This is a genomic window from Dactylosporangium sp. NPDC049525 (assembly GCF_040676755.1).
In the GTDB taxonomy this organism is placed as follows: Bacteria; Actinomycetota; Actinomycetes; order Mycobacteriales; family Micromonosporaceae; genus Dactylosporangium.
The window spans coordinates 56,228-113,898 of sequence record NZ_JBFAPO010000006.1 but is presented as its reverse complement, the minus strand read 5'-3'; the positions used below and the strand labels follow the sequence as shown (position 1 = coordinate 113,898).

45 protein-coding genes and 1 riboswitch (2 of these 46 running past the window's edge) are annotated in these 57,671 nt (G+C 71.2%); of the genes, 28 read left to right on the top strand and 17 right to left on the bottom strand.

Annotation, left to right across the window (positions count from 1 at the left end):
- The 3 genes from AB0K00_RS12390 to AB0K00_RS12380 all read left to right on the top strand — a co-directional run.
- Positions 1–34, top strand: the 3' portion of a protein-coding gene (locus AB0K00_RS12390) for a S24/S26 family peptidase (protein WP_363519672.1). Its footprint begins 281 nt before the window's first position; only the last 34 of its 315 coding nucleotides appear in the window; the start codon falls outside the window, past its left edge; it ends in the stop codon at positions 32–34.
- Positions 35–209: 175 nt separating this feature from the next.
- Entirely contained in the window at positions 210–1,328 is a 1,119-nt protein-coding gene (locus AB0K00_RS12385; protein ID WP_363519669.1) for an NADP-dependent malic enzyme, read from the top strand.
- Positions 1,325–2,278 carry a zinc-binding dehydrogenase gene (locus AB0K00_RS12380; RefSeq protein ID WP_363519666.1) on the top strand — a complete coding sequence of 318 codons (954 nt, stop codon included), beginning with the start codon at positions 1,325–1,327 and terminating at the stop codon, positions 2,276–2,278. Before AB0K00_RS12385 ends, AB0K00_RS12380 begins: the two co-directional genes overlap by 4 nt.
- Before the next feature lie 81 nt (positions 2,279–2,359).
- On the opposite strand, the gene AB0K00_RS12375 is transcribed toward AB0K00_RS12380, so the two are convergent.
- Entirely contained in the window at positions 2,360–3,262 is a 903-nt protein-coding gene (locus AB0K00_RS12375; protein WP_363519247.1) for a chlorophyllase, read from the bottom strand.
- A 73-nt stretch (positions 3,263–3,335) separates the two neighbouring features.
- On the opposite strand from AB0K00_RS12375, the gene AB0K00_RS12370 reads away from it, so the two are divergent.
- Positions 3,336–3,959 (top strand): Pr6Pr family membrane protein, encoded by a 624-nt coding sequence (locus AB0K00_RS12370; protein ID WP_363519244.1) that lies wholly within the window; start codon positions 3,336–3,338, stop codon positions 3,957–3,959.
- Here AB0K00_RS12370 and AB0K00_RS12365 read toward each other — a convergent pair.
- The 6 genes from AB0K00_RS12365 to AB0K00_RS12340 all read right to left on the bottom strand — a co-directional run bounded on the left by AB0K00_RS12365 (position 3,918) and on the right by AB0K00_RS12340 (position 12,881).
- A complete protein-coding gene (locus AB0K00_RS12365) occupies positions 3,918–5,495 on the bottom strand; it encodes an FAD-binding oxidoreductase (protein WP_363519242.1) in 1,578 nt (525 codons plus the stop codon). The genes AB0K00_RS12370 and AB0K00_RS12365 overlap by 42 nt on opposite strands.
- 154 nt (positions 5,496–5,649) lie before the next feature.
- Entirely contained in the window at positions 5,650–6,654 is a 1,005-nt protein-coding gene (locus tag AB0K00_RS12360) for a chlorophyllase (protein ID WP_363519240.1), read from the bottom strand.
- Positions 6,655–6,831: 177 nt separating this feature from the next.
- Positions 6,832–7,008: a DUF6104 family protein gene (locus AB0K00_RS12355; RefSeq protein WP_203847937.1), complete on the bottom strand. Its 177-nt coding sequence runs from the start codon at positions 7,006–7,008 to the stop codon at positions 6,832–6,834.
- A 75-nt stretch (positions 7,009–7,083) separates the two neighbouring features.
- Positions 7,084–10,857 carry a multifunctional oxoglutarate decarboxylase/oxoglutarate dehydrogenase thiamine pyrophosphate-binding subunit/dihydrolipoyllysine-residue succinyltransferase subunit gene (locus tag AB0K00_RS12350; protein WP_363519236.1) on the bottom strand — a complete coding sequence of 1,258 codons (3,774 nt, stop codon included), beginning with the start codon at positions 10,855–10,857 and terminating at the stop codon, positions 7,084–7,086.
- 189 nt (positions 10,858–11,046) lie between these two features.
- Positions 11,047–11,973 carry an ABC transporter permease subunit gene (locus AB0K00_RS12345; protein ID WP_363519233.1) on the bottom strand — a complete coding sequence of 309 codons (927 nt, stop codon included), beginning with the start codon at positions 11,971–11,973 and terminating at the stop codon, positions 11,047–11,049.
- Positions 11,970–12,881, bottom strand: coding sequence for an ABC transporter ATP-binding protein (locus tag AB0K00_RS12340; RefSeq protein WP_363519231.1), 912 nt, complete (start codon positions 12,879–12,881; stop codon positions 11,970–11,972). The genes AB0K00_RS12345 and AB0K00_RS12340 overlap by 4 nt, the downstream gene beginning before the upstream one ends.
- 143 nt (positions 12,882–13,024) lie before the next feature.
- On the opposite strand from AB0K00_RS12340, the gene AB0K00_RS12335 reads away from it, so the two are divergent.
- Entirely contained in the window at positions 13,025–17,116 is a 4,092-nt protein-coding gene (locus AB0K00_RS12335) for an Ig-like domain-containing protein (RefSeq protein WP_363519228.1), read from the top strand.
- Here AB0K00_RS12335 and AB0K00_RS12330 read toward each other — a convergent pair.
- The gene (locus tag AB0K00_RS12330; RefSeq protein ID WP_363519225.1) at positions 17,040–17,450 is read right to left on the bottom strand and encodes a DUF3052 domain-containing protein; all 411 of its coding nucleotides are present in this window, start codon (positions 17,448–17,450) and stop codon (positions 17,040–17,042) included. The genes AB0K00_RS12335 and AB0K00_RS12330 overlap by 77 nt on opposite strands.
- Positions 17,451–17,542: 92 nt before the next feature.
- Here AB0K00_RS12330 and AB0K00_RS12325 point away from each other — a divergent pair, with 92 nt between their 5' ends.
- The 7 genes from AB0K00_RS12325 (at position 17,543) to AB0K00_RS12295 (ending at position 24,604) form a co-directional block, all read left to right on the top strand.
- The gene (locus AB0K00_RS12325) at positions 17,543–18,304 is read left to right on the top strand and encodes a GNAT family N-acyltransferase (RefSeq protein ID WP_363519222.1); all 762 of its coding nucleotides are present in this window, start codon (positions 17,543–17,545) and stop codon (positions 18,302–18,304) included.
- 4 nt (positions 18,305–18,308) lie between these two features.
- Positions 18,309–19,103, top strand: a complete 795-nt coding sequence (locus tag AB0K00_RS12320; protein WP_363519219.1) for a lysophospholipid acyltransferase family protein — start codon at positions 18,309–18,311, stop codon at positions 19,101–19,103.
- A 60-nt stretch (positions 19,104–19,163) separates the two neighbouring features.
- Positions 19,164–19,997, top strand: a complete 834-nt coding sequence (locus AB0K00_RS12315; RefSeq protein WP_363519216.1) for a DUF4097 family beta strand repeat-containing protein — start codon at positions 19,164–19,166, stop codon at positions 19,995–19,997.
- The gene (locus AB0K00_RS12310) at positions 19,994–20,620 is read left to right on the top strand and encodes a PadR family transcriptional regulator (RefSeq protein ID WP_363519213.1); all 627 of its coding nucleotides are present in this window, start codon (positions 19,994–19,996) and stop codon (positions 20,618–20,620) included. The genes AB0K00_RS12315 and AB0K00_RS12310 overlap by 4 nt, the downstream gene beginning before the upstream one ends.
- 83 nt (positions 20,621–20,703) lie before the next feature.
- On the top strand, positions 20,704–21,444 hold the full coding sequence (locus AB0K00_RS12305; RefSeq protein ID WP_203847927.1) for a response regulator transcription factor: 741 nt from the start codon (positions 20,704–20,706) through the stop codon (positions 21,442–21,444).
- A gap of 8 nt (positions 21,445–21,452) precedes the next feature.
- Complete coding sequence (locus AB0K00_RS12300; RefSeq protein WP_363519211.1) at positions 21,453–22,922, top strand: HAMP domain-containing sensor histidine kinase; 1,470 nt, start codon at positions 21,453–21,455, stop codon at positions 22,920–22,922.
- Positions 22,919–24,604 carry a trypsin-like peptidase domain-containing protein gene (locus AB0K00_RS12295; RefSeq protein WP_363519208.1) on the top strand — a complete coding sequence of 562 codons (1,686 nt, stop codon included), beginning with the start codon at positions 22,919–22,921 and terminating at the stop codon, positions 24,602–24,604. The genes AB0K00_RS12300 and AB0K00_RS12295 overlap by 4 nt, the downstream gene beginning before the upstream one ends.
- Positions 24,605–24,676: 72 nt before the next feature.
- Here AB0K00_RS12295 and glpK read toward each other — a convergent pair whose 3' ends face one another.
- On the bottom strand, positions 24,677–26,158 hold the full coding sequence (glpK, locus tag AB0K00_RS12290; RefSeq protein ID WP_363519205.1) for a glycerol kinase GlpK: 1,482 nt from the start codon (positions 26,156–26,158) through the stop codon (positions 24,677–24,679).
- 98 nt (positions 26,159–26,256) lie between these two features.
- Here glpK and AB0K00_RS12285 point away from each other — a divergent pair, with 98 nt between their 5' ends.
- From AB0K00_RS12285 to AB0K00_RS12265, 5 genes are all read left to right on the top strand, one after another.
- Positions 26,257–29,631, top strand: a complete 3,375-nt coding sequence (locus AB0K00_RS12285) for a cyclic nucleotide-binding protein (protein WP_363519203.1) — start codon at positions 26,257–26,259, stop codon at positions 29,629–29,631.
- A 10-nt stretch (positions 29,632–29,641) separates the two neighbouring features.
- On the top strand, positions 29,642–29,857 hold the full coding sequence (locus AB0K00_RS12280; protein WP_033358663.1) for a hypothetical protein: 216 nt from the start codon (positions 29,642–29,644) through the stop codon (positions 29,855–29,857).
- Between the two features lie 25 nt (positions 29,858–29,882).
- A complete protein-coding gene (locus AB0K00_RS12275) occupies positions 29,883–31,160 on the top strand; it encodes a hypothetical protein (RefSeq protein ID WP_363519201.1) in 1,278 nt (425 codons plus the stop codon).
- Between the two features lie 66 nt (positions 31,161–31,226).
- Positions 31,227–32,504 (top strand): CehA/McbA family metallohydrolase, encoded by a 1,278-nt coding sequence (locus AB0K00_RS12270; protein ID WP_363519198.1) that lies wholly within the window; start codon positions 31,227–31,229, stop codon positions 32,502–32,504.
- Between the two features lie 86 nt (positions 32,505–32,590).
- Positions 32,591–32,965 (top strand): hypothetical protein, encoded by a 375-nt coding sequence (locus AB0K00_RS12265; RefSeq protein ID WP_363519197.1) that lies wholly within the window; start codon positions 32,591–32,593, stop codon positions 32,963–32,965.
- Here the strand turns inward: AB0K00_RS12265 and AB0K00_RS12260 are convergent, their stop codons facing one another.
- The 3 genes from AB0K00_RS12260 to AB0K00_RS12250 all read right to left on the bottom strand — a co-directional run bounded on the left by AB0K00_RS12260 (position 32,966) and on the right by AB0K00_RS12250 (position 37,858).
- On the bottom strand, positions 32,966–35,077 hold the full coding sequence (locus tag AB0K00_RS12260) for an EAL domain-containing protein (protein WP_363519195.1): 2,112 nt from the start codon (positions 35,075–35,077) through the stop codon (positions 32,966–32,968).
- A 14-nt stretch (positions 35,078–35,091) separates the two neighbouring features.
- Entirely contained in the window at positions 35,092–35,886 is a 795-nt protein-coding gene (locus tag AB0K00_RS12255; protein WP_363519192.1) for an SAM-dependent methyltransferase, read from the bottom strand.
- Between the two features lie 124 nt (positions 35,887–36,010).
- A complete protein-coding gene (locus tag AB0K00_RS12250; protein ID WP_363519190.1) occupies positions 36,011–37,858 on the bottom strand; it encodes a bifunctional metallophosphatase/5'-nucleotidase in 1,848 nt (615 codons plus the stop codon).
- A gap of 212 nt (positions 37,859–38,070) precedes the next feature.
- Here AB0K00_RS12250 and AB0K00_RS12245 point away from each other — a divergent pair, with 212 nt between their 5' ends.
- From AB0K00_RS12245 to AB0K00_RS12235, 3 genes are all read left to right on the top strand, one after another.
- A complete protein-coding gene (locus tag AB0K00_RS12245) occupies positions 38,071–39,015 on the top strand; it encodes a glycoside hydrolase family 16 protein (RefSeq protein WP_363519187.1) in 945 nt (314 codons plus the stop codon).
- 74 nt (positions 39,016–39,089) lie between these two features.
- Positions 39,090–40,061, top strand: coding sequence for an NAD-dependent epimerase/dehydratase family protein (locus tag AB0K00_RS12240; RefSeq protein ID WP_363519185.1), 972 nt, complete (start codon positions 39,090–39,092; stop codon positions 40,059–40,061).
- A gap of 415 nt (positions 40,062–40,476) precedes the next feature.
- Entirely contained in the window at positions 40,477–41,400 is a 924-nt protein-coding gene (locus AB0K00_RS12235) for a sigma-70 family RNA polymerase sigma factor (RefSeq protein ID WP_327011414.1), read from the top strand.
- Between the two features lie 106 nt (positions 41,401–41,506).
- On the opposite strand, the gene AB0K00_RS12230 is transcribed toward AB0K00_RS12235, so the two are convergent.
- From AB0K00_RS12230 to AB0K00_RS12220, 3 genes are read right to left on the bottom strand one after another with little or no spacing between them, the layout of a single operon-like run.
- Positions 41,507–41,938 (bottom strand): hypothetical protein, encoded by a 432-nt coding sequence (locus AB0K00_RS12230; protein ID WP_363519183.1) that lies wholly within the window; start codon positions 41,936–41,938, stop codon positions 41,507–41,509.
- Between the two features lie 9 nt (positions 41,939–41,947).
- Positions 41,948–42,694 carry a methyltransferase domain-containing protein gene (locus AB0K00_RS12225; RefSeq protein WP_363519182.1) on the bottom strand — a complete coding sequence of 249 codons (747 nt, stop codon included), beginning with the start codon at positions 42,692–42,694 and terminating at the stop codon, positions 41,948–41,950.
- A gap of 46 nt (positions 42,695–42,740) precedes the next feature.
- Positions 42,741–43,733, bottom strand: a complete 993-nt coding sequence (locus AB0K00_RS12220) for an NlpC/P60 family protein (protein ID WP_363519179.1) — start codon at positions 43,731–43,733, stop codon at positions 42,741–42,743.
- 7 nt (positions 43,734–43,740) lie between these two features.
- A riboswitch (cyclic di-AMP (ydaO/yuaA leader) is annotated at positions 43,741–43,887 on the bottom strand.
- Between the two features lie 291 nt (positions 43,888–44,178).
- Between AB0K00_RS12220 and AB0K00_RS12215 the strand changes: the two genes are divergently transcribed.
- The 7 genes from AB0K00_RS12215 to AB0K00_RS12185 all read left to right on the top strand — a co-directional run bounded on the left by AB0K00_RS12215 (position 44,179) and on the right by AB0K00_RS12185 (position 54,764).
- Positions 44,179–44,952: an ABC transporter ATP-binding protein gene (locus AB0K00_RS12215; protein ID WP_363519177.1), complete on the top strand. Its 774-nt coding sequence runs from the start codon at positions 44,179–44,181 to the stop codon at positions 44,950–44,952.
- Positions 44,953–44,980: 28 nt separating this feature from the next.
- Positions 44,981–45,745 (top strand): ABC transporter ATP-binding protein, encoded by a 765-nt coding sequence (locus tag AB0K00_RS12210; RefSeq protein WP_363519174.1) that lies wholly within the window; start codon positions 44,981–44,983, stop codon positions 45,743–45,745.
- A complete protein-coding gene (locus tag AB0K00_RS12205; protein ID WP_363519171.1) occupies positions 45,742–47,541 on the top strand; it encodes an AMP-binding protein in 1,800 nt (599 codons plus the stop codon). The genes AB0K00_RS12210 and AB0K00_RS12205 overlap by 4 nt, the downstream gene beginning before the upstream one ends.
- A complete protein-coding gene (locus AB0K00_RS12200; RefSeq protein ID WP_363519169.1) occupies positions 47,538–48,425 on the top strand; it encodes a branched-chain amino acid ABC transporter permease in 888 nt (295 codons plus the stop codon). Before AB0K00_RS12205 ends, AB0K00_RS12200 begins: the two co-directional genes overlap by 4 nt.
- Positions 48,422–49,522: a branched-chain amino acid ABC transporter permease gene (locus AB0K00_RS12195; protein WP_363519167.1), complete on the top strand. Its 1,101-nt coding sequence runs from the start codon at positions 48,422–48,424 to the stop codon at positions 49,520–49,522. Before AB0K00_RS12200 ends, AB0K00_RS12195 begins: the two co-directional genes overlap by 4 nt.
- A 22-nt stretch (positions 49,523–49,544) precedes the next feature.
- Positions 49,545–50,843: an ABC transporter substrate-binding protein gene (locus AB0K00_RS12190; protein ID WP_363519165.1), complete on the top strand. Its 1,299-nt coding sequence runs from the start codon at positions 49,545–49,547 to the stop codon at positions 50,841–50,843.
- A gap of 210 nt (positions 50,844–51,053) precedes the next feature.
- Complete coding sequence (locus AB0K00_RS12185; RefSeq protein ID WP_363519162.1) at positions 51,054–54,764, top strand: PQQ-dependent sugar dehydrogenase; 3,711 nt, start codon at positions 51,054–51,056, stop codon at positions 54,762–54,764.
- 1 nt (position 54,765) lies between these two features.
- On the opposite strand, the gene AB0K00_RS12180 is transcribed toward AB0K00_RS12185, so the two are convergent.
- Together AB0K00_RS12180 and AB0K00_RS12175 are read right to left on the bottom strand one after the other, a co-directional pair.
- Positions 54,766–55,602, bottom strand: coding sequence for a DUF5753 domain-containing protein (locus AB0K00_RS12180; protein ID WP_363519160.1), 837 nt, complete (start codon positions 55,600–55,602; stop codon positions 54,766–54,768).
- A gap of 157 nt (positions 55,603–55,759) precedes the next feature.
- Positions 55,760–56,005 carry a hypothetical protein gene (locus AB0K00_RS12175; protein ID WP_363519158.1) on the bottom strand — a complete coding sequence of 82 codons (246 nt, stop codon included), beginning with the start codon at positions 56,003–56,005 and terminating at the stop codon, positions 55,760–55,762.
- 777 nt (positions 56,006–56,782) lie between these two features.
- Here AB0K00_RS12175 and AB0K00_RS12170 point away from each other — a divergent pair.
- On the top strand, positions 56,783–57,671 hold the 5' portion of the coding sequence (locus tag AB0K00_RS12170) for an EAL domain-containing protein (protein WP_363519155.1). Its footprint extends 1,844 nt past the window's final position; 889 of the gene's 2,733 nt are visible here — the first part of the coding sequence; it begins with the start codon at positions 56,783–56,785; the stop codon falls past the right edge of the window.

Genomic DNA, 57,671 nt, shown 5'->3' with positions numbered 1-57,671 from the left:
ACAACCGGTGCGGTTGCGACGCACCCCGGCGTAAGGTGATGCGGATACCGGGTCACCCCCGCTGAATCGCATCTTGAGCGCTTTCACCACCTGTGCGCTTGCGCGGAAACACCAGCATTGTCAGACGTGGCAAAGGAGCCCCCGTGTCTGCACCCGTGACCAATCACGCCCTTGAAGGGCCAGTCTTCGACCTGCATCAGGGCGGCAAGATGTCCGTCCAGTCCAGTGTCCCGCTCGCCACCCGTGAAGACCTCGCCCTCGCCTACACCCCGGGCGTGGCCCAGGTCTGCGAGGCCATCGCCGCCGACGAGTCGCTGGTGCACCAGCTGACCTGGGTCGGCCGTGCGGTCGCCGTGGTCACCGACGGGTCGGCGGTCCTCGGCCTGGGCAACATCGGCCCGCGCGCCGCGATGCCGGTCATGGAGGGCAAGGCCGTCCTCTTCAAGCAGTTCGGCGGGGTCGACGCAGTGCCGATCTGCCTCGACACCCAGGACCCGGACGAGATCGTCGCGATCGTCACCGCCCTCGCCCCGTCGTTCGGCGGGATCAACCTGGAGGACATCTCCGCGCCGCGCTGCTTCGACATCGAACGCCGGCTCGAGGCGACCCTGCCGATCCCGGTCTTCCACGACGACCAGCACGGCACCGCGATCGTCGTGCTCGCCGCGCTGCGCAACGCCGCCCGCGTCCTCGGACGCCAGCTGGGCGACCTGCGCATCGTCATCAGCGGCGCCGGCGCCGCGGGCGTCGCCGTCACCAGGATGCTCATCAACGGCGGCGCCGACGCCGGCGAGATCGTGGTCCTCGACTCGCGCGGCTGCCTGCACGGCGGGCGCACCGACCTCAACCCGGAGAAGGCCGCGCTCGCCGCCCTCACCAACGCCGGCGGCATCACCGGCGACATCGCCAACGCCCTGCGCGGCGCCGACGTCCTCATCGGCGTCTCCGGCGGCACCATCGGTGAGTCCGCCCTGACCGGCATGTCACCCGGCGGGGCGATCTTCGCGCTGGCCAACCCGACGCCCGAGGTGCACCCGGAGATCGCCGCCCGGTATGCCGCGGTGGTCGCGACCGGCCGCAGCGACTTCCCCAACCAGATCAACAACGTGCTCGCCTTCCCCGGCATCTTCCGCGGTGCCCTCGACGCCGGCGCGACCCGGATCACCGACGGCATGAAGGTGGCCGCCGCGAAGGCCATCGCCGAGGTCCTCGCCGAGGGCGAGCTGTCCACCGGCGCGATCGTGCCCAGCGCCCTCGACCCCCGGGTCGCCCCGGCGGTCGCCGCCGCGGTCGGCGCCGCGGCCCGCCGCGACGGTGTGCTGAGATAACCCTCATGCGTGCCGCTTTCGCGTCCAGCTTCAACGATGCCGATCCGCTCGCCGGCCTCACGGTCGGCGACGCGCCGGAGCCGACGCCCCTGGACGGCTGGGCCGTGGTGGACGTGCGCGCGAGCGCACTCAACCATCACGACCTGTGGTCGTTGCGGGGCGTCGGCCTTCGCGCGGACCAGCTGCCGATGATCCTCGGCTGCGACGCCGCGGGCATCGGCCCCGACGGCGCCGAGGTCGTCGTGTATCCCGTCGTCCACACCGACAAGGGCGACTTCTCGATCCTGTCCGAGCACTACCAGGGCACCGTCGCCGAGCGGGTCACCGTCCCCGCGTACAACCTGGTGCCGAAGCCCGCCGAGCTCACCTTCGCCGAGGCGGCCTGCCTGCCCACGGCGTGGCTGACCGCCTACCGGATGCTGACCACCAGAGGCCGGCTGGAGGCCGACGGGGCGGTGCTGGTGCAGGGAGCCGGGGGTGGGGTGGCCACGGCCGCGGTGCTGCTCGCCAGGGCCCTCGGCGCGCGGGTGTACGCCACGAGCCGCGACGCTTCGAAGCGGGAACGCATCGCCGCCCTGGGCGCCACCGCGCTCGACTCCGGTGCCCGCCTGCCCGAACGGGTCGACGTGGTCATCGAAACCGTCGGTGAGGCCACGTTCGAACACTCGATGAAGTGCGCCAAGGCCGGTGGCCGCATCGTCGTCTCCGGCGCCACCAGCGGTCACCTGCCGAAGGTCAACCTGCGGCGCATGTTCGCGCTGCAACTGGAGATCCTGGGCAGCAGCATGGGCACCCCGGATGAGCTCGCCGACCTGATGACGCTGCTGGCCAAGACCGGCGTGCGGCCCGTCATCGACTCGGTGATCCCGTTCTCCGACGCCCGTTCCGCTTTCGAGAAGCTGCACTCCGGCGACGTCTTCGGCAAGATCGTCCTGGACCACACGGTCTGACAGGCCAGGCCCGCCGCCGGCGCGAGCTCCGGGATCAAAACCTGGACCACGCGCCGGCGACGGCCGTCGGCCGAGCACAGGTCAGAGGCGGTCGTCGAAGGCGGGGCCGCGGGGGAGCTGCTGGCGGGCGGAGGCGTCGCCGTACAGCTCCAGGCGCAGGAACGCGAGGGTCAGCGAGCGCACCTCGTTGAACGACGGGATGCCGGGGCGCAGGTACGGGTCGTTGTGGTTGCCGCCGGGAAGCGTCAGCATCGCCTTCGACCAGGGGACGACGTCGTAGGTGGCCTTGCCAGAGGCGTAGGAGACCAGCGGGTCGGCGTCGCCGTGCACGAACAGCAGCGACGCGGGCGTGCCCGTGAACGCGGTGCCGACGCCGAGGCCGCTGCCGGCCAGGATGATCCCGGCGTGCAGGCGCGTGTCGCGGCCGGCGGTGAACAGGCCGACTGTGGTGATGGCGCCCGCGGAGTGGCCGGCGGCGGCGAGCCGTTCGCCGTCGATGCGCTTGCCGAGCGGGCCGGCGAGGACCTGGCTCAGCACGAAGCTCGCGTCCGCCGGCTGGTTGAGCACGTCGTAGACGTCGATCCGGGGCGCGCTGCGGGTGGTGTTCGGATACGCCGGGGCGATCACCACGAACCCGGCCGCCGCCCACGTGGTGAGCAGCGGCGCGAACGACTCCGGGGTGCCGTTGAGGCCGTGGCTGAACACCACCGCCGGCAGCTTCGAGGGCGAGGACGGCAGCCAGATGACGGTGCGCAGGACCCGGCCCTCCCTGCGGTACGTGACCTCCTGCTGCGACACGTCGAGCGCGGCACGCGGCACCGGCAGCGGTGGCAGCGGCGCGACCTGGGCGAGCCTCGGTGCGCTGGTCTCGCCCGGGGGTGGCGATGGGGTGACCCAGCGGGCGGGCGCGGGCTGACCGGTGCAGCCGGACACGCCGGCAACCAGGGCGGCGGCCATCGAGACGGCGAGGGCGAGACGGCGCATGGCACCAACCGTACGAGGCACCCGCCGCGATCAAGGCTGGCCCGGCGGGCGATTTCCGGCTAGGTTGCGGCCCATGTCCGTCGTCTTCCGGGTGCTCACTGCCGTGAGTGCCCTGGCCGGGATCGTGCTGCTGCTCGACTACACCCACGGCGACGGGGGAGTGTTCGTCTACTTCACCGTGCAGAGCAGCGTGATCATCGCGGTCGTGTCGGCCGTCGCGGCGGTGCGGCCGGTGCCGGGGTGGGTGCGGGGCGCGGCGACGCTGTACAGCTGCATCACCGGCACGGTGTACCACACGTTGCTGGCGAACCCGTCCAGCCCGTTCCACGTGGTCGACTCCGGGGCGCACGCGCCGCACAACCTGCTGCTGCACACGGTGACGCCGGTGCTCGCGGCGGTCACCTGGCTGATCGTCGACCGGGAGCCGGTGCGGTGGTGGTACGCGGCGGTGTGGCTCGGCTACCCGCTGGCGTACCTCGCGTTCGCGCTGATCCGCGGCGCGATCGTGCACGAGTACCCGTATCCGTTCGTCGACGCGGGTGAGCTCGGATATCAGGGCGTGACGGTGTCCGCGCTCGGCTTCACGGTGGCGTTCTTCCTGCTCGGGCTGCTGCTGATCGGGCTGGGCGCGCTCGTGCGGACCGCGCTGAAGATGCTAAAACAGCGCGCCCGGGTTGAGGATGCCGCGGGGGTCTAGGGTGCGTTTCGCGGCCCGGAGCACCTCGGTGACCAGCGGGTCGCGCTGCTGCGCCAGCCACGGCAGGTGGTCGCGGCCGACGGCGTGATGGTGGGTGATGGTGCCGCCGTTGGCGGTGATCGCCTCGCTGACCGCGGCCTTGATCTCGTCCCAGATCACCACCTCGGCGCCGCGCCGCGCGGGGGTGATGATCGTGAAGTAGGGCGCCGGGCCGTCCGGGTAGGCGTGGGTGAGCCGGCAGGTGACCACGGCGACCCTGGCCGGGGCGGCGGCCTGCGCGGCGGCGAGCACGGCCGCGTGCAGCGCCTCGAACCTGCTCCACGTGCACGCCGTCTCGACCGTTTCGACGACGAGCCCGAGTCTGATGAGGGCGTCCCTGGTGTACGGCGCCCGCAGGAACGACGCCCGCCAAGCACCGTGATCGCCGTTCGAGGCGGCGGTAGCGGAAGCACCAGGGGCGGCGACGCCGCCGTGGTCGGCGCAGATGGTGACGGCGTCGGCCAGCAATGCCGTGGTGGCACCCTCGAAGCCCAGCAGCAGCCGCGCCTGGCCGTCGGTCGCGCCGGCGTTGAGCATCGCCTCCACCGGGTCGAGCAGCCGGCAGTTGCTCGGGCGCAGCCCCGCCTGCAGAATCGTGCGGACCGCGGCGACGGCTTGGCCGTACACCGGGAACGCCACCGACGCAGCGGCCCGGTCGGCGGCCGCGGGTCGCTCGGTGACCCGCAGCCACGCCTCCACGATCACGCCGAGCGTGCCCTCCGACCCCAGGAACAGCCTGTCGGTGGACGGTCCGGCGCCGCTGCCCGGCACCCGCAGCGACTCGACCGGTCCCTGCGGCGTGATCACCCGCAGCGCCTCGACGAAGTCGTCGATGCGGGTCGGGCCGGTCGCGTAGTGCCCGGCGGAGCGGGTCGCGAGCCAGCCGCCGACGGTGGAGAACTCGAAGCTCTGCGGGTAGTGCCGCAGCGTCAGCCCGTGCGGCGCCAGGGCCTTCTCCAGGGCGGGGCCGAACACGCCCGCCTGGACCCGCACGGCGTGGTTGACCTCGTCGACCTCGCCGATGCGGTTGAGCCGGCTCAGGTCGAGGGAGATCCACGGGGCGTCGCCGCGGTATTCGACGCCGCCCACGACCGAGCTGCCGCCGCCGTAGGGCACGACCGCCGCGCCGACGGCCTCCGCCCAGTCGAGCGTGGCGACGACGTCGTGCGCGGTGCGCGGGTAGCAGACCAGGTCCGGTGGGTTGTCCAGGCGGCCGTGCAGCGCCCGGACCACGTCGCGGAACGCCTTGCCGTAGGTGTGCGCGGCCCGGATCATCGAGTCGGCGGTGAACGCCTCCTCCATGATCGACGGGGGGATCAGGCGCGGCGGGCCGAGCACCGGGTCGTAGGGGACCGGCAGCACCGATCCGTCGATCGGCATCCACGGGCGTAACGACGTTTCGGCGAGCCGGCGGCATGCGTCGTCGTCGAGGGCGTCGTCGGCCCATCCCCAGCCCCACCACGAGCGTTCACCCTGAGCGCGCTGCAAGGCGGCCATTGACGGAGAGTGCCACAATCCGACACGTTCGGCCACTGCCTGCAGGTCAGGTCATCGGTATTCTGTCGGCCATGCCCGATGAGCGCATTGACCCAAGTCAGAACACTCAGGCATTCCAGGCATGGGTGGACAACAACAACAGCAATCAGGCGGCTCAGCCCGCCGCGACCGGCTCCAAGCTCGGCTTCATCGTGGCCGGCGCAGTCGTCGCCGTCGTGCTGGTGGTCGTCGTGGTGCTCGTAGTGCTGTAGATCCCGACCGATTCGAAGCGTGTCACACCGTCGAGCGTGGCGTCGCCGCTCAGCCGGAGCCGGGCCGTGTCGTCACCGTCGAGTGCCCAGGTGAGGAAGTCGAGCAGCGTCGCCATCGCCTGGTGATGGCCGCGTTCGGGGTCGTTCGTGCCGGCGCCGTGCTCGCCGCCGACGATGGTGAGGAACGCCTTCGGCCACGGGGCCGCGCCGTAGGACGTGCGACCCTGCTCGTAGGCGACCACCGGGTCCTTGTCACCGTGGATGAACAGCAGCGGCACCGGGCTGCCCTGGTAGGCCCCGGCCGGCCGGCCCGCGAAGATGACGCCTGCCTTGAGGCGCGGGTCGCGGTGCACGGTGAACAGCCCGTCGGTGGTGGTGCCGCCGCCGGAGTGCCCGACGGCCGCCATCCGGTCCTGGTCGATGCTGTCGGCGAGCGGGTTGCCCGGCTGCAGCATCTGCGTGATGACGAACGACGCGTCCACCGACTGGTTCGGCACGTCGAGCTTGTTGAACTTCGGCGTGTCCTTCTTGGTGAAGGGGTACGCCGCGGCGACGACGATGTACCCGGACTCCGCCAGGAATTTGGTCATGCCTTCCTGCATCTGCGGGTTGCTGTAGAAGCCGTGGCTCCACACGATCAGCGGCAGCTTCCCCGGCAGTGGCTGGGCGTCGCCCTGGACGCGCCCCTTGATCCGGCGGGCCGACCCGCGGGTCGGGTACCACACGGTGGTCGGCAGCGGGCGGTCCTTGCCCCGGGCGAACTGGAAGTGCCGCACGCCGACCGCATGGTCGATCGGGCCGACAACGCTGGCACCCGCCGCGGCCGTGAACGGCGCGCTGGGCGTCTCTGCCCCTGAGGCCGAAAAAGCGCCGCCCACGAGGAGCAGGGCGGCGGCCAGGAGCGACACGGTTGCAGAACGGTTGCGACTCGGGGGCACGTACAGAATGTAGGTGCAGCGTGCGCTATGCCGTTATCACCCGACTGGGGACAATCGATTGGCTTGCCGGACTACACCAGGTTGTCCTTGAACGACCCATTTGGCGGATGTCACTGGCAGGAAATGCTAGCAAAAGGGGCGAATGCCTCAGTCCTCGTCGTCGTCCAAACGGGCCAGGTAGACCGCCAGCCGCTCGACCGGGATCTCGAACTCGGGGTTCTGGTCGACGAAGTCGCGGAGGCGCTCGGCCAGCCACTCGAACGTGACCTCCTCCTCGCCGCGCCGCTGCGCGAGCTCCTCGATGCCGCGGTCCGTGAAGTACATGAGCGCATCCTTGCTGTTCGTGAGATGGAGGAGGGCACGGCGCCCGCAGCGTCGTGCCCTCCGTCGTGGAAACGGTCAGCGCTTCGGCAGCGCCGCCTCGATCAGGGCCTGCTGCTCGGCGTCGTGGAGCTTCGTCGAGCCGACCGCCGGGGCGGCCGCGGCGGGGCGGGAGATGCGGCGCAGGCCGACGCCCTGGAGGTGCTCCAGGAGGTTGAGGGCGATGAACGACCAGGCGCCCTGGTTCGCCGGCTCCTCCTGCACCCAGGCGAAGTCCTCCGCGTTGGGGAACTGGGCCAAAGCCTCGCGCAGCTCCTCGACCGGCATTGGGTAGAGCTGCTCGACCCGGATGATGGCGGTGTCGGTGATGTCGCGCTCGGTGCGGGCCTGCAGCAGGTCGTAGAAGACCTTGCCGGAGCACAGCAGGACGCGCTTGACGCCGGCGGTGTCCAGGGCGGTGCCCTTGATGCCGGGGTCACCCAGGACGGTGGCGAAGGTGCCGGTGGTGAAGTCCTCGACGGGCGACACGCACAGCCGGTGCCGCAGCAGCGACTTGGGCGTGAACACGACGAGGGGCTTCTTCTTCGGCGACAGCGCCTGGCGGCGCAGCAGGTGGAAGTGGTTCGCCGGGGTGGTCGGCACCGCGACCCGCATGTTGTCCTCGGCGCACAGCTGCAGGTAGCGCTCCAGCCGGCCCGACGTGTGGTCCGGGCCCTGGCCCTCGTGCGAGTGCGGCAGGAGCAGCGTCACCGCGGTGCGCTGGCCCCACTTGACCTCGCCGGAGGAGATGAACTCGTCGACGATGGACTGGGCGCCGTTGACGAAGTCGCCGAACTGCGCCTCCCACATGACCAGCGCGTCCGGGTTCTCGACCGAGTAGCCGTACTCGAAGCCCATCGCGGCGAACTCCGACAGCAGCGAGTCGTAGATGAACAGCTTCGCGTTGTCCTTGATCAGCGCGGACATCGGCATGTAGTCGCTGCCGGTCTCGGCGTCGACGATGCCGGCGTGGCGCTGCACGAAGGTGCCGCGGCGGGAGTCCTGGCCGGAGAGCCGGACGGTGACGCCCTGGTTGACCAGCGAGCCGAACGTGATGATCTCGGCGAAGCCCCAGTCGATGTCGCCCTCGGCGGCCATCTTCGCCCGGCGGTCCAGCAGCTGCTGGACGCGCTTGTGCGGGGTGAAGCCGTCGGGGAGCTTGACGTTCGCCTCGCCGATCGCGTGCATGACGCTCGGGTCGATCGCGGTCTCGACCACCGGCTCCGGCTCCGGCTCGCGGAGGCGGGTGAGCCGGGACGCCGGGTTGGACGACGCGTCGCGGGTCGCCTTGAACACCGTCTCGAGCTGCTCGTGGTAGTCCTTGAGCAGGGCCTCGGCCTCGGTGATCGGGATGTCGCCGCGACCGATGAGCTCCTCGGTGTAGATCTTGCGCACCGAACGCTTCTGGTCGATGATCGCGTACATCAGCGGGTTGGTCATCGACGGGTCGTCGCCCTCGTTGTGCCCGCGGCGCCGGTAGCAGACCAGGTCGATGACGACGTCCTTGTTGAACGCCTGACGGTATTCGAAGGCCAGCCGCGCGACGCGGACCACGGCCTCCGGGTCGTCGCCGTTCACGTGGAAGATCGGCGCCTGGATCATCCGGGCGATGTCGGTGGAGTACAGCGACGAGCGCGAGTACTCCGGCGCGGTGGTGAACCCGACCTGGTTGTTGACCACCACGTGCACGGTGCCGCCGGTGCGGTAGCCGCGCAGCTGCGACAGGTTCAGCGTCTCGGCGACCACGCCCTGGCCGGCGAACGCGGCGTCGCCGTGGATCAGCAGCGGCAGGACCGTGTAGCCCTCGAGCTTGAGGTCGATCGAGTCCTGCTTTGCCCGCACGATGCCCTCGAGGACCGGGTTGACCGCCTCCAGGTGCGACGGGTTCGCGACCACGGAGACCGTCGTGGCGTGCTCACCGTCGGGGTGGGTGAACTTGCCGGTCATGCCCAGGTGGTACTTGACGTCGCCGGAGCCGTGCGCCGACTTGAGGTCCAGGTGCCCCTCGAACTCCGAGAAGATCTTCTCGTAGGGCTTGCCGACGATGTTCGCGAGGACGTTGAGCCGGCCGCGGTGCGCCATGCCGATGACGACCTCGTCCAGGCCGCCCTCGGCGGAGTTCTGCAGGATCTCGTCGAGCAGCGGGATCAGCGACTCGCCGCCCTCGAGGGAGAAGCGGCGCTGCCCCACATACTTGGTCTGCAGGAACGTCTCGAACGCCTCGGCGGCGTTGAGCCGGTTCAGGATGTGCTTCTGCTCGGCGGTGTCGGGCTTCTCGTATGGCTTCTCGACCCGCTCGGCGACCCAGCGGCGCTCCTCCGGGTCCATGATGTGCATGTATTCGACGCCGACGCGGCGGCAGTAGGAGTCGCGCAGCACGCCGAGGACGGCCCGCAGCTTCATCTTCTGCTTGCCGGCGAAGCCGCCGACCGGGAAGACCCGGTCCAGGTCCCACAGCGTCAGCCCGTGCTCGAGCACGTCGAGGTCGGGGTGGCGGCGGATGCGGAACTCCAGCGGGTCGGTGTCGGCCATCAGGTGGCCGCGGACCCGGTAGGCGTGGATCAGCTCGACGACCCGGGCCGCCTTGTCGATCTGCCCCTCGGAGGTGCGGGCGACGTCACGGACCCAGCGGACCGGCTCGTAAGGGATCCGCAGGGCGGTGAAGATCTGGTCGTAGAACCCGTGCTCGCCGAGCAGCAGCTCGTGCATGACCTTCAGGAACTCCCCGGACTGCGCGCCCTGGATGATCCGGTGGTCATAGGTGCTGGTCAGCGTCAGGATCTTGCTGATGCCGAGGTCGGCGAGGGTCTCGTCGGACATGCCCGCGTAGGGCGCGGGATACTCCATCGCGCCGACGCCGATGATCGTGCCCTGCCCGGCCATGAGCCGCGGCATGGAGTGCACGGTGCCGATGCCGCCGGGGTTGGTCAGCGAGACCGTGGCGCCGCTGTGGTCCTCCATGGTCAGCTCGTTGCGCCGGGCCCGGCGCACGATGTCCTCATAGGCCGACCAGAACTGACGGAAGTCCATGGTGTCGGCGGCCTTGATGCTCGGCACCACCAGGTTGCGCGAGCCGTCGGGCTTGGTCAGGTCGATCGCGATGCCGAGGTTGACGTGCTCCGGCTCGACCAGGTTGGGCTTGCCGTCGACCTCGGCGAAGGAGTTGTTCATCTCCGGATGCGCGGCGAGCGCCCGGACCATCGCGAAGCCGATCAGGTGCGTGAAGCTGACCTTGCCACCGCGGCCGCGGGCCAGGTGGTTGTTGATCACCACGCGGTTGTCGGACAGCAGCTTCGCCGGCACGGCGCGGACGCTGGTGGCCGTCGGCACCTCCAGCGAGGCGTCCATGTTCTGCACGATCCGGGCGGCGATGCCACGCAACTGGGTGTGCTTGGCGCCACCGGACGCGACGGGCGGCTGCTTCGTCGGCGCGGGCTTGGTCGCCGGTGCGGCCTTCTGCACGGGCTTGGCCACGGGGGCCGGCTTGGCGGGGGCCGGCGCGGAGGCGGCGGGGGAGGCCGCGGCGGCGGCGGATGCCGCGGGTGCCGGAGGAGCGGCGGGGACGGCGGCGGCTCGCGGAGCGGTGGCAGCGGGGGTGGCAGTGGACGCCGGCTCAGCCGCCTCGGCAGGCGCCGCCGAGCTGGCCTCGGCACCGTCCCCGTTGGGCTTGTAGTCGGCGAAGAAGTCGTGCCACGCGGGGTCCACGCTGGCCGGGTCGGCGAGGTACCTCTGATACATGTCCTCGACGATCCACTCGTTCGGGCCGAAACCCGCCAAGGGGTTCTCCTGCGAGTTGGTCGCTTGGGTCGACACGGCTGTTGATCGCCTCTTCCAAACGGAGTTACCAGGGGTTGCTAATTCCGCGTCAAGGTTACGCGCTGCCTAACGCTCGTTCGACGGCGACGCCGCCCGAAGTGACCATGTAGACGACGCGGTGGGTCCATCCCATACAACTGTGGCCGCCATTCGGCGGCCACAACTGTCGTACATCTGCTATAAGCCTTACGCGATGTCACGCTTCCGTGTGATGAGCGTGCCGACGGTGCCCAGCACGACCGCCCAGATGATCAGCACCAGCGCGCCGGCCCAGCGCGGTGGCAGGTCGGTGTCGCCGAGCTGTGTGGCCAGGCCGCCCACGACGTGCGACGACGCCAGCGGCGGGATGTAGACCGCGCTCTCGAGGACCCAGTCCTCCTTGATCACCAGTTCGTGGATCAGGGTCAGGACGATGATCGCGGCCCAGGTGCCCACGGTGTAGAGGACGGCGGCGGTGATCGTCGCGCCGATCTGGCTGCGGATCAGCACGCCCACGCCGATGCCGAAGACGGCCCACAGGACGTACACCAAGAGGTTGAGCAATATGGACTGCTGCGCCGTCCAGTGCCCGAGGCTGTTGGTGAGGTCCTTGGCGCCGAAGTAGAGCATCCCGCCGACGATGGAGATCGCGGTGGTGATCAGCCAGAACAGCACGCCGGCCAGCCCGGCCGTGATGAGCTTCGCGGTGATGACCTTGGTCCGCTTCGGTGTCGCGAGGAACGTCGCGGTCGCCGTCTGGTGGTAGAACTCGTTGGTGATCACCAGGATCGCCAGGAGCATCACCAGCAGCAGCCCGAAGAACTGCCCCGAGGTGTAGACGTTCGCGGCGTACTTGGCCAGCTGGCCGGCGGCGTGCGCCTTGGCGACCCGGGCCGCCTCCTCCTCGCGGAACTGCGCCTGGCTCGCCTCGAACTCGGCCTTCTGCTCCTCGGTCATCCCCGACGGCGTGGCGCCCTGGTTGTAGGCCTCGTAGTTGTTGGTCAGCTCCGAGTCGGTCTGCTCCAGGTTGATCCAGAGCGCGAGACCGGTGAAGACCAGCGACGTCAGCAGGAAGATCCACCACATGTTCGTGGTGCGCAGCTTCAGCAGCTCGCTGCGGATGAGCCGGATCATCGGATGGCCGCCTTTCCCTGGGTCAGTTCGAGGAACACGTGCTCCAGGTCGGGCCGTTCGTTGACCAGCTCGTGCAGCTCGATCCCGCCCTGCAGGGCCAGCCGGCCGACGGCCGGGGCATCCAGGCCGGTGATCACGTGGCTGTCGTTGCCGTTGGGCTGGATCGTCGCGCCGGCGGTGCGCACCGCCTCGACCAGCTCCGCCAGGTTCGGGGTGCGGACCCTGGTCCGCGGCCCGCTGGTGCCGGAGCCGACGATCTGCTCGACCGGGCCCTGGGTGACGAGCCGGCCGGCGGCGATGATGACCACGTCGTCGGCGAGGATCTCCATCTCCGACAACAGGTGGCTGGAGACCAGCACGGTGCGCCCCTGCTGGGCGAGGCCCTGCAGCAGCCCACGCATCCAGCGGATGCCCTCGGGGTCCAGGCCGTTCGCGGGCTCGTCGAGGATCAGCACCTGCGGGTCGCCGAGCATCGCCTGCGCGATGCCGAGCCGCTGCTTCATGCCCAGCGAGTAGCCGCGGAACTTGCGTTTCGCGGCCGGGGTCAGCCCGACCAGCTCCAGCATCTTGTCGACCTGCGCGTCCGGGATGCCGGCCGCGGCCGCGACGATGCGCAGGTGGTTGCGGGCGGTGCGGCCCTTGTGTGCGGCCGACGCCTCCAGGATCGCGCCGGCCAGCCGCAGCGGCTCGGGCGAGTCGGAGTAGCGCAGGCCGCTGATGGTCGCGGATCCCGAGGACGGGGTCACCAGGTTGAGGATCATGCGTAGCGTCGTGGTCTTGCCGGCGCCGTTGGGGCCGAGGAACCCGGTGACGCGACCGGGTTCGACCACGAACGACAGGTGGTCCACGGCCGTGACGTTCTTGTAACGCTTCGTCAGGTCGGAGACCACGATCTGTCCGTTGGACAACGTGCCGCTCCCTCCAAGAGAGTGAAGCCGTCAATATGGCACGTGCCGGCAACCGGCGGGGGCCCGCCCCGCCCCCGTGCCGCCCTCCGGATCAAGCCGAGGAAACTCGCCCATAACGCACCGTATCCACGTATACACGAAAGGTGGCATTCAGGAGCGTTCGGGCCGGGTTCGCCATCGTGCTGCTGGCCGCCGCGCTCAGCGGGGTGTGGCCGCGACCGGCGGCCGCCGAGATCGTCGCGGCGTTCCGCCCGGTGTACTCGGTCAACGACAGCGGCGCGGTCGTCCTGCGCGGCAACGCGAACCTGACCTGCGACGGCGCCAACCCCGGCTGTGCCACCGCGAGGAACGCCACCGTCACCGGCGGCGCGCTGAACAACAACGGCTACCGGATGCGCAACGTCGACGTCGACGCCGAGCCGTCGTTCAACTCCAGCACCGCCGACCTCCCCGTCCCCACCGGCGCGACCGTGCTGTACGCCGGGCTGTTCTGGGGCGGCGACACCGAACCGGGCACCGGCACCCCGGCACCGGACGAGGGCGGCAGGAACACCGTCAGGTTCAAGGTGCCCGGCGGGGCGTACCGGACGATCACCGCGAACCGCGTCACCGACGTCACCACGTTCCCCGGCCACCGGCCGTACCAGGGCTACGCCGACGTGTCGGCACTCGTCGCCGGGGCCGGCGCCGGCACCTACGCGGTCGCCGACATCCAGGCCGCCACCGGCGTGAACGACCGCTACGCCGCCTGGTCCCTGGCGGTCGTCCTGCACGACCCGGCGCAGCCGGTGCGCAACATGGTCGTCTATGACGGCTTCGGCTCCGTGCGCGGCATCACCCCCGGCGACGCGACCGTCACGATCCCGGTCACCGGCTTCCAGACCCCGCCGACCGGCACCGTCACCACCAGCCTTGGCGCCGTGGCCTACGAGGGCGACGGCGGCAGCGGCGGCGACAGCGTCCGCCTCGACGGCACCCCGCTGGCCGACGCGCTCAGCCCCGCGACGAACTTCTTCAACAGCACCATCAGCGACCACGGCGCCCCGGTCACCGCTCGTACCCCGGCCGACGCCAATCTCCTCGGCTTCGACATCGACCACGTCGACGCGAGCGGGGTGCTGGCCAACGGCGCGAACAGCGCCACGATCACGCTGCAAACCACGCCCGTCACCGGCGAGACGTTCTACCCCGGCGTGATCACGTTCGCGACCGACCTCGATGCGCCCCGGCTCACCGCGCTCAAGAGCGCCACCGACGTCAACGGCGGCCTGCTGGAACGCGGCGACGAGATCCGGTACACGATCCAGGCCGGCAACGACGGGCTCGCCCCCGCCGAGGACACCCGGCTCGCCGACGCCGTGCCGCCCGGGACCGTCTTCGTCCCCGGCAGCCTGTCGATCGACGGCGCCACGCAGAGCGACCCGGTCGACACCGACCGCGCCGAGATCAGCGCCGGCGTCGCGGGCTTCCGCGTCGGTACGGGCAGCGACGCCGACCACGGCGGCCGCCTGGCTCCCGGCGAATCGGTCACCGTCAGCTATCGCGTCACCGCCGGTGCTCCCGGGGTCACGGGTGCCGCCACCCTGCTCGACGTCGCGCACGTCGCCGCCACCGGCGCGGACACCGGGGTGAAGCTGCGCGCGCCGTCCAACGCGACCACGTCCACCCTGCCCGCGACCGCCGGCACCGACCTCGCCGTGACCGCCGGCGCCGGCCCGCAAACCGTGCAGGGCACCGGCGCGGTCACCTACCCGGTCACGGTCACCAACACCGGCGCCGACCCGGCCACCGGCGTGACCCTCACCGCCGTCCTGCCCGACGGCGTCACCGGCACCGGCGCCACGCCGAGCGCCGGGGCCTGCACCCTGGCCGGGCAGACGCTCACCTGCCCGGTCGGCGCGCTGCCGCCCGGCGCCACGTTCACCGTCGACGTCGCGGCCACGGTCACCGCCGCCGCCGCGCACCACACGACAATGACGGCCACGGTGACGTCCGCGACCCCGGACCCGGCCGGCGCGAACAACACCGCGACCGCCGCCGTCGTGCGCAACGCCGCACCCGGCGCCGTCCCCGACACGGCGACCGTCGCCGCCGGCGGCAGCACCGCCATCCCCGTCGCGGCCAACGACGCCGACCCCGACGGCGACACCCCGCGGGTGCTCGGCATCGCCACCCCGCCGGTCGCGGGGCACGCGATCGTCGACGCCGCGGGCGTGGTCCGCTACACCGCCGGGCCGGTCGCCGGCACCGACACGTTCATCTACACCGTCGGCGACGGGCTGGGCGGCACCGCGACGGCCACCGTCACGGTCACCGTCACCGCCGGCACCCCACCCGCCGCGAACGCGGCACCCGTCGCCGCGGCGGACACCGTCACGGCGGCCGCCACCGGCACGACCTTCGACCCGCTCGCCAACGACACCGACGCCGACGGCGACCCGCTGACCGTCGTGGGCGCCGGCCCGCCCGCGGGCGGCACCGTCGTGCTGACGGCGGCGGGGCAGCTCACGTACACGCCGGGGGACGGCTTCCGGGGCGCCGACAGCTTCCAGTACACCGTCGATGACGGGCACGGCGGACACTCCACCGCCACGGTGAACGTGACCGTGGCCAACCGCGCCCCGGTCGCCGCCGCCGACGAGCGCGGCACCCCCGCCGGGACCGCGCTCGACGTCGCGGTCCTCGCCAACGACACCGACCCGAACCCCGGAGACGTCCTCACCGTGACGGCCTGGGACGCGACGGCGGCGGGCGGCGGCACCGTCATGAACACCGGCGGCGTGCTGCGGTACACCCCGGCCGCCGGTTTCACCGGGGACGACACCTTCACGTACACGGTGGACGACGGCCACGGGGGCGCCTCGACCGGCACGGTCACCGTCCATGTCGGGGCGGCCCGGCCGCCGGCGCCGCGCGCGGACGCGGCGAACACCCCGACGGGCACGCCGGTCGCCGTCGCCGTGCTGGCCAATGACACCGGCGACACCGGGACCGGCGGCCCGGCCGTCACGCTCGTCGAGGCCACACCCGGCGCCTACGGCACGACCACCGTCGCCGGCGGCGTCGTCACGTACACGCCACGGCCGGGCTTCTCCGGCGTCGACGTGTTCCGCTACGCCGTCGCCGACGGCCGCGGCGGGCTGGGCACCGCGGCCGTGACCGTCACCGTGTTCAACGAGGCCCCGGCCGGCGTGGCCGACACGCTGACCGTCCCGGCCGGGACCGCGGCCGTCGTGCCGGTCCTCGCCAACGACACCGACGCCAACGCCGACACGCTGCGGGCCGTCGCCGCCACCGGCGCCGCGCACGGCACCCTGCAGATCGTGGCCGGCGCCGTGCGGTACACGCCGGCCGCCGGCTACCGGGGCGCCGACGCGTTCACGTACACGTTGAGCGACGGCAACGGGGGCGCCAGCACCGCCGCGGTCACCGTGAACGTCTCCGCCGCCGTGCCGGTCGCCGCCTCCGACACCGCCACCACCGCCGCCGGCACCCCGGTCGGCGTCGCGGTCCTCACCAACGACACGCCCGGTGGCAGCGACCCCGGCACGCTTGCCGTCACCGGCGTCGGCGCGCCCGGCCACGGCACCGCGGTCCTCGACGGCGACGGGACCGTCACCTACACCCCGGCAGCGGGCTTCACCGGCGTGGACACCTTCACCTACACGCTGAGCGCCGGCGCCGCCCCGCCGGACACCGCGACCGGGACCGTGACGGTGACCGTGACGTCGGCGACCCCGGCCCCGGCCCCGGCGCCGGCCCCGATCCCGGCTCCGGCTGAGCCCACGGGTTCGCCGGTCGTCGTCAGCACCCCGACCGTGACGACGCCCACCGGCAGCGGGGCGCAGACGATCACCCCGCTGGACAACGTCACCGACCCCGACGGCGACCCGCTCAAGGTCCTCGGCGTGACCCAGCCGGCCAACGGCTCCGCCGTGCTCAACGCCGACGGCACCGTCACCTACACCCCGGACCGGGGCTTCAGCGGCACCGACTCGTTCGCGTACACCGTCACCGACGGCACCACCGCCGTCGCCGGCACCGTCGAGCTGATGGTCGGCTCGGTCGACCTGCCCATCACCGGCCCGCCGGTGGCGCCGCACACGCTCGCCGGCCTGCTCATGCTGCTCGCCGGGTCCCTGCTACGGGTCGGCGCCGTCAGCGGTGCGGCCGGTCACCGACCCGGATCACGTGCTTCAGCCCCGACCACACGTCGTCGATCGCGCAGACCTTGACGTCCACCCGGCCGTGCGCCAGGGCGAACTCGCGCACCCCGTTCTCGTCCAGGTCGGTGGCCATGCCGGAGGAGCGCTTCGGCCAGGCGACCCACAGCGAACCGCCGGGTGGCGTCAGCCGGTGCAGCACCTGCCAGCGCCGCCGCAACCGGGCCTGATCAGGGCAGAAGCAGAGAATCACGTCGTAGAGGCCGGGCGCGCTGCGACGGTGCAGCACCACGTCGGAGGGCAGTTCCCGAAGCTCGAACCCGGCCGGCGGGCCGTCGAGCAGCACACGATGGCCGGCGTTCACGCCGAGCTTCTTGGGCAGTGGAGTCCCTGAATATCCCGCCATGCCTGACCACGGTAGTCATCGTTCACCCACCAGCCATGCGGGTAACCAGTCACCGTCAGCCAGCCGCAGGGGTCGAGCCTTACACCGAAAGCATGACGATTCTCGCCGTCGCCGCCGACCCGGTCGGGGTCGACGAAACCGATCGCTACACCCTGCTGGTGGCCACGGACGGTGACCAGGTCCGGGCCGCACAACGGCTCCGCCACGACGTCTTCGCCGGGGAACTCGGCGCTGAGCTGCACACCGACACCCCCGGGCTCGACGTCGACGCCTTCGACGAGCACTGCGACCACCTCATCATCCGTGAGGAGCGCACCGGCGACGTCGTCGGGACCTACCGAATGCTGCCGCCGGACCGGGCCGTGGCCGCCGGTGGGCTCTACGCCGACACCGAGTTCGACCTCGCCGGCCTGCACCAGCTGCGCGGTGGACTGGTCGAGACCGGCCGTTCCTGCGTGCACCCCGACCACCGCAGCGGTGCGGTGATCAACCTGATGTGGGCCGGGATCGCCCGGTACATGCACCTGCACGGGCACCGCTGGCTCGGCGGCTGCGCGTCGGTGCCGCTCGCCGACGGTGGCGCGACCGCCGCCGGGGTGTGGGACCTGGCCCAGCGCAAGCACCTCGTCCCGCCCGCCTGGCGGGTCCGGCCGCGCAACCCCCTCGCGCTGACCGCGCCGGTGCCGGCCAAGGTCGAGGTGCCGTCGCTGCTCAAGGGATACCTGCGGCTCGGCGCCTGGATCGGCGGCGAACCCGCGCACGACCCGGACTTCGACTGCGCCGACTTCTACGTGCTGCTGTCACTGGACCGGGTCAACCCGCGGTACATGCGGCACTTCCTCGGCCAGGGGTGACCCCGTGACGGTCGTCGACTCGCTGTGGCTGCCGCGCTCGACCTGCGACGTGAGCTGCCTGCCGGCCCGTTCCGACGGGCACGTCCCGGCCGTGACGATGCTCAAACGGGTCGTCGTGACCGGGACGGTCCTGCTGCTCGCGGCGCTGTCGGTGCCGATCCTGGCACTGCTGCCGCAGCGTGGGCTGATCGCCGCCCAGCGCCGGCTCGCTCGCGCGGTCCTCGCCGGGCTCGGCATCTCGCACCATGCCGTCGGCCGGATCCCGCAGAGCGGCGCGCTGCTGGTCGCCAACCACGTCTCATGGCTCGACGTGGTCGTGATCCTGGCGCACGCGCCGGCCCGGCTGCTGGCCAAGCGCGAGGTGCGCGCGTGGCCGCTGATCGGCCGGCTCGCCGCGACGCTCGGCACGGTCTTCGTCGACCGGTCCCGGCCCAAGACCCTGCCGGCCACCGTCGCCCGGATCCGCGCCGAGCTCGCCGCCGGCGGCGTGGTCGCGGTCTTCCCCGAGGGCACCACCTGGTGCGGCCGGATGGGCGGCACGTTCCGCCCGGCGATGTTCCAGGCGGCGGTCGACGCGGCCGCCCCGGTCGTCCCGGTCCGGCTGACGTTCGCCCAGGGCGGGACACCCACGACGGTCGCCGCGTTCATCGGCGACGAGACGCTGCTCACCTCGCTGCGACGGGTCGTGGCCGCCCGCGGCCTGTCGATCGAGTTGAAGGCGCACGCCACGATGTACCCGCAGCCGTCCTCGTCCCGTCGCGTCCTCGCCCGCGCGGCGACCTCGGTGGTTGCCGCCTGACCCGTATTGCTTGAGTTCGACAGTCGCGATGTATCGCGTTTGTCTGCTACCGTCGGTGGCATGACGACGTGGAACGTTGCCGAGCCCACCCGGCTCGAACTGAAGGGGGAGGTCAAGGACCTCCAGGTGCGGCTGGTCGGCGGGCGGGTCAACGTCGTCGGCGCCGATGGGCCCGCCCGGGTCGAGGTCTCCGCGATCGGCGAGCGGCCGGTCACGGTCACCCTCGACGACGACGGCGTGCTGCGGGTCACGCATGGCGTCATCCCCCGGTGGCCCGGCTTCCTGTGGTGGCTCTTCCACGGCCGGTTCAAGGTCGACGTCTCGGTCATGGTCCCGCCCCGGACCCCGGCCAAGCTCACCGTCGTCTCCGGCTCCGTCATCGTCTCCTCGCTGCGCGCCGGCACCCAGGTCGATGCCACCAGCGCCCGCGTCACCCTGCTCGGCCTCGACGGCCGCGTCACCGCCAAGGTGATCTCCGGCTCCATCGAGGCGCTGACCCTCGACGGCGAGGTCGACCTCGAGACCGTCTCCGGCGAGATCGTCGTGGCCGACACGACCGCCCGCAAGGTGCACGCCCGCGCGATCTCCGGCTCGATCACGTGCGACCTCGACAACCCGCCGGTCGACACGGACGTGCGGCTGGACACGGTCTCCGGTGAGATCACCGCCCGGGTCCGCGAGGACAGTGACCTGCGGGTCAACCTCAACGCCACGTCCGGGCGGGTGATCTGTGCCTTCCCCGGCCTCGACCGGGTCGGCCGCAGCACCGTCATCGGCACGCTCGGCGCCGGCACCGGCCGCATCGCGGCCAACGCGACGTCTGGCACGATCACGTTGTTGCACCGGCCGGTCGACCCGGACGATCTCGACGACCTCGACGAGGAAACAGCATGAGCGCGGTGTTCAGCCACGGGCGGCTGCGGTTGTATCTGCTGAAGCTCCTCGCCGAGGGGCCCCGCCACGGCTACGAGCTGATCCGGCTGCTCGAGAACCGCTTCCACGGCCTCTACGCGCCCTCCGCCGGCACCATCTACCCGCGCCTGCAGCGGATGGAGGCCGACGGGCTGGTCTCCCACACCGCCTCCGGCGGCCGGAAGGTCTACGACATCACCGACGCAGGCCGGGCCGAGCTGGTGCAGCGCGCCGCCGAGCTCGAGACGCTCGAGACCGACATCAACGCCTCCCTCGCCGACCTGTCGACCCTCGCCGACGAGGTCGAGCAGGGCGTGCACGGCTCCGTCCGCGACCTGAAGAAGGAGCTGAAGGAGGCCGGCCGGCAGGCCCGCAGCGCACCCACCTGGGGCTGGGGCTACCCGCCGCGCCCGGGATCGGCGGGCACGACCAGGCCCGCGCCGCCGCCCGGTGACGTCGTCGCCGAGCTGGAGGAGAAGGCCGCCCAGCTGCTCGCCGAGGTTCGCCGGCTGGCCCGCGCGGGCCGCGCCAGCCAGGAGACGATGCGTGCCACGCTCGTGGTCCTGGACGGCGCAATCGACCAGGTGCGCCGCCTGCTGCGCTAGCTTGGAGGGGTCGGGCTGGTTGTTTCAGGAACTTCCCAGGCAACCATCAGCCCTACTCCAGCAGGAGGCGGAAAGATATGCGCATGGGGGTACGAGGCGGCGTCGCACAATCCGGGGGTGCCCCGTCGCCAGGCGTTGCGCAGGCTGAGGCGAGACTGCTCGTGGTCGAGGACGATCCGAACATTCGCGAGCTCCTCTCGGCCAGCCTGCGTTTCGCCGGTTTTGCGGTTGACGCGGTGACCACCGGTGCCGAGGCGGTCACCGCGGCCCGCGACAGCAAGCCTGACCTGGTCGTTCTCGACGTGATGCTGCCCGACCTCGACGGTTTCGAGGTCATCCGGCGGCTCCGCGAGGGTGGCGTCCGGCTTCCTGTCGTGTTCCTCACGGCCCGGGACGGGACCGAGGACAAGGTCCGCGGCCTGACGCTCGGCGGCGACGACTATGTGACGAAGCCCTTCAGCCTGGAGGAGCTCACCGCGCGCATCCGTGCCGTGCTGCGCCGCACCGCCGGCGACCCGGGGCCCAACCGGCTGGTGTTCCAGGACCTGGAGCTCGACGAGGAGACCCACGAGGTGTCCCGCGCCGGGCAGACGATCGCCCTGTCGCCGACCGAGTTCAAGCTCCTGCGGTATCTGATGCTCAACGCGGGCCGGGTGCTGTCCAAGGCGCAGATCCTCGACTTCGTGTGGAACTACGACTTCCGCGGCGACGACAGCATCGTCGAGTCGTACATCTCCTATTTGCGGCGTAAGGTGGACATCGCCGAGCCGCGCCTGATCCACACCCTGCGCGGCGTGGGTTACGTCCTGCGCCTGCCAGTCTGAGCCCCGCGATGGTGCGGTTCATCGCCGACGTGCCGCTGCGGGTCAAGCTGATCGCGGCCGTCCTCACACTCGTGACCATGGCGCTGCTGGTGATCGGCGTCGCCAGCGCCCTGGTCATGAAGAGCAGCATGTTCGACAAGGTCGACCAGCAGCTGCGGGCCATGGCCGAGACCGTCGACCTCACCCGGCTGGCCACCACCTCCAGCACCGACTCGATCCTGCAGAGCAACTACTACATCGCCTGGGTCACGCTGCTGCCCTCCGGCAACTACCAGACCGGCGTCGTCGGCACCCGCAAGGAGTCCGACGCGCCGCCGATCCCGGACACCGTCGAGGAGCTCTCGTCGCGGCTGACCGTGCCGTACACGGCGACGACCTCGAAGACCCATGAACGCTGGCGGATCCTCATCATCAAGCGTGACCGGACGCTGCTGCTCGTCGCGGAGAGCCTGTCGATGGTGGACAGCGCCGTCGACGAGCTGGTCGCCGCCGAGCTGTTCGTCGGCGCCGGCGTCCTGGTCGTGCTCGCCGCGGTCGGCGTCGCCATCGTCCGGGCCAGCCTGCAGCCGCTGCGCGAGATCGAGCGCACCGCGGCCGCCATTGCCGCGGGCGACCTCACCAAACGCGTCCCCGAGAGCCCACCCGAGACGGAGATGGGCCACCTCGCCGCCGCGCTGAATGCGATGCTCTCCCAGATCGAGGGTGCCTTCAGGCTGCGCGAGGCGTCCGAGGACCGCATGCGGCAGTTCATCGCCGACGCCTCCCACGAGCTGCGCACCCCGCTGACCACGATCCGGGGGTTCGCCGAGCTCTACCGGCAGGGCGCCGCCCGCCAGCCCGGGGAGACCGAGGCACTGCTGCGGCGCATCGAGGACGAGGCCGCCCGCATGGGCCTGCTCGTCGAGGACCTCCTCATGCTCGCCCGCCTCGACCAGGAGCGCCCCCTGGCACTCGCCGACATGGACCTGCGCGTCATCGCCAGCGACGCCGTCGCCGCCGCCCGCGCCGTCGCACCCGACCGCACGGTCGAGCTGGAGATCGAGCGCGACGAGCCGATCGAGGTCCACGGCGACGAGTCCCGGCTGCGCCAGGTCGTCGGCAACCTCATGACCAACGCGCTGACCCACACGCCCGCCGACACCCCCGTCTCGCTGCGCCTGCGCCGCGACGGCACCGACGCGCTCATCGAGGTCGCCGACCACGGCCCCGGCCTCACCGACGAGCAGGCCGCCCGCGTCTTCGAACGCTTCTACCGCGTCGACAAGGCCCGCACCCGCCGCCAGGCGGGCGGCTCGCACAGCGGCAGCGGCCTGGGCCTGGCGATCGTGGCGGCGCTGGTCGCGGTGCACAGCGGCACCGTCTCCGTCTTCGTCACCCCTGGCGGCGGCGCGACCTTCCAGGTGCGGCTCCCGCTCACAGGGGGTTCCCAGGCGGCGGCCAGTGGTTTGCAAGGTGCCGTCGCCAAGCTCAAGTCATGAGCGAACAGCAGGGATGGGCGCCGAACCCAGCCGACGAGCAGGGTCGGGCGTCGGGCCCGGCCGCACAGCCGACCACCACGCCGGCTGACACCACGACGGCCGACACCGCACCGGCCGACACCACGTCGCCGGCCACCGCGCCGGTCACGCCGCCGGGCACCACGACGGCCCACCTCCCGGCCGCCCCCGCCGACCTCCCGGCCGCTCCCACTGACCTCCCGGCCGCTCCGGCCGGTCTCCCGGCTGCCTCGTCCGCCGACCTCCCGGTCACCGCGCCGCCGGCCGACCTCCCGGTCACCGCACCGCCGGCCGGCATGTCGGCCGCCGCGCCGGGCCACGACTCGGCTGCTGCGCCGGGCCACCACGCAGCCGCCGCGACGCCGACCCACCCGGTGCCGCACGCGTGGCCGACGAACCTCGCCGCCTCCGGCAGTGGCACCGCCCCCGGCGCCGGTGACGTGCAGGCCGGGTCCGCCAGGACGTGGCCCGCCGCGCAGGACCCCCGCCCCGCGGCCGACGGCACCACGCAGACCTGGCCCGCGTCGCAGCACACCGCTCCGCAGGCCACATACCCCTACACCGCCGCGCAGGGCAACGCCTTCACCGGTGAGGGCGGGCACCACGCCTCTCCCGGCCGCGACCTCCCCACCGCGCAGGGCAGCGCCTTCACGGGTCAGGGTGGGTTCCACGCCGCCCTTGGCCACGACCGCCCCGCCGCGCAGGCGGGTCACGGGCCGCAGCATCCCGGCACCGGGCAGGACCCGCGCGTGTGGGCCGCGGGTGCCGGGCAGCACCAGCCGCACCTGCCGACGGCGCAGCTGCCGCCGCACGTGCCGCACATGCAACGGCCGCCGCAGTGGGCGCAGCAGCCCCAGCCGGGTTCCGTGTTCGTGGCGCCGGCGGTCCGCCGGCGCAGCCGGGTCGGCCTCGCCGTGGCGGGGATCGTCGCGGCGGTCGGGCTGTCGGCGGTGTCGGCGTTCGGTGGCGGCCTGGCCGCCCTCGAGCTGCGCCCCGACAAGTCCAACTCGGTGGTGAGCGCGACGAACTCGTCCGGCTCCGGCACGAGCGCGACGACGACACTGTCCGACGTGGCGGCGCAGGTGCTGCCCAGCGTGGTGTCGATCAGCACCGGCAACGCCGTCGGGTCCGGGGTCGTCATCACCGACGACGGGGCGATCCTCACCAACAACCACGTGGTCGCCACGGCCCGCGGGACGACGGTGCAGGTCACGTTCTCCAGCGGGCAGAGCGCCCAGGCGAAGATCGTCGGCACCGAGCCGTCCAGCGACCTCGCCGTGATCAAGATCGTGGGTAGCGGCACGTACACGCCGCTCGCGTTCGGCGACAGCTCCACGGTGAAGGTCGGCGACACGGTCCTCGCCGTGGGCAGCCCGCTCGGGCTCGACGGGTCGGTCACCGCCGGCATCGTGAGCGCGATCAACCGCACGATCGACGAGGGTGAGGACGGCCAGTCCTCCGCGGCGAAGATCAGCGGCGCGATCCAGACCGACGCCGCGATCAACCCCGGCAACTCCGGCGGCGCCCTGGTCAACACCGCGGGTCAGCTGGTCGGCATCAACACCGCCATCGCAACCTCGGGCCAGACCGCCGGCAACATCGGCGTCGGGTTCGCCATCAGCAGCAACACCGCGAAGACGGTCGCCCAGCGCCTGCTGAGCTGACCCGGAGGCTGGTTCCCCTCCAGAAAAGGGATCCGGTGGTGCGCCTGGCGGGGCGCCCACCGGATCTCTGTCTCAGGCCCAGCCGAAGGAGCGTTCGACGGCCTTGAGCCAGGAGGCGTGGCCGCGGTCGCGGGCGTCGGTGGACATGGCCGGCGACCACTGCCGGTCCACCCGCCACTTCTCGCGCAGGGTCTCGGTGTCGGGCCAGAAGCCGACGGCCAGCCCGGCCGCGTACGCCGCACCGAGCGCCGTCGTCTCCGACACCGTCGGGCGGACCACGGGCACGTCCAGTACATCGGCCTGGAACTGCATGAGCAGGTCGCTCGCCGTCATCCCGCCGTCGACCTTGAGGGTCTCCAGCGGGACGGCGGACTCGGCCATCATCGCGTCGACGACGTCCTTGACCTGCCAGGCGGTCGCCTCCAGGGCGGCCCGGGCGAGGTGCCCCTTGGTGACGTACCCGGTGAGGCCGGTGATGACGCCGCGCGCGTCCGGGCGCCAGTGCGGGGCGAACAGGCCCGAGAACGCCGGCACGATGTAGCAGCCGCCGTTGTCGGTGACGGTGGCGGCCAGCTCGTTGATCTCCGGCGCCGAGTGGATGAGGCCCAGGTTGTCCCGCAGCCACTGTACGAGCGAGCCGGTGATCGCGATGGAGCCCTCCAGGGCGTACACCGGGGGAGCGTCGCCGATGCGGTAACCGACGGTGGTCAGCAGGCCACGGGTGCTCGGCACCGGCTGGTGGCCGGTGTTGAGCAGCAGGAACGAGCCGGTGCCGTAGGTGCATTTCGCCTCGCCCGGCGCGAAGCACGCCTGGCCGAACAGTGCGGCCTGCTGGTCACCGAGGGCGCTGGCCACCGGTACACCGTGCAACATCGTCGTCGCCTCGCCGTAGACGTGCGAGGAGGGGCCGATCGTCGGCAGCATCGCACGGGGGATGCCGAACGCGGAGAGCAGCTCGTCGTCCCAGTCCAGGGTGGCGAGGTTCATCAGCATCGTCCGGCTGGCGTTGGTCACGTCCGTGACGTGCCGGCCGGTGAGCTTCTCGATGAGCCACGTGTCGACGGTGCCGAAGTGGATCTCGCCGGCCTCGGCGCGGGCGCGCAGGCCCGGCACGTTGTCCAGCAGCCAGACCACCTTCGGCCCGGCGAAGTAGGTGGCCAGGGGCAGCCCGCAGCGTTCGCGGAACCGGTCGGGGCCGGCGTCGCCGGCGAGGGAGCGGATGAGGGCGTCGGTGCGGGTGTCCTGCCAGACGATCGCCGGGTGCACCGGCTCGCCGGTCTCCGCGTCCCACAGGATCGTGGTCTCGCGCTGGTTGGTGATGCCGATGGCGGCGACATCGGCGCGGGAGAGGCCCGCCTGGTCCAGGGCGCGGGTCGACACGGCCTGGACCTGGTGCCAGATCTCGACGGGGTCGTGCTCGACCCAGCCCGGTCTCGGGAAACTCTGGTGGTGTTCGCGCTGGTCAAGCGCCACGATGGCGCCGTCGGCGTCGAACACGATCGCACGGGAGGAGGTCGTGCCCTGGTCGATGGCGAGGATGTACACGCCTGTCATCTTCGCTGAAGAGTTGTCACGTTCGGGACGGAACCTTCCCGAGGTGGCAGCGGCGGCTTACGCTGCCTGCCGGAACAGTGGCCCTATCAGGAGCGATCGTGGCCGTCATCGAGACGCGCATCAGTGTCTGGGAGGCCCTCGCCGGGCGCGCCCCCGGGGCTCCGTGGGGCCCCGCTGACTCAGGTCTGTGGCAGGCGGTCACGGACCGGCTCAACCCTGCCCGGGCCCGGCCGGTCCTGCGGGGCGAGGTCGAGGCCGTGACGCTCACCTCCGCCCGCGGCGTCGACTACGTGATGGTGCGCTCACCCGACCGCGGTGAGGCCTGTTACCTGCGGCTCACGCCCGACGAGTGGAGCCTGGCGCAGCTGATGGACGGCAGCCGCACCGTCGCGCGGCTCGTCGCTGACTTCGCCCGCATCTCCGGGCGGCTCGCGCCCGACCAGGTCACCCGGATCGTCGCCGACCTTGCCGGCAACCGCATGCTCGACGAGCTGCCGGTCGACGCGTTCCACCGGCTGCAGCGGGTGCACCGGCGGCCGTGGCCGATCCGGCTCGGCAAGGCGCTCCTCGCGACCGCGCAGGGGCGCCGGGTCGTCATCGCCCGGGTCGACCCGATCGTCACGTTCCTGTACAAGGCCGGCGGCCGGCTGTTCTTCACCCGGATCGTCGCCGTGCTCGCGGGCCTGGTCGCCCTGGCCGGTCTCGGCGTGTTCGTGTTCAACTGGTTCCGGGCCGACCAGTCCGTGTTCCTGACCCAGGACTCCTACTTCACCGGCGCCCTGGTGCTGCTCGGCCTCAATGTGGTTGCGCTCGCCTGCCATGAGCTCGGCCACGCGTTGGGGGCCAAACACGCGGGCCGCAAGGTTCCGGTCGCCGGTTTTCTGGTGTACTTCGGGATCCCCTCCGTGTTCGTCGACACCACCGACGTGTGGATGGCAGGCCGGCGCGCCCGCATCGTGACCACCGTCGCCGGACCGGCGACCGGCCTGGTGCTCGCCGGCGCCTGCCAGCTCGTCGGGCTGTTCTACCCGGAGCTTGAGCCGTGGACGTTCAAGCTGGCGTTCGCGTGGTATCTCAACGCGCTGTTCAACCTGAACCCGTTCATGGCGCTCGACGGCTACTACCTGCTCATGGACTGGCTCGAGGTGCCCAACCTGCGGGCCCGCGGCCTGGCCTGGGTCCTCGCCCGCCTGCGCCGGCGCCCGCCCCGCTTCGGCGAGCTCGACCGGGAGGGCCGCCTCGTCGCCCTGTACGGGATGCTCGCCGTCGTCTGGCTCGCCATCGCCGTGAACCTGATGTACCGGATCTACACCGACCGGGTCGCCGGGGTCGTCACCGGCCTGTGGAACGCCGGCTGGCTGGCCCGGGCGCTGCTCGCCGTCATCGTCGCCGGGCTCCTCGCGCCGCTGGTCTACCTGCTGTTCTCCTGGCTGCGCCGGCGCGGCCGCCGGGTCCGCGACCGGCTCGGGGAGCGCAAGCTGTCCCGTGACGAGCCGCGCCGCCTCGCCGCCCTGCGCGGCTCCAGCCTCGCCGACCTGCCGCCGGCCGCGCTCGGCAAGCTCGCCGAGCAGGCGCGATGGGTACACCCGCGGACCGGGGAGCAACTCGTCTTCGCCGGCGCCGCCCAGCAGTCGGTCTACGTCGTGGTCGACGGTGCGCTCGAGGCACGCCGCCCCGGCGACCCGACCGGCACCGTGCGGGAGCGGGTCGGCAAGGGCGGCGTCGTCGGCCTCGCCAACGCCCTCACCGGCGCGCCGGCCGCGCTCGGCTGGCTGACCGCCGGCACGACCCTGCTCGCGATCCCGCCGTCGACGGTCGCCGCCGCCGTCGGTCCGCTGCCCGGCCCGCCGCCGGTGGAGTGGGCCGAGCTGGAGGCGCTGCTGGCGGAGGCGCCCGCGCTCGCCGGGCTCGGCGCCGAGGACCGGCTCGGGCTCATGACCCGCGCCCAGCCGGCGCAGCTGATGCCGGACCAGCCGGTGCACCTGAACAGCGGCACCGACGCGATCGTGGTCGCCTCCGGCACGCTGGTGCTGCCCGAAGGCGTCCAGCTGGGCCGCGGTTCGATGATCGGCCCGTACGGCGACGACCCGCCCGGCCAGGTCGCCACCGCCCGCTCCGCGGCCCGCGTCTGGGTGCTGCCGGCGATCGCCGGGCTGCCCCTGATCATCGGCGGTCCCGCGCTGAGGGGCCCGATCGCTGGCGGTCGCGCACCGTCCTCGGGCGCCCACCCGCCGTCGGCGTACCCGCCCCTCGCGGCGCCGCCCGGCGTCTACGGCAAGACCGACGAGTCCATCGACAAGCGCTTCGAGCGCAAACTGTGGTGGCTGCTGGTGCTGCTGTTGCTGTTCGCGCTGTTCCTGACCGGCAGCAACCTGTTCTCCGCGCCCGTGTGGGCGGAGATGCCCACCGACCGGGCCCTCATCACCGTCACCCGCGGGCAGGCGACGGTCCGGGTCCACGGCGAGGACCGCACGCTGCGCCGCGACGGCAAGGTGTACGTCGAACAGGGCGACGCCGTCACCGTCGGGAGCCGCTCGACGGCCACGATGACCTTCCGTGGCGGCAGTGTCACGGTCCTGTGCGCCGGCTCGCGCGTGGACGTCGGCGAGCTCATCAGCTCGGTCGACCGTCGCCCGGTCCAGCCCACCGGCGCGTTCACGGTGCGCTCCGGCCGGACCCTGGTCGACACGACGAGCACGACGACGGCGTTCGAGCCGTTGAAGCTCACCGTGACCGGCGCCGGCGACCCTGTCGGCAACGACGGCCGGGCCAGGTTCGCCCTGTCCGCGGGCAGCTCCTCGCCGGAGGTCGCCTCGGGTGTGGTCACCCAGGGCGGCAGCACCGTCACGACCGACCCGTCGGCCGACCTGACCTGCGGCGACGGCGTCGTGCTGCCGAAGCCGGGCGGCACGCCGACCGTGCTGCCGTCGCCGTCGGACACGCCGTCGGAGTCGCCGTCCCCGTCGCCGTCGGTCTCGGACAGCGCCTCGCCGTCGGCGTCGCCCGGCACGACCCCGACGAAGACCAAGACCCCGGGACCCACGCGGACGACCGCCGGTCCCCCTCCGCCCACGACCTCCCCGCCGCCGCCGAGGGACACCACCGTGCCCGCGGTCGGCCGGATCACGACCCGAATCCCGCGGATCTACGCGGTCGACGCAAAGGGAACCGCCTGCAACACGAACGGACCGACCACGACGACGATCGTCGGACAGGTCAGCGACCCGGTTGACAGCGCTGACACCCTGACGGTGAGCGTCCGCCTGACCATCAACGGCACCGCGCGGTCCGCCACAGGCAAGGCCAACGCCAGTGGGACGTTCACCCTCAGCGTCGGTCCGTTCCCGAACACCATTACGAAGACCTACAACACGCTCGGTGACGTGAGCGTTACCGTGACAGATCCTGCGAAGAACACTGGCACCGGCAGCTCGGCCGGACTCATCACATTCACCAACTGTATGTATGGCTAGGGAGAGATCGGTGCTTTGTTGGTTCTGCGCCAAAGCGGCGCGGGGGTCGTGCCGGTTCTGCGCGCGTGGGCTGTGTGAGGACCACGCGAAGTTCGGCCCGTACCTGCTGGAGGTGCACCGTTCGCAGAGCCGCGGCCGGGCCGAGGGCCTGGTCGTGGAGGACGCGGTGCAGTGCGGCACCTGCCGGCCGCGGCCGCAGCCCGTGCCGATGCCCGAGCTCGACTGACCGTTTACCTGGGGGACTGTTTCCGATGAGCGACTTCGACGACGTACTGGAGCGACTGCTGACCGACCCCGGCTTCCAGGCTCGCCTGGCGGCCGACCCCGCGGGCGCGCTCGCCGGGTACCGGCTCAGCGCCGACGAACTGGAGCTGCTCCAGGCACAGGTCGGCGGCGTGGACGCCGGGCAGTCCCGGGTCGAGCAGCGCACGAGCAAGGCCAGCATGTTCGGCCTGTTCTCCTCGATCGGCTCGGGCATCGGCGACGTCGTCCACGGCCATGGCGGGGGCCAGGATCTCGGCGGCGGTTCGCACGGCTCCGGCGCGGGGCAGAGCGCGGCCCGGGGGCTGGGCGCGCTGGAGCAGTCCGGCGGGCGGCACGCGGCCGTCGAGCCGGGTCCGCAGCCCGGTGGTCTGGCCGGGCACGTCCACGGCGCCGTCGAGCACGGCGCGCACGCCTCCGCCGGCGGGGTCGAGGCGCACGCCGGCCCCGGCGGTGCGTACGCGTCCGCCGGTCTCACCGACGCCCAGGCCGGCGGGTACGGCAGCGCGGGGCTCGCCGAGGCGCCGGACCCACAGGGCGGCGGCAGTGCCGGGCTCTCGGAGGCGCCGGAGGGTCCGCGCACGTACGCGTCGGCCGGGTACGGCGGCGACGCGCAGGCAGGTTATGGCAGCGCGGGGCTCGCCGAGGCACCGGAGGCCCAGGCCGGCGGCTACGGCAGCGCCGGGATCGCCGAGGCCGACCCGTACGCCGGTCAGGGTCACGGCGTCTCCGGTCACGTCACGGAGGTCCACTCCAGCAGCCAGGGCACCGTGTACCGCTCCAGCACCGCCGGGCTCGGGCAGGGTGGCGGCACCGCCGGGCTCGGCGAGGCCGACGGCGGTGCGGGCAGCGGCCGGCACGGCATCGGCGGCGCCCTGGACGGCCTCGCGGCGTCCCGCGAGGGCTCCCCGGTCCAGCCGCCGGCCGGTGGCGAGGGCGGTCACCACGGCGTCGCCGGTGGCCTCGCCGGCGCCGTGCACGACGCCGGCACCGGGGTCGGGCAGGCACCGACCGACGGCTACCACACCAGGGTCGACTGGGACGGCGACGGGAAGTGGGACCAGCACACGTACGTGAACCGGGCCGACGGCGGCGTCGACATCGTCGTGGACGTCGACGGTGACGGCCGGGCCGAGTTCGTCGGGCACGACACGGACCGCGACGGTCTCATCAACTCCTCCGAGCTCGACACCAACCACGACGGCGTGATGGACCAGCGGTACGAGGATCTCAACGGCGACGGCTGGCTGGACCGACGCACCCGCTGACTGGTATTCGCCTGGCGGACATCGTCATGTATCGACATGTTGCGATGCGTGGCGTCTGCTGTGGGCATGACTGGAGACCACTCCCACCATGACCACGAGGGACACCAGGACCACCAGGACCACCGGGGCGTCGACCGCCGGGGCCTGCTCACCGCGGGTGCCGGCGGTCTGCTGCTCCTCGCCGCGCCCGGCACGGCCTACGCCGGGACCGGCCGGACCGCCCGCGCGGAGACCGGCACCGCCGCCACGGTCGGCGCCGGGCCCGCCGCGCTGACCGGCGCCGCCCGCGCGTCCGCGATCACCGCCGGCACCGCGCTGGTCCACGCCGACCTGCACAACCACACCGTCATGTCGGACGGTGACGGCGACCCAAACCTGGCCTTCGCCTCGATGCGCTCGGCCGGCCTGGACGTCGCCGCGCTCACCGACCACACGACCCTGTTCTCCATCAGCGGCCTGTCGAGGTCGGAGTGGGACCGCACCGGCGCGCTCGCCAACGCGGCCGACGACCCGGGCAACTACACGGCGATCCGCGGGTTCGAGTGGTCGCACCCGCTGCTCGGGCACGTCAACGTGTGGTTCACCAACGGCTTCACGGACCTGGGCGGCTCGAGCAACATGGGCGGCCTGTACAACTGGATCGTCAGCAACGGCGGGGTGGCCAGTTTCAACCATCCGGGCCGCGAGCTCGCCCGCTTCGGCAACTTCTCCTACTCCGCCGCGGCCCGGGACGCGATGGTCAGCCTGGAGATGTTCAACCGCGGCGACGACTACCTCTTCGACGGCTGGTCCGACGGCCGCACGTCCGCCCTCAACGCGTGCCTCAACGCCGGCTGGCGGACCGGCATCAGCGGCGTCTCCGACGAGCACGGCACCGACTGGGGCTTCCCGGAGGGGAAGGGCCGCACCGGGCTGTGGGTGACGCAGAACACCCGCGCCGGTGTCCTGGAGGCGATGCGGGCCCGGCGGTTCTTCGCCACCCGGGTCTCCGGCCTGCGCGTCGACGCCACCGCCGACGACGTGCGGATGGGTGGGGTGCTGCCGCTGGCCAGGGGCGACGTGCGCTTTGCCCTGGACCTCGACCGCGGCCCGGAGTGGAACGGCAAGCCGATCCGGATCCAGGTGCTGCGGCCCGGGACCACGGCCCCGACGGTCGCCGACGTGATCGACACCGTCGCCAACCAGGTCGTGCGCTTCACGGTGCCGCTGGACGTGGCGATGGGCAACTGGGTCGTGCTGCGGGTCTCCGACCCCACCCAGCCCAACCCGAGCCCCGGCCCCAACGGTCATCCCTGCAACGACTTCGGCCTCGCGTACTCCAGCCCGTGGTGGCTGCAGCCCTGATGAAGCGGCATGGCACGTTTCGGGGATCAGCCGAACGGCCGAGCGGCCTACCGTTGCCCAGGTAACCAATCAACCGGGAGCGGGCCATGAGCGACTTTGACATCGACTGGGAGATGGAGGACGGCCTCCACGTCGACCATGACGGTGGCGCTGACCTGCTCTCCTCCGACCAGCAGTTCGCAGAGCACCACGACGCGTTCGACGCCGGCGGCCAGGAGGGCGAGCACGCCACCCTGGACGGTGACGTCCTGGGTGACTATCAGGACGAGCAGCCGAGCTTCGGCGACGTGAGCGACGAGTCGCAGTACGTCGACGAGACCGACCTGCCGGAGTTCCAGTTCGACCCGGGCTTCACCGACGGGTCCTACGACCTGATCGGCGCCGACAGCCACGAGGCGGACCTGTGGTCGCAGCTGATGGTCGACATGAACGAGGACGTCAACCCGTACGCGGCGAACTGATCAGAGCTTGATCGCCGACGGCGGGCCGGAGCTCGCGTAGTACCAACCCTGTGCGGTGTCACAACCGAGGGCCAGCAGCCGGTCGGCCTGCTCCGCCGTCTCGACGCCCTCGGCTGTGACGCTCAGGTTCAGCGCGTGGGCGAGCCCGATCACCGCTGCGATGATCCTCTGGTCGACCGGGTCGGCGCCCTCCGGCGGGCGCAGCCCGGCGACGAACGAACCGGCCAGCTTCAGGCTGTGCACGGGCAGGTGCCGCAGGTAGGCGAAGTTGCTGTATCCGGTGCCGAAGTCGTCGATCGCGATCCGCGGCCCGAGCGCGGCCAGGGCGTTGAGCGCCTCCGTCGGCTCGCCGCCGCTGCCCATGACGGCGCTCTCGGTCAGCTCCAGCTGCAGCCGGTCGGGTGCCAGGCCGGTCTGCTCCAGGATCGCCTTCACGTCCCGCACGATGGTGCGGTCGCGCATCTGCCGGACCGCCAGGTTGACGCTCATCAGCGGCGCCTTCGCGCCGTGCTCGGCCTGCCACCGCGCGGCCTGCCGGCACGCCTCGTGCAGCACCCACCGGCCGAGCGGCACGATCAGGCCGGTCTCCTCGGCCATGCCGATGAACGCGTCCGGGCCGAGCACCCCGAAGCGCGGGTGGCGCCACCGGACCAGGGCCTCGACGCCGATGGTGACCGCGTCGCTGAGGCGGACCAGCGGCTGGTACTCGACGAAGAACTCGCGCCGCTCCAGCGCGGCCGGCATGCTGGCCGACAGCTCGTAGCGGGTCACCTCGCGGGCGTGCCGCTCGGCGTCGAAGAGCGCGAGCCGGTTCCGCCCGTCGGCCTTCGCCCAGTAGAGCGTCGTGTCGGCGGCCTTCATCAGCTCGCCGGTGCTGGTGCCGCGCAACGGCTGCTCGACCACGCCGATGCTGGCCGAGATGCTGATCTCGTGCCCGCCGACGTGGACCGGCGCCCGGACGGTGTCCAGGGCCCGCTCGGCGACCGCGACCACGTCGTCGGTGCCGTCGGAGCGCTCGATGAGCACCACGAACTCGTCGCCGCCCATCCGGGCGACCAGCTGGCCCTCGCCGGAGATCGAGCGGGCGAGGCGCCGGGCGACGGTCTGCAGCAGCTGGTCGCCGACGTCGTGCCCGAGGGTGTCGTTGATGACCTTGAACCCGTCGACGTCGAGGTAGCAGACGCCGACCCGGGAGTCGGGCTCGTCCTCGGCGCCGGCCAGCAGCTCCGCGAGGCGGTCGAAGAACATCGTCCGGTTCGGCAGCTGCGTCAGCGGGTCGTGCAGGGCCTGGTGGCGCAGGCGCAGCTGCAGCAGGTAGCGCTCGGTGATGTCCTCGAACATCGCGACCAGCCACTTCGGCTCGCCGTCCTCATCGCGGATGATCGAGGCGACCAGGTCGGTCCAGACCTGGTGGCCGTCCTTGTGCGCGTACGGCTTCTCGATGCGGAACTGGTCCCGCCCGCCGGAGAGCACCTCTTCGAACATGCCGGCGGCGACCGGCGGGTCCTGCGGGTGCACGAAGTCCTCGAACGTCATCCGCCGCAGCTCGTCGGAGCTGTAGCCGAGCATGTCGCACAGCGCCTGGTTGACCTCGATGACCTGGCCGTCGACGGTGCTGACGCTCATCCCGATGGCGGCGCCGGCGAAGATCGCCCGGAACCGCGCCTCGCTGACCCGGCGGCTCTCCTCGGCGCGGGCGCGGGCCCACAGCGCCGCGGTGCGGATCTCCTCCTGCTCGTCGAGGACCCGGTCGCGCAGCGCCTGGGCGTACCCGGCGGCGAGCGCGCCCTGGATCTCCGCGACCCGGCGGGTGGGTGCCTTCGCGAACTGGTCGCTGATCACGGCGATGGTCCGCTCGAGCGTCATCGGCTCGGTGAAGTGCGCGGCGACGAGCGTGGAGCCGACCTCGCGGACGTCGTCCGGGTCGAAGGTCTCGGCGGTCAGCCCGTGGATGAGCCGCGTGGAGAGGGCGGTGAGGAAGTCCTGCACCTCGAGCCCGTTCATCGACACGTAGCTGGTCCCGGCGATGGCCAGCGACCAGCTACGGGCGAGCCGCTCGGCGGCTCGGTGCGGGCGGTCCCACGACGTCGGCGTGGGGCTGAGGGCGGTCATGATCAGTGGGTGCACTAGTCCTTGCGGGCGACGGCGGCGCAGCCGATCGCGTCGCCGTCGGGTGCGGTCTCGGTGCCGGGGTCCGGGCGCCAGTCGTAGGTCGCGACCACCCCGGGCTCCAGGATCGTCAGGCCGTCCAGCAGCTTCGCGACCTCCTGGCTGCTGCGCAGGATCAGCGGCGTGGGGGATTTGCGGTACATCTCCTGCGCCTCCTCCTCGGCGGGGGTCAGCGGCCGGTCGAGCCCGGCGTGGGACAGCACGATGTGGCTGCCGGGCACGCCGGCGGCCGCGTAGCCGGCGACGATGTCGGCGGGGCGCTCCTCGTCGGGGACGAAGTGCAGCACCGCGGCGAGCAGGAACGCGATCGGCTGGGTGAAGTCGAGCAGGCCCTGCACCTGCGGCGTGGCGAGCACGTCGGCCGGGGCCCGCAGGTCGGCGGCGACCACGGCGGTGCCGGGCACGTCGGCGAGGATCGCGCGGCTGTGCGCCACCGCCACCGGGTCGTGGTCGACGTAGACGACCTTGCCGTCGGGGACCAGCTCGTGCACGTTGCCCACCGTCGGGATGCCGGAGCCGAGGTCGATGAACTGCTGCACGCCCTGCGCGGCGAGCATCGTGACGGCGCGGCGCAGGAACGCGCGGTTGCTGCGGGTCAGCGGCCCCACGGCGGGCATGACCTTGAGGATCTGCTCGGCGAACGCCCGGTCGGCGGCGAAGTTGTGCGAGCCGCCGAGGTAATAGTCATAGACGCGCGCCACGCTCGGCCGGTCGAGATCCACATCCGCGGGTGCCCAGCTCGGTCGCTCCACCGATCAACACCTTTCGACCTCGGTCGTGCAGATTGCGCTGGCGTCCCGCGCTTGTTCAGGCGCCTGCGAGCATACGTGTGGGCGGGCAGGAGCAAAACCCGCTGCCCGCCCACACGGTCATCGATCAGGCAATCTTCGTGATTCGCGTGGCGGTGCCCGGAGCGATCGGACCGGGCGTGAGGTACGCGGTGAGGGCATCGACGTCGAAGCCCGGCGCGTAGACCCGGCCGGTGCCGAGCGCCAGGTTGGTGAACCCGTCGCCGCCGTTGGCCAGGAAGTCGTTCGTGGTGACCAGGTAGCTCGCCGTCGGGTTGATCGGAGTGCCGTTGACCGCGATGTTGCTGACCTTCGAGCCGGCCGGGGCCGACGCGCTGTAGGTGTAGGTCAGGCTCGCCGACGGCTGCAGGATCCGCTGGACGGTCTGCCCGCCGAAGCCGACGAACTGCTGCTCCAGCACGTCCTTGATCTGCGCGCCGGTGAACGACTGCGTGACGACCAGGTTGTTGAACGGCTGGACCGTGAAGGCCTCGCCGTAGGTGACCTGGCCGGGCGCCTCGCCGCCGGGGGAGTTCGTGTAGACCAGCGACGAGCGGATGCCGCCCGGGTTCATGAGCGCGATCTGCGCGCCCGCCGCGGCCGTGTACTTGAGCTGCGCGTCGGCGATCACGTCACCCATCGGTGACTCGCCGTTGGCCAGCGCGGTGCTGGTGATGTCGCCGGTGATGCTGCCGACGATCTTGTTGGCCAGGGGCGCCACCGCCACGCGGTACTTGTCGGCGATGACCTTGATCTTCGGGTCGACGAGCGCGGGGTTGCGCACGAAGTTGCCCGCCGCGTCCTTCTGCCACGTGCCGTCGGCGTTCTTCACGCCGTTCTCGACGATGACGTTGGTCGCGGACGCGTCGACGAACTTGCGCGACTTCTTGTCCAGCGTCACGCGGATGTCGGTGACCAGGGTGCCGGCGGTGCCGGCGCTGGTCACGAGCGAGTTGGCGCCGGAGGAGTTCGGCAGCTCGCAGGTGTAGAAGCGGTGGGTGTGGCCGGACACGACGACGCCGTACGCGGGGTTGAGGCCCTTGACGATGTCGGTGATCGGGCCGGCGAAGTTGGCGCAGCCGGACGGGTCCAGCGGCGCGGGCGGGCTGCTCTGCAGGCCACCCTCGTGCACGACGAGCACCATCGAGCGGATGCCGAGCCAGCCCAGCAGCGTCGCGTACTGGTTGGCGGTCGTCACCTCGTCGCGGAAGTCGACGGTCTTGATGCCGGCCGGGTTGACGATGCCGGGCGTGGCCTCGAGGGTCATGCCGACGTAGGCGACCGGGACGCCGTCGTAGAACTTGATCGTGAACGGCAGCAGGATCGGCAGCTTGTTGGACTTGTTCGTCACGTTCGCCGCGAGGTAGGGGAACGCCGCGCCGGCGAAGCCGTCGCCGTCCTGGCAGCCGTCGACCGGGTGGCAGCCGCCGAACTGGATGCGCTTGAGCTCGTCGACGCCCTCGTCGAACTCGTGGTTGCCGACGGAGGAGATGTCGACACCCATCTTGTTGAGGACCTCGATCGCCGGCTCGTCGTGGAACGCGGCGCTGACCAGCGGGGAGGCCCCGATGCTGTCGCCGGCGACGACCGTGTCGCTGTTACGGACACCGTCGGCCTTCGCCGCGTCGCGCAGCTTGGTCAGCCAGGTGCTGAGGTATTCGGCGCCGCCTGCCGGGGTGCCGTTGATGAGGCCGCCACTGCCGAGCGGCGGGTCGATGTTGCCGTGGAAGTCGTTGAATCCGAGCAGCTGTGCGGATGTGGTCGGCCCGGTCTTCTGGGTGAACGACACGTTCGCCGGCGTGAGCGGAGTCCAACGGTCGGACTGCTCAGGTGCGCCGGACTTGGCTAAGGGCAGCAAGGCGACAACCGCGACGGCGAGCGTCGGCACCGCGAGGTGCTGAGCGATCCGCCACGCGCGGGCGCGGGGCTGGGCCATGATCTCTCCTTTTGGAAGACATGCGTCGACGGACATCCTTCCGCAGCCGTCGATCCCGCACGACCGCCTGGCGGAGACGGATCGATGTCATGCGGGTGAATGCGAGGGTCGGTATCCGATCGGGCCGCCAACTGCGCACGTTCGTCGACGCTCCGCAGTGGTGTGCGGACGCAAGGTATCCGGTAGGTTTTGCGAGTGAGGGGGCTGACACCATGTTGAGGCGAGCCGCGACCATCGTGCTCGTCGTCGTGTCGGCGATCTGGGTGGTCCCCGCGCCGGTCCTCGCCGTCGACCCGGCCGACTGGACGCCGGTCTTCTCCGAGTCCTTCGACGACCCGGGTGCCCTGCCTCCGGCCTGCGCCGCCTACGACGGCGTCTCGGACGGCACGTCCGACGGGGTCTCCGACGGCACCGCCGGCGGCGCTTCGGCGAGCTACTTCCGCCCCGAGGCGGTCACCGTGTCCGGCGGGAAGCTGCACCTCGCGCTGCACCGGCGTTCCTATGGCGGCAAGGCGTTCGTCACCGGCGAGCTGCGCTGCCTCGGCGCGGCCCAGCAGTACGGGCGGTATGAGTTCCTGGCCAGGGTGCCGATGGGCGCGGGGATCTCGTCGATCGCCATGCTGCGCCCCGTCGACCAGCAGGTCGCCCAGCACACGTCACAGCTGGAGATCACCGCCGTGCCCGGCGAGGAGAAGGCGTTGGTGCGCAACGGCTCCGGTGCCGACACCTCCGTGCGGACCGTGCCCGGCCCGTTCAGCGACTGGCACTCCTATGCGATCGAGTGGTCACCGGCGGGCTTCAAGGTCTTCGTCGACGGCAAGGAACGCGTGGCCGACCCGGGCACCTCCACGGCGCAGCGCTGGTTCGGCTTCGCGGTGACCACCAGCGGGTCCGCCACCCCCGGCACGTCGACGGCGCTGCCCGCGGAGTTCCAGGTCGATTTCCTGCGCGTCTATGCCCTCGCGCCGGGGTCGTCGTTGCCGGCGGTCGCCGCACCACCGTCCACTGTGCCCAATGCCCTGTCCGGCACGCCGCGCGGGCACCGGTGGTCGCTGTGGCTGGCGGTGGCGGCGACGGTGATGGCCGCGGTCGCCCTGTTCGTCCTCGTGGTGCACAAGACCCGCCCGCACCGCCCGCCGCCGTCCCACCGCGCGTAGGTTTCCGCTCCTGGCGTTGCCGCTCTGAGCGAACAGGGCTTCAGGTCCGGTGCCCGGCGGCCAAGGATCGCCGGATGAGAATCCTTGTACTCGGCGGCACCGTGTTCTTCGGCCGGGCGGTCGCCCGGCAGGCCCTCGCCGCCGGCCACGACGTCACCTGCGCGGCCCGCGGCACGTCCGGCGACCCCGTCGAGGGCGCCCGGTTCGTGACCGTCGACCGGTCCGACCCCGACGGGCTGCGCGCCGTCGAGGGCACCTTCGACGCGGTCGTGGACGTCGCCCGCAAGCCGAGCCACGTCCGGCACGCGGCCGCCGCGCTCACCGGCCGGGTGGGACATTTCACGTTCGTCTCCAGCTGCTCCGTCTACGCCGACACCGCGACCCCGGACCAGACCGTGGCGACCGCGCCGCTGCTCCCGGCCGCCGAACCGGGCTTCGACGACGCGGCGGCCAGCGCCGAGGCGTACGGGCGCTGCAAGGTCACCTGTGAGGAGCTGGTCCGGGACGCCTTCGCCGACGTCTTCGTCAACCGGGCCGGGCTGATCGTCGGGCCGGAGGACCCCACCGGCCGGTTCGACTACTGGGTGGCCCGGCACGCCCGCGGCGGCGAGATCCTCGCCCCGGGCGACCCGGCCGAACGGGTCCAGTTCGTGGACGTCCGCGACCTGGCCGACTGGACGGTGCGCGCCGCCGAGGAGGGCCTCACCGGGACTTTCGACGGCATCGGTGCCCCGATGACCCGCCGGGAGTTCCACGCCGGCTTCGGCGGCGACGGCACGCTCACCTGGGTGACCCAGGACTTCCTCACCGCCCATGACGTCGTGCCCTGGTCCGGTCCGCGGTCACTGCCGTTGTGGCTGCCGCTGCCCGAATACGCCGGGTTTCTCACCCACGACACCACCCCGGCCCTTGCCGCCGGACTCCGCCCGCGCCCGCTTCCGGAAACCGCCGCGGACACCCTCGCCGCATTCAGTGACACACACCACATCACTGGGCTCACGGACGAGGAAGAAGTCGCGCTGTTGCGGGAATGGCACGCTCAGTAGGTGGGGTGTGACGAGCCCGTCAGCATTTCGACAGACTGCAGCACGCGTCGATTCCTGCGGATACCTGCGCATTTGCCTGTCATCCCGGCGACTCTTGCCGATGAACAGCGGTGATCCGGGTCCCAGTCGACGCCGTTCCCAGGGAACTCACAGCGAGTTTAGGCGTCTGACGGGCAGGAATACCACGTATCACTTGTTGGAACCGAAGCGAACCGGAGCTGCTCCCGAGTCGTCTAGGTAAGTGGTGCAACTCTCACGGGTCGTCACCGGAATCGCCCGCGAGGGTGGAATTCGGCAGGCCACGTGACTGTTGTGTAGGAGGCATACCCGGGGGGCACCCGTTTTAGCAGGGTGAAACGGGGAAGGCGAAGGATGGACGGGGAGGGGCCCGAAGGTGGAGAACGTGAAAGTGGAGATGCGACCCGATACAGGTGCCGAAGAGCGTGACCTGGTTGGTGTCTACCTGCATGAGATCTCCCGCACGCCGCTGCTCGACGCCGCTTCTGAGGTCGAGCTTTCCAAGGCGGTCGAGGCTGGTCTCTATGCGGAGCACCTGCTGGACGTGGCCGAGCTGCCCGACGGCGTGAGCGCCGCCGAGCTGCAGCGCCTCGTCGACGAGGGCGAGCGGGCCAAGGACCGGTTCATCCGGGCCAACCTGCGACTGGTGGTGTCGATCGCGCGGCGTTACGTGCGGTCCGGCATGCCGATGCTCGACCTCATCCAGGAGGGCAACACCGGCCTGGTCCGCGCCGTGGAGAAGTTCGACTACGTGCGCGGCTACAAATTCTCGACATATGCGACATGGTGGATCCGCCAGGCGATCAGCCGGGCGATAGCGCAGCAGGAGCGCACCGTCCGGCTGCCCGTCCACCTCGTCGAAGACGTCAACCGGATGCGCAACGTCGCGCGTCAGCTCACCCGTGAGCTCGGCAACGACCCCGAGCCCGAGCAGCTCGCCGTCGCCCTCGGCGTTCCCGTCGAGCGCGTCCACGAGCTCAAGCGCTGGTCCCAGGACACCGTCTCGCTCGACACCCCTGTCGGCGACGACGGCGACACCAGCCTCGGCGACCTGGTCTCCGACTCCGACGCGCCGTCGCCGGAGGACGTGGTCCTGGCCGCCCTGGAGCGCCAGCGCATCGAGGGCCTGCTCAACCACCTCGACGACCGGTCCGCGGGCATCATGCGCGCCCGCTACGGTCTGGAGGACGGTCGCGAGCACTCGCTGACCGAGGTCGCGAGCCGGTTCTCCCTGTCCCGCGAGCGCATCCGCCAGTTGGAGATCCAGGCCCTCGGCCGGCTCCGCGAGCTGGCCCGCGCCGAAGGCCTGCAGGCCGCCTGACCGATACCAACCCGCAGCCCCTGACCCTTCCCGGTCGGGGGCTGCTCCGTGTCAACAAGCCGGGTCGGCAAGCCGGGTCAGCAAGGCGGCGGGTCGGCGATGCGGGTCAGTAGGGGTTGCCGCAGACCTTCCAGGCGCCGGCCTCCTTGCGCAGCGGGACGGCGTGGGCCTCTTTCGGGCCGGTGGAGTAGGTCACATCGGCGGTGATCCTGGCGGTCTCGAGCCCGTTGTCGTTGCCGTACCAGCCGCCCCAGTGCAGATCGTGCGAGACCGGTCTGCGCCCGTTGACCGCGGCCTCGAACGATGACTGTTCGTAACGGGCCCGGGTGTCGTCGCACAGCCGCTCGTAGGCCGCCGCCAGGTCACCCGACTCGAGGTCGGACAGGAACGCCGAGGTCGCCTCGCGCGCGGCCTTCGTGCGGTCGTCGAAGAAGAGGTACGCGCCCGCGCCGCCGCCGCAGCAGCACAGCACGACCACGACGGCGAGGACGATCAGCACGATCTTCACCGAGCTGCGGCGGCTGCGCGATTGGGTCACGGGCGGATCTTAAGATCGTTGCGCCACGACGAACAGTCTCGGAAACGGCAGGATCGTGCCGAACGGCTCGCGCGGGTAGACCTCGCGCAGCCGGGCGGCGACGCGGGCGCGGAAGTCGTCGAGCTCCGCGCCGGACAAAGCGTCGAGGTAGGGGCGCAGGCCGGTGCCGCTGAACCACTCCAGGACCGGGTCGTCGCCGGGCAGGACGTGGAAGTACGTGGTCTCCCAGGCGTCCACGGTCAGGCCGAGGCCGGCGAGGGTCCGCACATACCAGGCGGGCTCCCGCACGGGCGTCGCGCCGCGCGGGCCGAGGACCTCGGGATCGAGGACGTCCGAGTCGAGGATCGGGCCGCCGGTCGGGACCTGGAAGGCGAGGGTGCCGCCGTCGTCGAGGGCCGCGGCGAGCACCGGCAACAACGCCGCGTGATCGGGGACCCACTGCAGGGAGGCGTTGGCGACGATGACGTCGACGGAGCCGCGCTGCGGCCGCCACCCGGCGATGTCACCGAGCTGGAAGGACACCTGCGGCGTGGCGAGCGGCGCTGCGGCGGCGAGCATGGCGGGGGAGGAGTCGATGCCGAGCACGGCCGCGTCCGGGTAGCGGGTCGCGAGGGTCGCGGTCAGCGTGCCGGGCCCGCAGCCGAGATCGACGACCGCGACCGGGGCGGTGGTCGGGATGCGCGCGACCAGCTCGTGGAAGGGGCGGGCCCGTTCGTCGGCGAAGCGGGCGTACTGCTCGGGATCCCAGGAGGCCATGCCCCATCTTGCGGGCATGGCCTCCTGGCACGTGACGAGGGGTTCCCTAGTGCGGGCGCCCGTATCCGGTCGTGTTGGAACGGTCGACCGAGGCGACCTCGACGTTACGGCCCGTGGTCGGCGCGTGGATCATCTTGCCGTTGCCGATGTAGATGCCGACGTGGCTGGGCGACGATCCTCCGAAGAAGGCCAGGTCTCCCGGCGAGAGCGCGGACCGCGAGACGTGCGTGACCCTGCCCGAGCGCCACTGGTCGTTGGCGTTGTGCGGCAGCGTGATGCCGGCCGCCTTCCAGGCACCCATGGTCAGGCCCGAGCAGTCCCAGCTGCCCGGTCCGGCGGCGCCCCACTTGTAGGGCTCGCCGAGCTGGGCGCAGGCGAACGCGACCGCCGAGTTGGCCGGGCTCGTGCATTCGGCGCCGAGGGACACCTTCACACCGGTCGATCCGGTGCTGCCGGCCGCGGTGGCGCGGCGCTTGAGGGCGTCGAGCTTCTTGACGTCGCCCTCGATCTTCTTCTTCTTGGTCTCCAGCTCGGCCTTCTGTGCGTTCTCCGCGGCGAGCGTGTCGTCGATCTTCTTCTTCTCGTCGTCCAGCTTCGACTTGGCCGCCGAATACTCGGCGATCGCGTGCTGCTGGTGCTTGCTGATCTGCTGCAGCGTGGTGAGCTGGTCGATCAGCGTGTCCGACGACTGCGCGTTGAGCATGACGTTGAGGCTCACCATGTTGCCGGAGCCCTTGAACGCGGCGATGGCGATGACGTCGACGTCGGAGTTGGCCGCGGTCATGCTGTCCACGAGGGGTTGGATCTTGGCCTGGATGGTGGCGGCCTCCGCCTGGGTGGCGGCGAGCGTTTCATTGATCTTGTTGTAGGCCTCGACCGTGACTTCGAGCTCGTCGCCCGCCTTCTCGAGCTGGGCTTGGATCTCGGCAGCTGTGGGATCGGCCTTGGCGACACTCGCAGGCGCCACAACGGCCAGCGCGACGGCCCCGATGACCAGGGAGCGCAGCAGGGACCGTTTGGCGCGGTGTCCAGCGGACAAGGGATGACCCTTCATTCACCGACCGCCTACCGGGTTAGCTGACGGGTTCGGGCGGGAAGAGAGCGCCCTACCGCGATCGCGGATTCACCCCAAGGAACCTGGGTCCCCGGCTCGAACAGCGCCAGATGGGCGCTCGACTCGGCGGCGCTTGCGCGGCGCCGCCCGGGCTGGGCGACGGACTGCCGAGCAGGCCAGGGCCTAACTTAACGTGATCACCAACGAAGCGAAACCCACGCGCGTTGTTCTATATCTATTACCCCAAAAGTCCGAATCACGGCGAGTTGTCGGTCCACATCGGACGGTGATGCCGCATCGAAGATGGTGTTGACGGACACACAATTGGGGCTTGATTCTGCTCTGATACCCGGTTAAATACACGTAACTTTATTCACCGACGATGCACATAGTTCGCCCACTCCGAACACCCCCGGAGGAGCGTCACCCCATGTTGCGTGTCCAGAACCTAGAGGTCGTCTACGACGACGTGATGTTGGTGCTTCGCGGCGTGAGCCTGCAGGTGCCACCGGGACGGATCGTCGCGCTGCTCGGCGCGAACGGTGCCGGCAAGACCACGCTCCTGCGGGCCCTGTCAGGCCTGCTCGGTGTCCACGACGGCGCCATCACCAAGGGCTCCGTCACGCTCGACGAGCGCCCCATCCACCGGCTGCGGCCGGCCGCCGTGGTCCGCCGCGGCGTGTCGCAGGTGATGGAGGGGCGAAGAACGTTCGCCGAGCTGACCGTCGAGGAGAACCTGCGCCTGGGCGCCCACACCCGCCCGAAAGGACGGGCGGAGGCCCTCGAGCGCATGTACGGCCTGTTCCCCGTGCTCGCCCAGCGCCGCGGCAGCATCGCCGGCTACCTCTCCGGCGGCGAGCAGCAGATGCTGGCGATGGGGCGGGCCCTCATGTCCGACCCGGCCTACCTGCTGCTCGACGAGCCCAGCCTCGGCCTCGCGCCGCGGCTGGTCGAACAGGTCCGCGACCTGATCGTGCAGATCAACCGGGCCGGCACCGGCGTGCTGCTGGTCGAGCAGAACGCGACCATGGCGCTGTCCATCGCCGAGCACGGATACGTGCTGGAGACGGGCAAGGTCGTGCTCGACAAACCCGCCGCCGAACTGCTCGCCGACGACGACATCCGCGAGTTCTACCTCGGCCGCGCCGAGCGGTCCTTCCGCGACGTCAAGCACTACAAGCGTCGCAAACGCTGGCTGTCATAGAGCCGCAACAACCCCTTCGGGAGTCGCCGTGCTGCGTTTCGAAGACGTCCGGCTCAGCTTCGCCGGCGTCAAAGCCATCGACGGTGTCTCGTTCACCGTCGCCAAGGACGAACTGTTCGCCGTCATCGGGCCCAACGGGGCCGGGAAGACGTCGATCTTCAATGTGATCTCCGGTGTGTACCGGCCGCAGCAAGGCAAGGTGACCCTCGACGGCACCGATCTCACCGGGCTGCGCCCGGACAAGGTCGCCAAGCTCGGGGTGGCCCGCACCTTCCAGAACGTCGAGCTGTTCCAGCACCTGACCGTGCTGGAGAACCTCATGCTCGGCCGGCACCACCACATCCGCTACGGCACCCTGGCCGCCATCGCGTGGGTCGGCCGGGCCCGGCGCGAGGAGATCGCCAACCGGGCCGTGGTCGAGGACATCGTGGACTTCCTCGAACTGGCCCAATGGCGCCGCCTGCCGGTGGGGCTGCTGCCGTACGGCGTGCAGAAGCGCGTCGAACTCGGCCGCGCCCTGGCCATGGAGCCGAAGCTGCTGCTGCTGGACGAGCCGGTCGCCGGAATGAACCTGGAGGAGACCGAGGACATGGCCCGCTTCATCCTCGACGTCCGCGAGGAGCTCGGCATCCCGATGATCCTCGTCGAGCACGACATGGGCCTCGTCATGGATCTCGCCGACCGGGTCATGGTCGTCGACTTCGGCGTGCCGGTCGCCACCGGCACGCCCGCCGAGGTGCAGCACAACCCCGACGTCCTGCGCGCCTACCTGGGGGAGGTGGAGGCGGCATGACGATTGCCGACCTGGTCAAGCAGCACGCCGAACGCACACCTGACGCCGTCGCGATGCGGGAGAAGCACCGCGGCATCTGGCGCGAGATCACCTGGCGCGACTACTGGCGCACCGCGGAGACGGTCGCCCGGGCCCTGCGCTCGCTCGGGATCCTGCCCGGCGACCGGGTCGCGATCCAGTCGGAGAACCGCTCGGAGTGGCTCTTCGTCGACGTGGCGACCGTCGCGGTGCGGGCGGCGACCGTCGGGCTGTACCCGACGAACCCGCCCGACGAGGTCCGGCACATGCTGGCCGACTCCGGCGCCAGGATTCTCTTCGCCGAGGACCAGGAGCAGGTGGACAAGGCCCTCGCGGTCCTGGACGACTGCCCCGACCTGGAGTGGATCGTCTACCTGGAGCCCAGGGGCATCCGCGGCCGCTACCAGCACCCGAAGCTCATCGCGTGGAGCGACCTGCTGGCCTCGCACGAAGGTGCGGAACCGGTCGAGCTGCAGTCCAGCGACGACGACATCGCCACGCTGATCTACACGTCCGGCACGACCGGGCGGCCCAAGGGCGCGATGCTCACCGTGGCCAACGTGGACTTCGCGATCCGGGTGCTGATCGAGGGCGGCGGCTTCTCCGACCCGCCGCCGGGGCCGCGCGACCTGACCCTGTCCTACCTGCCGCTGTGCCACGTCGCGGAGCGGGTCTTCACCACCTGGTTCAACGCCGCCGCCGGGGTCACCGTCCACTTCGGTGAGTCGATCGCGACCGTGCAGGCCGACCTGCGCGAGGTGCAGCCGACGATCCTGTTCGGGGTGCCCCGCATCTGGGAGAAGATGATGGCCGGCGTCACGATCCGGCTCGCCGGGGCGTCGCTGGTCAAACGCTCCAACGCGCGGCTGTGGCTGCGCGTCGCGGACCGCCTCGGCGCCACCCTGGAGGCCAACGGCGGCCGGCACACCGCCGGCAGCCGCCTGCTCTACGCGGTCGGCTGGCTGCTGTGCTACCGGGCGCTCAAGGAGCGCATCGGGATGCGCCGGGTCCGCTACGCCGCCAGCGGCGCCGCCCCGATCGCCCCGGACGTGCTGCGGTTCTTCATGGGCATCGGGGTGCCGATGTTCGAGGTCTACGGTATGACCGAGAACACCGCGATCAGCACCGCCAACCGCCCCGGCCGGGTCAAGCTCGGCACCGTCGGGGAGGCGCACAGCGGGGTGGAGCTGCGCATCGCCGCCGACGGGGAGATCCAGACCCGGCACGCCGGCACGTTCGCCGGTTACTTCCGCAACCAGGCGGCGACCGAGGCGGCCATGACGCCCGACGGCTGGCTGCGCACCGGCGACGTCGGGCTGATCGTCGACGGTACCCACCTGAAGATCACTGACCGTTCCAAGGACATCATCATCACCGCCGGTGGCAAGAACGTCGCGCCGAGCGAGATCGAGAACGCGTTGAAGGCCTCGCCGTTCGTCAAGGAGGCGATCGTCATCGGCGACCGGCGGGCGTTCCTGACCGCGCTCATTGGCATCGAGGTCGACACCGTCGGGGAGTGGGCGCAGCGCCGCGGCATCGCCTACACCACCTACCGCGACCTGTCCGGCAAGCCCGAGGTCCTGGCCCTGATCCAGGGCGTCGTCGACGCGGTCAACGCCGGGCACAACCCGGTCGAGCAGGTCAAGACGTTCCGGATGCTGCCCAAGGAGCTCGACCACACCGACGGTGAGCTCACCGCGACGCAGAAGGTCCGCCGCGGCGCCGTCGCCACGACCTTCTCCGCGCTCGTCGAAGACATGTACGGGAGCAGAGTGTGAAGGACTTCTTCGAGAGCGTCCTGCGCGGCATCGGCACCGGCAGCGTCTACGCGCTGCTCGGCCTCGGGTTCGTGATCATCTACAAGGCGACCCGGGTCATCTCCTTCGCCCAGCCGGCGTTCATGCTGGCCGGCGCGGTCCTGGTCACCTACCTCGTCGGTCCGCTCGGCTTCTTCCTCGGCCTGGCCGCGGCCGCGGTGCTCACCGGCGGCCTCGCCCTCGGCGTCGAACGGCTCGCGGTCCGCCCGATGATCGGCCGGCCGGTCTTCACCGTCGCGATCATCACGCTCGGCATCGACATCGCGGTCCGGGTCGTCGTCAACGCCGCCATCGGCCTCGACGTGCGGCAGGTCGGCGACCCGTGGGGCCTGCAGGTGTGGAAGCTGCCCGGCGGCGTCCAGGTCGAGCAGCGGCACGTGGCGATGGTCCTCACCACCGCCGTGCTCATCGGCCTGCTGTACCTGTTCTTCCGCTACACCCGGACCGGCCTGGCGATGCGGGCGGCCTCCTACGACCAGGAGGCGGCACTCGCCCAGGGCGTCAGCGTCGGCGCGGTGTTCGCGCTGTCGTGGGCCCTCGCCGGCGCTCTCGCCGCGGTCGCCGGCACGTTCGCCGCCGTCGGCGGCAGCGTCAGCGAGTCGCTGTGGCTGATCGCGCTGACGGCCCTGCCGGTGATCATCCTCGGCGGCCTCGACTCCTTGCCCGGCGCCGTCATCGGCGGCCTGGCCGTCGGCGTCGTCCAGGAGCTCACCGCCACCTACCAGGGCTCGTTCCCATGGCTCGGCGGCAACATCTCGGTCGTCACGCCGTACGTGGTGATGTTCCTGGTCCTGCTCGTGCGCCCCTACGGCCTGTTCGGCACCCGGGAGGTCGAAAGGGTATGAGAAACCGTCCACTGCTGCGCACCTCCTACAACCAGGAGCTGGCGCTGCTCGACACCACCTCGAAGAAGGTGGCGGTCGGCATCCTCCTCGCCGTCGGGGCCGCGCTGCCGTGGCTGGTCGAGGACCAGCTGCTGCAGCTGATCGGGCTGGCCTGCGTCACCGCGATCGGCGCGATCGGGCTCAACATCGTCACCGGCTACGCCGGGCAGGTGTCGCTCGGCCATGCGTTCTTCCTCGCGATCGGCGCCTACACGGCGGCGGCCATCGCCGGTGACCCCGACGCGCGGACCATCGGCTTCGGGGTCAGGGAGATCCTGGTCTGGCTGCCGGCGGCCGGTCTCGTCGCCGCGGTCGCCGGTGTACTGGTGGCTCCCCTCGCCACCCGGCTGCGTGGCCTGTACCTGGCGATCGTCACGCTCGGCCTGGTCTTCATCGGCGGCCACATCATCAACGAGTGGTCGTCGCTCACCGGCGGGCCCGGCATCGGCCGGCAGCCCCCGGCGCCGACCCTGCTCGGCTACGACCTCAACACCGGCGACGCCTTCCTCACGAGAGATCAGAAGCTGTACCTGCTGATGCTCGTGCTGCTCGTCCTCGCGGCTCTCGCGGCGCGCAACCTGGCGCGTTCGCGAGTGGGCCGGGCCTTCACCGCCATCCGGGACCGCGACATCGCGGCCGGCGTGATGGGCGTGAACCTGGCCAGATACAAGACGATCGCCTTCGGGGTGTCGTCGTTCTACGCCGGCTGCGCCGGCGCGCTGCTCTACGTCGGGATCGGCTACTTCGACCCGACGACCTTCAACCTGCTGCTGTCGGTGCAGTACATCGCGATGATCCTCATCGGCGGTGCGGGCACGGTCAGCGGCGCCGTCCTGGGCGCCTTCCTGATCACGCTCCTGCCGCGGCTGATCCGTGAGGTCCCGTCGTTCCTGCCGTTCATCAGCAACTCGCCGGCGGAGTCCCCCAACGCCTACCAGCTCGAAACCGTCCTCTACGGCGTGTTGATCATCGTGTTCCTGATCTTCGAGCCGCGCGGGCTGTTCGGCATCTGGATCCGGCTCCGCAGCTACTGGAAAGCCTGGCCGTTCTCGTACTGACCTCGTCGTAAGGAGCCCCTCAATGAAGAGGTTGGGCATGTTTGCCCTCGCCGCGGTGCTCACCGTCGGCTCACTCGCCGGATGTCGCGGCGCGGACAGCACGGAAAAAGGTTCGAGTGGCCCGAAGTCGGACGTCGGGATCACCAAGGAGCCCTGCCCCAAGTCTGAGCACAAGGACCGGGGCTGCATCTACCTCGGCATCATCTCGGACCTCACAGTCGGACCGTTCCACGTCCTGGCCGTGCCGATCACCGACGCGCAGAAGGCGTTCTGGAAGCGGGTCAACTCCCAGGGCGGCATCGGCGGCTACGACATCGACGCGGAGACCTACGTCCGGGACAACAAGTACAACCCGCAGACCCACAACGAGGCGTACCAGGAGATGAAGGGCAAGGTCCTCGCCCTCGCCCAGAGCCTCGGCTCGCCGACCACGGCCGCGATCCTGCCCGACATGAAGGCCAACAACATCATCGCCGCGCCCGCCGCGTGGACCTCGGCGTACGCCTTCGAGGACAACATCCTCGAGTCCGGCGCCAACTACTGCATCGAGTCGATGAACGCCGTCGACTACGCCAACGAGACCTTCAAGCCCAAGACCGTCATGGCGGTGCACCTCGCCGGCGACTACGGCGACGACGCTGCCGCCGGGGCGAAGATCGCCGCGGAGAAGCTGGGCATGACGTTCGTCAACGTGAAGACCGACTCCGGCACCGACAAGCAGGCCGGCGCGGTCACCGCCATCGTGACGCAGAAGCCGGACCTGGTCATCCTGACCACCGGACCGGCGGACGCGGCCGCGATCGTCGGCGGCGCCGCCCAGCGCGGCTTCACCGGCAAGTTCATCGGCACCAGCCCGTCGTGGAACCAGGGCCTCCTCGCGACCGCCGCGGCACCCGCGCTGAAGGCGCTGTACCTGCAGAGCTCGCCGTGGAAGTCGTGGGCCTCGGACACCCCGGGTCACAAGGCGATGCGCGAGGCGCTCGGCTCGTCCGTCACGCCGAACGACGGCTACACGTCCGGCTGGGTCTGGTCCTACCCGCTGCTCGCCGCGCTCAAGAAGGCCCAGGCCGACGGTGACCTGACGCGGGCCGGCCTGCTCAAGGCCGCCAAGTCGCTCACCAAGGTCGACTACGAGGGCATGCTGCCCGACGGCGCCGGCAACTACGCCGCCGGCGCGGACGGCATCTTCCGCCAGTCGCTCATCTACAACCCGACCGTCGGCGCCGGCGGCCCGAACGACATCAAGCTGATGAAGGACTACTTCACCGGCTCGGTCGCGAAGGACTACAAGCTCGACAAGGCCTGCTACGAGAAGCTGTAAGCACGAGGAAACCTGACGACGACCCGTTCGGCTGACTGGCCGAACGGGTCGTTTTCGTGTAGATCTTGTCCCGACTCGCCCGATTCGCGGTGAGTCAAGGTCGACATCGTCGGCAACGCGACACTTCCTCAGGTCCTACTCCTCGGTAGGCTGGCGCAATTTCAGCGGGACTCCCGCCTCTCTGCCACCCCCATCAGGAGAGGACGGTTCATGTCGACGCGTCGACGTACCGTGCGTGCTTTTCTTGCCGCCATCCTTGCGGCGGGCGCCCTCGTGCCCTTGTCCGGCGCGCCGGAGGCCGCCGCGTTGACCCTGCCGGCCGGCTTCCAGGAGCAGGTCGTCTTCGGCGGGCTGACGAACCCGACCAACATCGAGTTCTCGCCCGACGGCCGGGTCTTCGTTGCCGAGAAGAGCGGGCTGATCAAGGTCTTCGACAGCCTGGCCGACACCACCCCGGACGTCTTCGCCGACCTGCGCACCAAGGTCCACGACCAGTGGGACCGGGGCCTGCTCGGCCTCGCCCTGGCGCCGGGCTTCCCCACCAACCCGTGGGTCTACGTCCTGTACTCCTACGACGCGCTGCCGGGCGGCACCGCGCCGAAGTGGAACGACGTCTGCGCCGACGCCAACAACGGCAACTGCATCGTCACCGGCCGGCTGTCGCGGCTGCAGGCCAGCGGCAACCAGATGACCGGCACCGAGCAGGTGCTGATCACCGACTGGTGCCAGCAGTTCCCCAGTCACTCGATCGGCGACCTGCACTTCGGTGCCGACGGCGCGCTCTACGCCTCCTCCGGTGACGGCGCCAGCTTCAGCGCCACCGACTACGGTCAGTTCGGCAGCCCCGCCAACCCGTGCGGCGACCCGCCGTCGGCCGCCGGCACCGCGCTGACCCCGCCGACCGCCGAGGGCGGCGCGCTGCGCGCGCAGGACGTCCGCACCACCACCGACCCGACGGCGCTCAACGGCACCATCATCCGGATCGACCCGGCGACCGGCGCCGCGCTGCCGACCAACCCGAACTTCGCCGCCGCGGACGCCAACGCCCGGCGGATCGTGGCCTACGGCATGCGCAACCCGTTCCGGTTCACCATGAAGCCCGGCACGAACGAGCTGTGGAGCGGCGAGGTCGGCTGGACCACGTTCGAGGAGATCAACCGGGTGCAGAACCCGGTCGCCAGCACCGTCGGCAACTACGGCTGGCCGTGCATCGAGGGCCCGAACGTCCAGGGCGGCTACGACGGCGCCAACCTCAACCTGTGCGAGCCGATGTACGGCGCCAGCCCGTCGGTGCCGAACGTCCAGCCGTACTTCTCCTGGAACCACAACGCCACGGTCGTGGCCGGCGAGACCTGCCCCAGCGGCGGCTCCTCGTCCTCCGGCGTCGCGTTCTATCCCGGCAGCGGCCCCTACCCGGCCGCCTACCAGGGCGCGCTGTTCTTCTCCGACTACAGCCGGGACTGCATCTGGGCCATGATGCCCGCCACCGCCGGCGGCCTGCCGTCCACCTCGAACATCATCACGTTCGCGGCCGGCGCCGCCGACCCGGTCGACCTGGCCATCGGCCCCGGCAACGAGCTGTACTACGTGGACCTCGGCGGTGGCACCGTGCGCCGGTTCCGGTACTACGCCGGCAACCAGCCGCCGGTCGCGTCGATCACCACCAACCGCACCTCCGGCGGCACGCCGCTCACGGTGAACTTCGACGGCTCCACGTCATCCGACGCCGACCCCGCCGACCAGGGCCTGCTCAGCTACAAGTGGGACTTCACCAACGACAACGTCTTCGACACGCCCGACCTCCCGGCCAGCGTCACCGCAAGTCACACGTACACCGCCCCGGGGACGTACACGGCCAAGCTCCGGGTCACCGACACGCTCGGTGTCACCAACGACAAGACGGTGACGATCACGGCCGGCAACGACGCGCCGACCGCGGTCATCGACACGCCCGCGGTCAGCTACACCTGGGCGGTCGGCAACACGATCAGCTTCACCGGCCACGCCAGCGACCCGCAGCAGGGCACCGTGCCCGCGTCCGGGCTCAGCTGGACGATCGTGCTGCACCACTGCTCGTCGCCGGGCGTGTGCCACGAGCACCCGATGCAGACCCTCAACGGCGTCGCCGGTGGCACGCTCACCGCGCCGGACCACGAGTATCCGTCGTATCTGGAGTTCCGGCTGACGGCCACCGACTCGGGCGGGCTGACCAGCACCACCACCGTCAACGTGCAGCCCAAGACGGTCGACCTGACGTTCGTCAGCAACCCCGCCGGGCTCAACCTGACCGTCGGCCCGACGAGCCAGGCGGCGCCGTTCACCCGCACCGTCATCCAGGGCTCGACCAACACGGTCAGCGCGCCGACGCCGCAGCTGTACAACAGCGTGCCGCAGGCCTTCAACACGTGGTCCGACGGCGGGGCGCAGACCCACGTCATCACCGCGCCGGCGACCGACACCACGTACACGGCCGGCTACGTGTCCTCCTGCAAGGACACCTACGGCTACGTGTGCTCGGCGTCGCCGCGGGCGTTCGTGCCGGCCGACGGCACCGTGCTGCCGCTCACCGGCGACGACAACATGAGCCAGATCTCACTGCCGTTCGGCTTCAAGTTCTACGGCACCACGTACAACTCGGCCTGGATCGACACCAACGGCCGGCTGAGCTTCGCCAACCAGGGCACGTCCGGGACCACGCACGGCGCGATCCCGTCGGCGGCCACCCCGAACTCGTCGGTGTACGCCTACTGGACCGACCTCGTCGTCGACGGCTCGGCCAGCGTGCGGACCGCGGTGACCGGCGCCGCGCCCAACCGGCAGTTCGTGGTCGAGTGGCGCAACGCCTACCAGTACGGGTACACGTCCCGGCGGATCAACGCCGAGGCGATCCTGTACGAGAACGGTGACGTCGTCACCAACTACTCCGGCATCGACAACACCGCCGAGGCCGGCGCGTCCTCCACCGTCGGCATCGAGAACGCCAACGGCACCGTCGGCATCCAGTTCTCCAACAACACCTCGGCGCTGCAGAACGGCATGGGCGTGCTGTTCAAGTCGCCCGGTGGCCCCGCCGACCCGCCGCCGGTGACAGGCACCGTCACCGGCACAGTGACCACCCAGGGCACCGGTGCGCCGGTGGCCGGCGCGACGGTGACGCTCACCCCGGGCGGGACGACGAAGGTCACCGCCGCCAACGGCACCTACACGTTCTCCGGCGTGCCGGCCGGGTCCTACACGGTGACCGCCGCGGTCGGCTCGGGCGGGCAGTGCGGCGGAGGCGGGGCGTCCGCCCCGGTGAACGTCGCGGCCGGCACCACCACCGTCAACCTGGCGCTGACGCAGGGCACCGACGCGTTCGGTTACACCTGCGCCGACGGCCCCCGGACGTTCATCGACGGCGACACGCCGCTGACGCTCACCGGCGACGACAGCATCGTGCAGCTCACCACGCCGTTCCCGGTCAAGCTGTACGGCACCGCGTACACCTCGGTCTGGGTCGACACCAACGGCAAGGCGAGCTTCGTCAACCCCGGCGCGGCCAACGCCGACCACACGACGCTGCCGACCACGCTCGTGCCCAACGCGACGGTCTACCCGTTCTGGTCGGACCTCGTCGTGGACGGCCAGTCCAGCGTCCGCACCGCGACCACCGGTGCGGCGCCGAACCGGGCCTACGTCATCGAGTGGCGCAACGTGTTCCTCTACGGCAACACGTCGCGGCGCCTCACCTTCGAGGCGGTCTTCTACGAGAACGGCGACATCGCCTTCGCGTACAAGGACCTCGACAACGCGTTCGAGCGGGGCAGCAACGCCACCGTCGGCATCGAGAACGCCGCCGGGACCGTCGCCTACCAGTACGTCAACAACCAGCCGGTGCTGGTCAGCGGCAACGGGGTGCTCTTCCACCCGCCGGCCGGCTGACTCAGCCCCGTTTCAGCTCCGCGGCCACCTGCCGCATGAGGTCGATCGAGGCCTCATGCGGCAGGGCCATCCCGGCCAGCCCGCGCAGCCCTTCGGTGTGCGCGGCGATCAGCTCCGGCTCCTCGAGCAGCTGGCCGCCCTTGTGCAGGATCCCGTCGTCGGCCCCGAACTCGAGCACCGTGAACGCGCCGTCCCACCCGATGTGGTGACCGGCGTTGAACGGCACGACGCGGATATCGGTGTACGGGCGCTGCGCGAACTCGACCGCGTGCTCGATCTGGTCGACGAGCACTGCCTCGTCGTCGTGCAGCGGCAGCCGGCGCAGCACCGACTCGTCGATCAGCGCCTGGAACCGCGACGGCGACTCCCGCTCGAACAGCTCACTCTGCCGCCGCAGCCGGAACTCGACGCGCTGCTCGTGATCGCCGGCCTTCTGCTCGGCGGTCGTCGCGGTCGCGTACCGCCGGGTCTGCATGAGCTCGGGGAACTGCATCGGCTCGAACGTGCCGACGAACACCGCCTCGGCCTCGAACCCCACGTAGCTGAGCAGGGAACCGGGCAGGGCGGCACGGTACTCGTCCCACCACATCCGCCGTTTCGCCGCCCGGGCCAGTTCCAGCAGGTCGTCGACCAGCTGGGTGTCGTGGAGCCGGTAATAGGCCAGAAGGCTGCGCAGGTCGCTGACCGAGATGGCGACGGTGCCGTTCTCGATCCGGATCAGCTTCGACAGTGACCACTCCATTTCGGCGGCCACCAGGTCCTGGGTCAGTTCACGTTCCCGCCGGAGCCGTCGCAACTCGGCCCGAAGGCGACGCTTGCCCACGATCGGTCCACTCATGGACTCTTCCCCCAAATCGCGTCCAGATGGCAACGCGGCGTCTCTACCCGATTCGCGGCGAATGCACCTAGTGACTTCAGCCCCGTGATTTCAGCCTGGGGATTTCCGCTGGGGGCGTGCGATGGCCAGGAAGATCTTGGCCATCGCGCTGGCAGGACTACCGGTGCAGCCGCGGCGCCGCGTGGCCGCCGCGGGTCGTCCCGGCGGCGCCGTCCGGGGCGCCGCGCTGGGCGAGGTTGAGTCCGACGAGGACGCCGGCGGCCACCGCGAGGGCGACGACGATCACGCCGACCGCGATCCACCAGGCGGTTGCGCTGCTCACCGAGGACGGCTGGGCGGGCGGCTGGGTGGGCAGCCGGGCGGGCACGGCCGCGGGGACCGTTGGCAGCCGGGTGGGCGGCACCCGCTGCTGCGGCGCCGCCGGTTGCCGTGTTGCCGGTTGCCGCTCCGGTACGGGCGGCTGGCGGTCCTGCGTGAGCGGCTCCCGCGGTGGGGGCTGCTCGTCGAGCGGCGGCTCAGTCCGTACCGTGGCCGCTTTTTTGGCTTTTGTGCTTTTCCGCGGTTCTCGCACCGGCGGAGGCGGGGGCTCGGCCCCCGCCGGTGCGAACGTGTCCTCATCGGCGAACCCGTCGTCCTCGACCGTCGCCCAGGGGGAGGGGCGGACGGTCCAGTTGGACGCGCGCGCGTAGTAGACCGGTGCCTCCGCGGGATGTGCGTCGCCGCCCTGCTGCCGGGGGGATGGCTCGCGAGTGGGTGGTGACGCCGTCGGCGGAGGGGCCGGTGGGATCTGCGGTGCCGGTCGGTCCGGCGCGGTCGGTGCCCAGGGGGATGGGGCGACCGGCTGGACCTGCGGTGCTGTCCGGGAGCGTGGCACCTCACGCGGCGGCGGGAAGTAGATCCCGTCCTCCGTGTGGTCGTCATTGCGACGTCTGTGGTGCCGGCCCTCGGTCATCGAGTTCCCTTCTCTCGGCGAGGCCGCTACGCAGCGCAAGGATGAGGAAGCACGCTGCGGTCAACCTAGCACTGGGGGCCGTCGATGTGTGACCGTTCGGCTACCCAGTGATCAAGGCGCTTCGCGGTATCTGAGGATCGCGCAATTCGCACATTCTTCTGGAATTTCTCAGAACTGGCACCGCCCCGCCGAATGTCCAGCACGTCCCAGCGGGTGGAGGCCCTGTCAATGTCAGTCGATGTGCGGTCGGTGCGGTCGCACCCGGCGCTGCGCGGCGCCGTGGCACTCGCGGTGCTGAGCGTCGGCTGGCTCCTCGCGCAGTGGCCGCAGGTGCTCGGCCACCCCGCGATCGGCTGGATTCCCGTGCCGCTCAGCGCCGGCCTGGCCGCCGCCGTGTGCTTCCGCACCGCCCGCCTCGCCGGCCCCGCCGGCCGCTTCTGGCGCCACCTCGGCGTCATCATGCTCATCCTGCTCGCCGGCGTCCTCAGCAGCGCCCTGGACAGCCTGGCCGGCCCGGACGCGCCGACGCAGCGCTCCGGCGGTGTCACGATGACGCTGTACCTGGGTGCCGTCCTGGTCCTCGTCTGGGCCCTGCTGCGGCTGCCGGTGCGCCGCCGGTTGATCACGTTCGGGCTCGACCTCGCCGTCGTGGTCTGCGCCGTAAGCCTCATGACCTGGTTCTTCGCCGCTCGCGGCTCGGTCGAGCTGGCCCGGGTCACCGGCACCGCGTGGGCCATCTTCGGCGTGGTGGTGCTGCTCTTCGCGGGTCTCCTGGCCGTCGCCAAGGTCGCCCTGGCCGGCACCGGCGGGCTCGACCGCGCCGCGCTGTGGGTCCTCGGCGGCACCGTCATCGTCGGCGCCGCCCTCGGTGCGGTCGCGCCGCTGCTGGAGGCCCGGCCGTACCTCAACGACTGCCACCTGTCGATCCCGATCTGCGCCGCCGGCGTCACCCTCGCCGCCCTCGTGCAGCGCCACGCCACCCCGGCGTCGCTGGCCGCCCCTCGCGCGCCGTCCCGCCCGTTCAGCCTGCTGCCGTATGCGGCGGTCATCGTCGCCGACGGCTTCGTCCTGGCCGGCATCAGCCCCGACCAGCGTGACACCCGGGTCCTCGTCGCCG

Excerpts from the sequence above, each read along its gene's own strand:
- AB0K00_RS12385 (WP_363519669.1), top strand. The coding sequence starts at position 210 with ATGTCCGTCCAGTCCAGTGTCCCGCTCGCCACCCGTGAAGACCTCGCC.
- AB0K00_RS12375 (WP_363519247.1), bottom strand. The coding sequence starts at position 3,262 with ATGCGCCGTCTCGCCCTCGCCGTCTCGATGGCCGCCGCCCTGGTTGCC.
- AB0K00_RS12370 (WP_363519244.1), top strand. The coding sequence starts at position 3,336 with ATGTCCGTCGTCTTCCGGGTGCTCACTGCCGTGAGTGCCCTGGCCGGG.
- AB0K00_RS12365 (WP_363519242.1), bottom strand. The coding sequence starts at position 5,495 with ATGGCCGCCTTGCAGCGCGCTCAGGGTGAACGCTCGTGGTGGGGCTGG.
- AB0K00_RS12355 (WP_203847937.1), bottom strand. The coding sequence starts at position 7,008 with ATGTACTTCACGGACCGCGGCATCGAGGAGCTCGCGCAGCGGCGCGGC.
- AB0K00_RS12345 (WP_363519233.1), bottom strand. The coding sequence starts at position 11,973 with ATGATCCGGCTCATCCGCAGCGAGCTGCTGAAGCTGCGCACCACGAAC.
- AB0K00_RS12330 (WP_363519225.1), bottom strand. The coding sequence starts at position 17,450 with ATGGCGGGATATTCAGGGACTCCACTGCCCAAGAAGCTCGGCGTGAAC.
- AB0K00_RS12325 (WP_363519222.1), top strand. The coding sequence starts at position 17,543 with ATGACGATTCTCGCCGTCGCCGCCGACCCGGTCGGGGTCGACGAAACC.
- AB0K00_RS12315 (WP_363519216.1), top strand. The coding sequence starts at position 19,164 with ATGACGACGTGGAACGTTGCCGAGCCCACCCGGCTCGAACTGAAGGGG.
- AB0K00_RS12310 (WP_363519213.1), top strand. The coding sequence starts at position 19,994 with ATGAGCGCGGTGTTCAGCCACGGGCGGCTGCGGTTGTATCTGCTGAAG.
- AB0K00_RS12305 (WP_203847927.1), top strand. The coding sequence starts at position 20,704 with ATGGGGGTACGAGGCGGCGTCGCACAATCCGGGGGTGCCCCGTCGCCA.
- AB0K00_RS12300 (WP_363519211.1), top strand. The coding sequence starts at position 21,453 with ATGGTGCGGTTCATCGCCGACGTGCCGCTGCGGGTCAAGCTGATCGCG.
- AB0K00_RS12295 (WP_363519208.1), top strand. The coding sequence starts at position 22,919 with ATGAGCGAACAGCAGGGATGGGCGCCGAACCCAGCCGACGAGCAGGGT.
- glpK (WP_363519205.1), bottom strand. The coding sequence starts at position 26,158 with ATGACAGGCGTGTACATCCTCGCCATCGACCAGGGCACGACCTCCTCC.
- AB0K00_RS12275 (WP_363519201.1), top strand. The coding sequence starts at position 29,883 with ATGAGCGACTTCGACGACGTACTGGAGCGACTGCTGACCGACCCCGGC.
- AB0K00_RS12270 (WP_363519198.1), top strand. The coding sequence starts at position 31,227 with ATGACTGGAGACCACTCCCACCATGACCACGAGGGACACCAGGACCAC.
- AB0K00_RS12265 (WP_363519197.1), top strand. The coding sequence starts at position 32,591 with ATGAGCGACTTTGACATCGACTGGGAGATGGAGGACGGCCTCCACGTC.
- AB0K00_RS12260 (WP_363519195.1), bottom strand. The coding sequence starts at position 35,077 with ATGACCGCCCTCAGCCCCACGCCGACGTCGTGGGACCGCCCGCACCGA.
- AB0K00_RS12250 (WP_363519190.1), bottom strand. The coding sequence starts at position 37,858 with ATGGCCCAGCCCCGCGCCCGCGCGTGGCGGATCGCTCAGCACCTCGCG.
- AB0K00_RS12245 (WP_363519187.1), top strand. The coding sequence starts at position 38,071 with ATGTTGAGGCGAGCCGCGACCATCGTGCTCGTCGTCGTGTCGGCGATC.
- AB0K00_RS12240 (WP_363519185.1), top strand. The coding sequence starts at position 39,090 with ATGAGAATCCTTGTACTCGGCGGCACCGTGTTCTTCGGCCGGGCGGTC.
- AB0K00_RS12235 (WP_327011414.1), top strand. The coding sequence starts at position 40,477 with ATGCGACCCGATACAGGTGCCGAAGAGCGTGACCTGGTTGGTGTCTAC.
- AB0K00_RS12225 (WP_363519182.1), bottom strand. The coding sequence starts at position 42,694 with ATGGCCTCCTGGGATCCCGAGCAGTACGCCCGCTTCGCCGACGAACGG.
- AB0K00_RS12215 (WP_363519177.1), top strand. The coding sequence starts at position 44,179 with ATGTTGCGTGTCCAGAACCTAGAGGTCGTCTACGACGACGTGATGTTG.
- AB0K00_RS12205 (WP_363519171.1), top strand. The coding sequence starts at position 45,742 with ATGACGATTGCCGACCTGGTCAAGCAGCACGCCGAACGCACACCTGAC.
- AB0K00_RS12195 (WP_363519167.1), top strand. The coding sequence starts at position 48,422 with ATGAGAAACCGTCCACTGCTGCGCACCTCCTACAACCAGGAGCTGGCG.
- AB0K00_RS12190 (WP_363519165.1), top strand. The coding sequence starts at position 49,545 with ATGAAGAGGTTGGGCATGTTTGCCCTCGCCGCGGTGCTCACCGTCGGC.
- AB0K00_RS12185 (WP_363519162.1), top strand. The coding sequence starts at position 51,054 with ATGTCGACGCGTCGACGTACCGTGCGTGCTTTTCTTGCCGCCATCCTT.
- AB0K00_RS12180 (WP_363519160.1), bottom strand. The coding sequence starts at position 55,602 with ATGAGTGGACCGATCGTGGGCAAGCGTCGCCTTCGGGCCGAGTTGCGA.